Raw genomic sequence first — 57,145 nt, 5'->3', positions numbered from 1 at the left:
GCCGAAGAACGGCGAGTCCGATGGGCTCTGAGCGCCGGGCGGCCTGCCGTACGGAACTGGCCGGGCACAGGTGAACGGCAGTCGCGTCCGCAGGCTATCGACAATCCATGTCCTGACTGCTAGCCCGAATTTGCGCTGCTTGGGGGAACCCCGATTGATGAGGTGGCACAGGCTTGGTGAGGGTACGGCCGGGTGGCTGGCATGACTTCGACAAAAAGACCGCCCGACCTGCTGGGAAACTCCGCCTGGAACGCGATGGCCTTCCTGGTGGCCGTGGTGCTGAACCTGGCCATCCTGCCTTTCGTGATCGCTCGCCTCGGTCTGGCGGCATTCGGTGTCGCGGGTCTCGTGACGGCATGCATTGCGCCTGCACTGGTGTTCAGCAACGCGCTCGGACTGTCGACCGCGCGCGAGCTTGCCCAGCGGCTGGAGCCGTCAGACCGCGAGGATGCGCGGCGCCTGTTCGCGACGGCGATCATGCTCGCGATCGTAGCAGGCGGGCCCATCACCGTCTTCTTCTGGCTTGCCGGAGCTCCGCTCGCGCGTCTCGGCTTTCATCTGGCAGGTTCGGCCGCCGACGATCTTGGATTGGCCTTCACACTGGCCGGTGCAGGCTGGTTGTGCCAATGCGTATCTGCTGTCTTCGTGTCGTTGTTCACCGCGCGCCAGGACTATCGCCGGATCTCTTCGATCGGCATTGTCAGCACGTTGGTCTCGACCCTTTCGATGCTGCTGCTGATCCCCGCCGCGCCTCATGCCTCGACGTTCCTCGGTTGCCAGGCGCTTGGGTTTGCAAGCGGTCTGCTGATGGCCCTGGTATGGTCCCGCGGCATCGGTCAATGGCTGGCGCCGCCGGCGCTGCATCGCGGGTCGCTCGGCAAATTGGTTCGGCTGGGCGGCTGGCAGGTTGCCGCACAGGGGGGGGCGCTGCTTGCCGGGCAGGCCGATCGATATCTGCTTGGCGCGCTGCTGCAACCCCAATTCGTCGGCTTCTATGGCGTGGCGCAGCGCCTCCAGGAGGCCACCTATATCGGCATTCTCAAGGTCGGCGAGATCCTGTTTCCGTTCTTTAGCACGCTGCAAAAGGAGAGCGAGGATCGCAAGGTCGATCTGCTGTTCCGGTCGTCCTGGATTTTGAACGTCCTTGCCGCGAGCGCCTTGGGTGCGTTGATCCCCGTCGCCGGTCCGCTGCTTCATGTCTGGACCGGCGCCGAGGTCGCGGCCGAGGCGGCGCGGGTGCTCGTCGTCTTGTCAATTGCCGGTATCCTTGGATCGAGTGCGAATGTGTTCGGCTTTTATCTGTTGGCGCAGGCGCGCTCGCGCTCCAACGCGCTCATCGCGCTGATCACGGGGATCGTGACTCTCGGCACCAGTGCGATCGTGCTGCCAAGCTTCGGCTGGCAGGCCGCAGGCTGGAGCGCCTGCGCTGGCATGGTCGCGCAGATGGCGACGATCGTCGTGCTGTTGCGCCGCAGTTTTGACATTTCCGGCATTTGGCCGCGCGTGATCCATTGCGTGCTGATGCCGCTTGGCATCGGGATCGTGACGGCGCTGGCGCTGCGCACTGGTCTCGACCGCGCACCGTTCCATCTTGCGCCGTCCTGGTGGTCGGTGGGAGTCGTCGCGGCGGTGACGGCTGCGATCATCTTTGTCGTCGAAGTTGCCGTATCGCAGCTGGGACCGTATCGAAGGGCCTGCTTGCAGGACTTGCGGGCCATTCTCAGCCGCTTCGTGCCCCTGAAGGCGATCTAGGACATGTGCGGAATCGCCGGAATCGTCAATCTGCGCGGCAATGCGGTCGAGCCGTCCGAGATCTCGCGACTGACCGGCCTGATCGCGCATCGCGGTCCGTTCGGCGAAGGAACGTGGTTCAGCGCGGACCGGACTCTCGCATTCGGCCATCGTCGTCTTGCGATCATCGATCCCGGCGAAGGCGGCTATCAGCCGATGCTGTCCGCGGACGGCCGTTACGTCATTGTCTACAACGGCGAGATCTACAATTTCCTCGAGCTGCGCCGCGAGCTCGAAGCGCGGGGCGCGGTGTTCCGCAGCCAATCCGACACCGAGGTGATCCTGGCCGCCTGGGAGGCCTGGCGGGAAGACATGCTGCCGCGCTTCAATGGCATGTGGGCCCTTGCGATCTTCGACACCAGCACGCGCGAATTGTTTCTTGCGCGCGATCGCTTCGGCATCAAGCCGCTGCTCTATGCCGTGTCGCCGGAGCGGTTTGTCTTCGCCTCCGAGCAGCGAGCGCTGGTACGGAGCGGACTGATCGATCCGTCCGTCGATACGGAGGTGGCACGGCGCCTGATGTTCGACGCCTTCGGCATCGAGGGCAGCAACCGGACCTTGTTTCGGCAGGTTCGCCGTCTGCAGGCCGGCCATTGCATGTGGCTGCGCCAGGGCAAGGTCAGTGTCAGGCGCTGGTGGCGGACGATCGATCATCTGCCTGCGGTGCCGGCCACGGAATCCGAGCGCGTGGCCGGCTTCCGCGAACTGTTCCAGGACGCCGTGGCCCTGCGGATGCGCAGCGACGTGCCGATCGGAACGTGCCTGTCCGGGGGCTTCGACTCCTCGGCGGTGATCTGCACCATGGCCGCACACGAGCAGGCCGGGATGGGACCGCGCGACAGCACCGCGTGGCGCCACGCCTTCGTCGCGACCTTCCCGGGCGCATTGAACGACGAGCGGCCAATGGCCGAGGAGGCCGCCGCCTGGGCCAAGGTCGAGCCCACCTTCCTCGAAATCGGACAGGGCGATGCGTTGACGGATCTCGATCGGATTCTCGACGATCTCGACGACGTCTATATCGGGCTGCCCAGCGCGGCATGGCTGATCTACCGGCAGTTGCGGCAGAACAGCGTGACGGTCTCACTCGACGGCCACGGTGCGGACGAGTTGATGGGCGCCTATTTGCAAGAAGGCCGGGCGGCGGCGTTTCGAATTCGCAACGCCGCGGAAGATCTGGCTTCGCGATCCCCGCTGGCGCGTCGCGGCGTGGACCTGCTGCGCGTGCTGGCCCTGAAACGTCAGGGCGTCTATTTCCTGCGCAGCGGTCTGCGTGATCTTCCGAGCCCGCTTCCGCTGGTCGGTGAGGACGATGTGCTGCCGCGCGAATGGGGCGGCCTGAACCGGCGGCTCTATCGCATGTTTCACAGCACCGTGCTGCCCACTATCCTGCGCAATTTCGATCGTCTCTCGATGGCTCACGGCGTCGAGGTCCGCATGCCTTTCATGGACTGGCGTCTCGTCACCTACACCATGGCGCTTCCGGAAAGCAGCAAGGCGGCGGACGGCTATACCAAGGCTGTGGCTCGGCGGGCGATGGAGGACCTGATGCCGGAGTCGATCCGCACTGCGCGCCGCAAGGTCGGTTTCAATTCGCCGATGCCGGAGTGGTTGAACGGGTCGCTGGCCGGCTGGACCGCCGATCTGCTCGACCGCAAGGTGCCGGCGTTTGCCGAACTGGTGGATGAAGCGGCCTTGCGCGGAGCGGTCAGCCGCTTGACCGCGTCGAAGTCCTGGGACTGGGAGAAGGTCGGGCGGATCTGGCCGTACCTGAACATGAAATGGATGTTGGCGAGGTACGCGTAGGCGATGCGTCTGTTCCAGAATAGCTGCTTCTATCCGTCCTATCTGCCGCGGTTCAACCAACTTGCGGCAAAGGCGCTCAGCTTCGACGCGCGGCGCGAGGTGTTTCTCAACGACCGTTTCGGTGCGGCGCATTTCCTGCAACCCGTACTCGATGGATCGCCGGAAGCCTTCTTCACCAATGGCGACGACGAGATCCTGCAGCGCCGCTGGGCGCGCGAGCAGGGTATGTCGGGCGAGCCGACGCTCGAGGCCATCCTGCTCGCGCAGATCGAGCATCACGCCACCGAGGTGTTCTACAATCTCGATCCGGTACGCTACCCCAGTACATTCGTTGCCAAGCTGCCGGGCTGCGTGAAGACGACGCTGTGCTGGCGTGCGGCGCCGTCGGGAAATGCCGATTTCACGGCCTATGGCGCCGTGCTTGGCAACTTTCCTTCGATCCTCGACTTCTGGCGCGGCAAGGGATGCCGTGGCGAATTGTTTCGTCCGGCGCATGATCCGGTGATGGACGAATATGGTCACGGCGAACGACCGATCGACGCCGTCTTCGTCGGCGGCTATTCGCGGCATCATCGCGCACGGGCCAGAACGCTGGAGCGGGTCGCGCACCTCGCCGACAGCCACAATATCGTGCTGTGTCTCGACGCATCGCGCCTGACGAGGCTTGCCGAGAGCCCGATCGGACGATTGCTGCCGCTGGGCCGTCACAGGCGCCCCGACGCCATCGCGGCCATCGCAAGACCTCCGGTATTCGGAAAGGATCTCTATGAACTGATCGGCTCATCCAAGATCGTGCTCAATGGCGCGATCGACATGGCGGGCGAGGATCGCGGCAATATGCGCTGCTTCGAGGCCATGGGGTGCGGTGCGCTGCTCGTGTCCGACGCCGGACGATATCCGGAGGGCATGCAGAACGGTGTCACGATCGAGACCTACGGTACCCCGGACCAGGCCGCCGAAGTCATCTCGCGCAGTCTCCAGGACTGGCCCAGATCGGCCGAGATCGCCGCGCTGGGGCGGGCGCGCATGCGCGACATCTATGGCAAGGACGTGCAGTGGAAAGCGTTTGTCGATCTCGTAGGGCGCCTGTAGCCATGCTAGAGCATTTGTCGCGCGTCCTCCCGATTGACTGCATGACTTCCAACTTGCTGATTCAGTGGAGGGCGGAGGCTGGCTCCGTTGGAGGTGTCATTTGAGAATCCGGACACGTTCGATCCTGCGACGTGAGAGGGTGCGCTGATGTCCGGCCTTTCCACGCTTGTGCGCCGTTGCGCGCATGCCATCGACGGCTTCAATTGGCACTATATCGTCCAGCGCCTGATCGGGCGGGCGACCTGCCGACTGCATCCTGACGCGTTCCTGGCTCACAGCGCACGGATCCGGAATGCGCTGGGCGATAGCGAGAAGATTGTCATTGGCAGTCACTCTCATGTCCGGGGAGAATTGATGATCCTCGGTCACGGCGGCCGCATCACGATCGGAGAGTGGTGCTATGTCGGCGTCGGTACGCGCATCTGGTCGGGCGCCTCGATCGACATCGGAAATCGCGTCCTGATCTCGCATTCGGTGAACATATTCGACAATCTCTCGCATCCGATCCGTGCTTCCGAGCGGCACGAGCAGGCGAAGCAGATCTTCACCTTGGGCCACCCGCGCAAGCTCTCGCTCGACGATCGTCCGATCAAGATCGGCGACGATGCGTGGATCGGCGCTTGCGCGATGGTCATGCGCGGCGTGACGATCGGTGAGGGCGGGATCGTCGCCGCCGGCGCCGTGGTCACCAAGGACGTTCCGGCGTATTCCATCGTGGCCGGTAATCCTGCCACTGTGATCAGGGAGTTGTCGCCGGACGAGCGATAAGGGACGCCCATGACAATTGGGATTGCAATGTGTCCACAAACCAACCGTCTGCACATCGGGTAGCCATGTCGATCTGGATCACCGGCGCGAACGGGTTCATCGGCCGCCATCTCGTCCGCGAGTTGGCGAGCAGCGGACATGCGGTGCATGGCGTTGGCCATGGTGCCCTCGATCCGGCCGATGCGCGTGCGCTCGGCCTGCAGACCTGGATCAATGGCGAGGTCGACGCCGCCAACCTGAACGCGCTCGCCGTCGCGCACGGAGTGCCGTCGCATGTCTTCCACCTCGCCGGCGGATCGTCGGTCGGGCTGTCGATGGAGCGCCCGTTCGAAGACTTTTCGCGGACCGTGGCCAGCACGGCGCGCCTGCTGGAGTGGCTTCGAAGCTTCGCACCCGATAGCCGGTTGATCGTCGTGTCGAGTGCCGCCGTCTACGGCGCCGAGCACGCCGGGCCGATCCGCGAAAGCGCGGCGCTGGCGCCGATGTCGCCCTACGGCCACCACAAGCTGATGATGGAGCAACTGTGCCAAAGCTACGTGCAGAGCTTCGGCATTCGCTGCGCCGTGGTGCGGTTGTTCTCGGTCTACGGTCCCAACCTTCGCAAACAGCTTCTCTGGGACATCTGCTCGCGGCTGCGCAGCGAGCAGCGCACGCTGACTCTCGGAGGAACGGGATCCGAGATCAGGGATTGGACCGACGTTCGCGACGTCGTTCGCCTGCTGGCGCGCGTCGCGGAGGGGCCGTGGCAGGACGATTTTGACGTGATCAATGGCGGCTCGGGGCGTGGCGTCAGCGTCGCCGGCATTGCCGACGGCCTGATCGGGCATTGGGGCGGCAAGACGGCCCTGCAGTTTTCGGGCATCGCGCGGCCGGGCGATCCGACCAGCCTGCTGGCCGACAACGTGCGCGTGCTCGACATGAATTTCGATTGGCGCATTCCGCTGGAGCGAGGTCTCGCCGACTACGTCGCCTGGTTCAAGGACCAAGCTCGTGCCTGAGCGTGCGCCGCTGCGGATCGCGTTCACCAACATTCCGCGCCGTCTATGGGCGGGAGGCTACAACTATCAACGCAATCTGTTCGAGGCGCTCAACAGATACGCGCCCGGAGCGCTGACGCCGGTGCTGTTCGCGGGAACGGCGGATGATGCCGATGAGATCGCTGCACTAGCGAATATTCCCGCGGTCGAAATCGTGCGCTCGCAGGTGTTCGATCATGCCGCGACCGGTCTTGCCCGTGCGACCGGTCTCGCTCGTGCGATGGCTTTTGGTCTGGACGGCCCCGCCGTTGCCGAATTCAGGATTCGCGGGATCGACATGGTGTTCGAATCCGCGCGCTTCTTCGGCTGGCGCCTGCCGTTCCCTGCGATCGCCTGGTTTCCGGATTTCCAGCACCGCCTGCTTCCGCACCTTTTCTCCAGGGGCGCTTACTGGCGGCGCGATCTCGGCTTCCGGGTCCAGATCGCGTCCGGCCGGCACATCATGCTGAGCAGCGCCAGCGCGCTCGCCGATCTCAAGCGGTTTTATCCGGGCCTGAAGAACGGCGTCTCCGTGGTCCGGTTCGCCACCGAGCCGCCAGCCAGCCTGCTAGCCACGAATCCCTCCGACGTGATCGCAAGCTACAAGCTGCCGTCGCGCTATTTCTATCTGCCGAACCAGTTCTGGCGCCACAAGAATCACCGGGTCGTCGTCGCGGCGCTTGATCTCTTGAAACGCCGCGGGCTCGATGTCGTCGTCGCGGCGTCCGGAAATACGCAGGACGCCCGCGAGCCAGATCTCTTCGAAATGACCATGAAGGAGGTCGGGTCGTGCGGTCTCGATGCGAACTTCAGACACCTCGGAATGATTCCGCTGGATCACGTCTATGCGCTGCTGCGCGCGTCGATCGCCCTCATCAATCCTTCGGAGTGCGAGGGATGGAGCACGACGGTCGAGGAAGCCAAGTCGTTCGGCGTTCCGATGATCCTGTCTGATATCGACGTTCATCGCGAGCAGGCCGAGGGACGCGCGCGGTATTTCGGCATCCACGACGCCGAGGCGCTGGCTGATCAGATGTCACAGGTTGCGCAGGCGGCCGGGCCTGCAACGGCCCGCAATCTGTTGCCGAATCTCGACCAGCGCGTCGGGGCGTTCGTTGCCGATTTTATCCGGCTAAGCCAGGATGTGATGGCGTCACGGTCCGCTTAGGATGCGGGCGGCGTGACTGCTGTTGCTGCAAAAATGCTCCGGGGCGCAACATACCAGAGCAAGAAGAGAGGAGCCGCGTCGTGCGTAACCAGCGCGCGCCGTGAGCGGCACGTTGAGCAGGACGTGGGGCAGCGGTCCGGCGGATATCGACACGAAGCGCGCCGGCAGTCCCACAGACGTCCGGTTGCCGAGGGCTAGCACGAAGCCCGAGGCAAGCGCGGTCAACGGTGCGAGATCTAGGCCGACGGAAACGACGCCTACGGTCGCAAATTGTGACGCATATAAATTGCCGAAGGCTAGGTCTGCTGCATCACGACGGTCAGTTCCTCCTGGTAAGGGCAATGGATCAGCGGCTTAAAGACGGAGATCTGGCAGCACGAGGTCACGGGATGGCGTGCAAAAAGTGTTTGTAGATGTCGAGTGCGCTCGACGCAGTCACGATCATCCGGATGTTGCCGAGGTCGAAATATTTGCCGGGCGGGCTGTTCAAGTTGACGTCTATTAGCCAGATCAGGAGTAGTCCGACCAGCATTGGCCCGAAGATCGACACGATGACGGATGTTCTTTCCCTCAGGAGCCGGGGCAGGCGGTCAGGAAGACGCTTCCTAGCAATCCGCCCCAAAGATTGTGCTTATGCGAATGTACTAAGACGCGCTTCTTGCCCACGGAGATCCAGCAGGCGTCTCTGTTGTCCAATATGATCGTCGCGTCGTGACCAGATTTCTCGTTGATGTAGAGCAGGCGCGGCATCACTTCATTACTCCTCGCTTTTTCTTTTTCGGCAATTCCGCTTAGCCGAAGTTATCGGTGCTTTGAAGCATTGTTGGCTTGCGGGGCAGTACCCCTTATTGCTTTCTCCGTCCTCTGGGCTCGGCGGTTCGCTTGTAACTTAGTTATTTCAGATCTCATTCCAAAGTCATAAGGGGGATGCCGCCGGGCGGCTTGAACTCGGCCGGATTCGCCCGCACAATGGCACTGAATTCACCCCTGAATTTCCAATCCGAACAAGAATATAGGGAAGACGCACGTGGGACATGGAATGAAGGCCGCGATTGCGCTGGCGGCCGCGCTTTGCGGCACGCCCGCCTTTGCCGGCTGGGAGCCGACCAAGCCCGTGGAGATCGTCGTGGCGGCCGGGGCCGGCGGTGCCTCGGATCAGATGGCCCGGATGATGCAGGCCGCGATCCAGAAGAACAATCTGATGAAGCAGCCCATGGTGGTCTCGCTGAAGGGCGGCGCCTCGGGCGCGGAAGCGCTGATGTACATGAAGTCCAGCGAGGGCGACCCGAACAAGGTGCTGATTGCCTATTCGCTAATCTACATGCTGCCGCTCTCGGCAAGGATCCCGTTCAACTGGCGCGAGCTGACCCCGGTCTCGGTGATCGCGCTCGACCAGTTCGTGCTGTGGGACAACAGCGCCGGCCCCAAGACGGTGAAGGAATTCATCGACGCCGCGAAGGCGGCGAGCTCGCCGTTCAAGATGGGTGGCACCGGCTCCAAGCGCGAGGATCACGTGCTCACCGTGTTCCTGGAGCAGAAGACCGGCGCGAAGTTCTCTTATCTGCCCTACAAGTCCGGCGGCGAGGCCGCGACCCAGCTCGTCGGCAACCACACCGAAGCCAACGTCAACAATCCCAGTGAGAATCTCGAGGTCTGGCGCGCCGGCCAGGTGCGTCCGCTCTGCGTGTTCGACAAGGAGCGCATCTCCTACACCAGCAAGGTGACGGATACCCAGTCCTGGGCGGACATTCCGACCTGCAAGGAGCAGGGCGTCGACGTGCAGTATCTGATGCTGCGCGCGATGTTCCTGCCCGGCAAGGTCACGGCCGAGCAGCAGGCGTTCTACGTCGAGCTGTTCCACAAGGTGACCCAGACCACCGAGTACAAGGACTACATGGAAAAGCAGGCGCTGAAGCCGATCTTCCTCACCGGCAAGGACATGGTGCAATTCCTCGAGGAGGACGATGCCGTCAACAAGTCACTGATGACCGAAGCCGGATTTGTCGCGAAGTAAGACGCTCTGCTCCCTCGCCCCGTACTTACGGGGAGAGGGTTGGGGTGAGGGGCTCTCTCCGCGAGTCCAATCCTCGCCGTCTCCCCGGATGCTCCCCCTCGCCCCAACCTTCTCCCGCACGCGGGCGAGGGAGAATTGATCGCACTCTGTCCCTAACTGAGCATGTCCCAAACCGATCTTGAAATCGTCGTCGACGATCCGACCGCGCCTGAAGACGACTCCCCCGCCGTGGTCTCCTCCGGCTCGGTCGAGATCATCGTCTGCCTCCTGCTGCTCGCGCTCGCCGTCACCCTCGGCTACGACAATTGGCGCACCGGCGCGTCCTGGGATGCGACCGGGCCCGAGCCCGGCTATTTTCCATTCTATCTCTCGATCATCCTCGGCGGGGCCAGTCTCTACGGCCTGATCGTGGCGCTGCTGGCGCGGCGCGCGGCATCCGGGACGTTCGTCACGCGCGCGCAGGCCCGCCGCGTGATGGCGGTGTTCGTGCCGACCCTGCTGTTCTGCCTGGTGACGCAGTTCCTCGGCCTCTATGTCGCGAGTTTTATGCTGATCGCCGGCTTCATGCGCCTCGTCGGCAAGATCGCGCTGTGGAAGTCGCTGCTCACCGCGCTCGTGTTCACGGCGATCATGTTCGTCACCTTCGACATCGCCTTCGACGTCATCATGCCGAAGGGGCCGCTCGAAGCGGCCTTCGGTCACTAGGGCAGGCGAACGATGGAAGCTCTCGGTCTCCTGCTTCATGGCTTTGCCGTCCTGCTCACGTGGAAGACGCTCGTCCTGATGATGGTCGGGCTGGTGCTCGGCATCTTCGTCGGTGTGCTGCCTGGCCTGGGCGGCCCCAACGGCGTCGCCATCCTGCTGCCGCTGACCTTCACGATGGATCCGACCTCGGCCATCGTGATGCTGTCCTGCATCTACTGGGGCGCGCTGTTCGGCGGCGCGATCACCTCGATCCTGTTCAACATCCCCGGCGAAGCCTGGTCGGTCGCGACCACGTTCGACGGCTATCCGATGGCGCAGCAGGGCCGGGCGGCGGAGGCGCTGACCGCGGCGTTCACGTCGTCCTTCATCGGTTCGCTGGTTGCGGTGCTGCTGATCACCTTCCTCGCGCCGATGATCTCGTCCTTCGCGCTGAAGTTCGGCCCGCCGGAGTTCTTCGCGGTCTATCTGCTGACCTTCTGCTCCTTTGTCGGCCTCGGGCGCGACGCCAAGCACAAGACGGTCATCTCGATGTCGCTCGGCCTGCTGCTCGCCGGCGTTGGCATGGATACCGTGTCGGGCAATCTGCGCATGACCTTCGGCTCGGCCGAGCTGCTCCGCGGCATCAACTTCCTGGTCGCGGTCATCGGCCTGTTCGGGATCAGCGAGATCCTGCTGACGATGGAGGAGCGTCTGGCGCTGCGCGGACATGCGGCGAGCATCTCGCTGCGTGTCGTGCTCGGCGTCTGGAAGGACCTGCCGAAATACTGGGTGACGCTGCTGCGTTCCTCCTTCATCGGCTGCTGGCTCGGCATCACCCCGGGCGGCGCGATCGCGGCGTCCTTCATGGGCTACAACCTCGCCAAGCGCTTCTCCAAGGACTCCGAGAGCTTCGGCAAGGGCCGCATCGAGGGCGTGTTCGCGCCGGAGACGGCGGCGCATGCCTCCGGCACCTCGGCGCTGCTGCCGATGCTGGCGCTCGGCATTCCCGGCTCGGGCACCGCGGCGATCCTGCTCGGCGGCCTCATGGTATGGGGGCTCAATCCGGGCCCGCTGCTGTTCGTCGAGCACAAGGACTTCGTCTGGGGCCTGATCGCCTCGATGTATCTCGGCAATGTCGTCGGCCTCGTGCTGGTGCTGACGACGGTGCCGATCTTCGCCTCGATCCTGCGCGTGCCGTTCGCGGCGGTGGCGCCGATGATCGTGGTGTCCTGCGCGATCGGCGCCTATGCCATCCAGAACGCGATGTTCGACATCTGGCTGATGCTCGGCTTCGGCATCGTCGGCTACGTGTTCAAGAAGATCGGCATTCCGCTGGCGCCGTTCACCCTGGCCCTCGTGCTCGGCAACCGTGCCGAGGATGCCTTCCGCCTCTCGATGATCGGCGCCGGTGGAAAGCTTGGGGTGTTCTGGTCGAACGGCCTCGTCGGCTCGATCACGACTCTGGCGATCGTTCTGCTGTTCTGGCCTGTCATCGACGGGTTGCTGGGCCGCGTCGGACTGACGCAGCGGACCAGGGCGACATCGCCTTAGCGCCGTAGAACAACGTTGTTCCGGATCAATGGCTTAGGGGAGGCGGTGGCGTTCTGATACCGGCGCGGCCGTAGGCTCGATTGTTCCGGGATGTTGCTGGTGCGGCACAGCCCCTTGGCAGGGAACCGGCTATGTTCTGCTCATAAATTTGAAGAGGATTTGCCATGAAGCGGATTGTGATTGGAATGGCGGCGGCGATGTCGCTGTTCGCGACGGGCGCACTGGCTGCTGATCTCGCGGCGAAGCCGTACGTCAAGGCCCCGCCGATGGTTGCCGCAGTTTATAATTGGACGGGCTTCTATGTCGGCGGCAACATCGGCTACAGCTGGGGCCGCTCCCGTGACGACTCCACTTTGACGACGCCTGCGGGCGTGGCGCTGTTTGCAAGCAGCGATCGCACCAACATGGACGGCGTCATCGGCGGTGGCCAGATTGGCTACAACTGGCAGATGCAGAATTGGGTTTGGGGCCTCGAGGCCGACATCCAGGGCAGCGATCAGAAGGGCAGCCGCGCCTTCACCTGTCCGACCGGCGTTTGTACGCCTCCTTTCGGCGTGCTCTTCGTGGCCCCCGGTCCGGCCGTGCCTGTCACGCTTGACCAGAAGCTGAGCTGGTTCGGGACGGTGCGCGGGCGCGTCGGCATCCTCGTGACCCCGACTTGGCTGTTCTACGGCACGGGCGGTTTGGCCTATGGAGAGGTGAAGACCACGGAGACCATCGGCGCGGCTGCGGCTGTGCTCTCGAGCTCCGACGTGCGCGTGGGCTACACGGTCGGCGCCGGCGTCGAAGGCGTGATCGGCGGCAACTGGACCGCCAAACTCGAATATCTCTGGATGGATCTTGGCCGCACCCGCGGGTCGTTCACCACCGCTATCGGAGCGCTCGGCGGCGGCGTGCTGACGAGCAACTACAGCTCCCGGATCACCGACAACATCCTTCGGGTCGGCGTGAACTACAAGTTTGGTGGCCCGGTGGTCGCCAGGTACTGAGATCGACAAAGGCGTCAACAAGAAGCAAAGCCCGGTCTCGCGCCGGGCTTTGTCGTTTCTGTCCGGATGCGCCCCCCCGTTATCGCGCTCAGCGGCGCGCCGCTGGTCGTCGGCTATCGTTCGCACATCACCGACAACATTCTGCGCTTCGGCGTGAACTACCGCTTCAGCGGCACCAGAGCGCCTGACTGACGCGCGATGCAAAAGGCCCGGCGTGAACGCCGCGCTTTTCCTTGGCGACGCCGGGCGAGGCGCTCACACCACCTTGGCGTCCCTGAGCTGGCCGATCTCGTCCGCACCGAAGCCGAACTCCTTCAGCACCTCGTCGGTCTGCTCGCCGAATTCCGGCGGCCGCGCCACCATCCTGCTCGGCGTGCGCGACAGCGTCACGGGCTGGCCGACCAATTGGATATGCCGGCCCTCGTCGTTCGGCACGTCCTGGGCGATGCCGAGATGCCTGACCTGGGCGTCCTCGAACATCTGGTCGATGGCGTAGATCGGCCCGCACGGCACGCCGGCCTCGTTGAGCTCGCGCACCCAGGTCTCGGTCGACTTCGTCACCGTGCGCTTCTCGATCTCCGCATTGAGCGCATCGCGATTTTTGGAGCGTGAAGGCGCCGTCGCATAATCCGGATGGCTGTAGAGTTCTGGCGCGCCGATCGCCTGGGCGCAGCGCTCCCAGATCCGACCGCCGGTCGTGGCGATGTTGATGTAGCCGTCCGAGGTCTTGAACACGCCGGTCGGGATGCTGGTCGGGTGGTTGTTGCCGGCCTGCTTGGCGACCTCCTTCTCCATCAGCCAGCGCGCGGCCTGGAAGTCGAGCATGAAGATCTGGGCCTGCAGCAGCGAGGTCTGCACCCACTGGCCCTTGCCCGAGACCTCGCGCTCGAGCAGTGCGGTGAGGATGCCTATGGCACAGAACAGGCCGGCGGTGAGGTCGGCGACGGGAATGCCGACCCGCATCGGTCCTTCGCCCGGCGCGCCCGTGATCGACATCAGTCCGCCCATGCCCTGGGCGATCTGATCGAAGCCCGGCCGCTTGTGATAGGGCCCGTCTTGGCCGAAGCCGGAGATGCTGCCATAGACGATGCGCGGGTTGATCGCGGCAAGGCTCTCATAGTCGATGCCGAGCTTCTTTTTCACGTCGGGACGGAAATTCTCGACCACGACGTCGGCCTTGGCGGCGAGGCGCTTGAACACGGCGAGCCCGCGCTCGTCCTTCAGGTTCAGCGTCATGGCCCGCTTGTTGCGATGCAGATTCTGGAAGTCCGAGCCCCGCCGCGGCCCGCCCGGCTGCTCGCCGCCCGCATCCTCCGTCAGCGCGTCGATCTTGATCACGTTGGCACCCCAGTCCGCGAGCTGACGCACGCAGGTGGGCCCGGACCGGACGCGGGTCAGATCAAGCACGGTGAAGCGCGACAGGGCTTCCGAGGCATGCGGAAAAGGCATCTTGAGCGGCTCCGGGACAGATTGCGGAGCCACCATAAGGCCGAAACGTCAGGGGGCAAGACGGCCTCGACGCGGATGCCGCCTGTCCAAATGCAGGCCTGATCGAGGCTGGCCCGACGCTGCCCGCCCCGCTTGCGCGGGCGATCAGCGCGGCAGGCTCTTCAGCTCGGCCCGCGCCTGCTCGGCCAGCGGATCATCGCCGTGGCGCGCAATGAAGAGCTCGAACGCTTCCCGCGTTCCCGCCCGGCGGGCGGCTTCGAATTCTTCCGCCACCGCGGCGGAAGGATCGCGGGCCATGGGCATGGAGGGCGCGCGTCCCGACTGGGCGGCTGGCTTGCCGCTGTCATCCGCATTGGCTTTCGAGGCCATGACAGGCTGTTCTCCGATGAGCAGATGGTCCAGCCCGGCGAGCATCGCCAGCGCTGCGATCAGATCGGCCGAAAGTGGACCCGGTTTCATGGTTTCCTCTACGGAACAGGCGCGGCGCGGAGCCGGAGCGCCCGCCGCCGATCCGTATCACTACGGAATTTGATGGCTAATGCGAGGTTACCGCAGCGCCGCCGGCCCGGCGCCCAATTTAAACCAAACGTAGCTCTCTCTAACTAGAATCAAGCGCCAGCGTCGCGAATCAATTCGTCATCCGTTGCTCCGGAGAGTTCCTTGGCTACCGCTGTTTCCGTCAGTGCCACCAACAATGCCGAGATCGACGGCCTGCTGTCGGGCTACAAATGGGCCGGCACGATCAGCTACAGCTTTCCGGACTCGCCGAGCGACTATTCCAATCCCTATTCCGGCGGCAGCAGCGAACCGACCGCGTCGGGTTTCGCCTCGGCGCCGACCCAGATGCAGGCGGCGATCAACTACGCGATCGGCCTGATCCTCGGCTACACCAACGCCACGATCCAGTACAACGGGACTGGAAGCGCCGACATCATGATCGCGCAGTCCCCATCGGCCAATCCGACCTCCTACGCCTACTACCCCGGCAATTATGCATCGGGGGGCGATGTATGGTTCGGCACCCAGTACAATTACTCGCTGGCCAAGCTCGGCAATTACTATTTCACGACCGCGCTGCACGAACTCGGCCACGCCCTCGGCCTCAAGCACAGCCAGGAGGCCGGCGGCCCCGCCAACGTCGCGGTGCCTGCCGCGCATGACGACAGCGAATACACCGTCATGAGCTATCGTAGCTATGTCGGTGGATCGACGACCAGCGGCTACACCAATGAATCGTATGGATATTCGCAGACCTATATGGCCAACGACATCCTCGCGCTGCAGACGATGTACGGCGCGAACTATGCGAGCCAGAGCGGCAACACGGTCTACAGCTGGAATGCGACGACGGGCCAGGAGTTCATCAACGGCGTCGGGCAGCTCGCGCCGGGCGGCGGCGCAGGCGGTTCGGCCAACCGCATCTACGAAACGGTCTGGGACGGCGGCGGCGTCGATACCTACGATCTGTCGAACTACACGACCAATCTGAGCATCAACCTCAATCCCGGCGCCCCGTCGGTGTTCTCCGCGACGCAGCTGGCCAATCTCGGCAACGGCCACTACGCGTCCGGCAACGTCTACAACGCCTATCTCTACAATGGCGATGCGCGGTCCTACATCGACAACGCCATCGGCGGCAGCGGCAACGACACCATCCTCGGCAACGCCATCGCCAACACGCTGAACGGCGGCTCTGGCAACGACACGATCACCGGCGGCGGCGGCAACGACAGCATCATCGGCGGGGCGGGCACCGACACGGCGGTGTATTCGGGCAACCAAGCCAATTACGCGATCTTGTACAATGTGAACACGCAGGCCTTCACTATTGTTGATCAACGTTCTAGTTCGCCCGACGGCACAGATGCGGTTACAGGAGTGGAATATCTCCAATTCGCGGACGGTACGATCGCAAGCTCCACGTTTGTGTCGCCGATTGTGATCGAGGCGCTCGGGACGACGAGGTTGGTGCAGGTCGGAAACAGCTATTCGTTGAACCCTGTTTCTGGTGGAACGGGACCGCAGCTAAAATATAGCGGCGAGTCGGTCGTGGTCGATATGTGGGCCGGCTGGGCCCCGATCGGGGCGGAGCAAACGGGTGGTGGGTACGATGTAGCCTGGAAGAATGCGAGCACGGGCCAATACAACGTCTGGAGCACCGACTCGAATGGTAACTACGTCACAAATCTATTGAGTTTTGCCTCAGCTGCGAGCTCCGCGCTGGAATCGTATGAACCACTCCTCCACCAGGACCTGAATGGCGACGGCGTAATGGGTGCGCCGACGATAGCGATCGAGACGGCCGGCACAACGAGCTTGGTCCAGGCTGGAAACAACTATTTCCTGAATCCCGTTGCGGGTGGGACCGGGCCCGAGCTCATGTTTTCCGGCGCGCCGGTCACGGTCGGCATGTGGACGGGCTGGGCGCCGATCGGGGCAGAGCAGACCGGTAGTGGCTATGATGTAGCCTGGAAGAACGCGAGCACGGGCCAGTACAACATCTGGAGCACCGACTCGAATGGCCATTACGTCACAAACTTCCTCAGTTTCGCTTCCGGGGCGAGCACGGCACTTCAATCGTATGAACCCACGTTTCATCAGGATCTCAATGGCGATGGTGTAATTGGTGTACAATCGATAGCGATTGAGAGGGCCGGTACAACGAGCTTGGTCCAGGCTGGAAACAACTATTTTCTGAATCCCTTTGCAGGCGGGACCGGGCCTGGGCTCATGTTTTTTGGCGCGCCGGTCACTGTCGGCATGTGGGCCGGCTGGGCCCCGGTCGGAGCAGAGCAAACCGGCAGTGGCTACAATGTGGCTTGGAAGAATGCGAGCACCGGCCAGTACAACATCTGGAGCACCGACTCGAATGGCCATTACGTCACAAACCTCCTCAGTTTCGCTTCCGGGACGAGCATGGCGCTGCAGTCGTATGAGACCACGTTCCATCAGGACCTCAATGGCGATGGTGTGATTGGAGTTTCGTCGATAGCGATCGAGTCGGCCGGCTCAACGAGCTTGGTCCAGGTTGGAGACAACTATCTTTTGAATCCCGTTGCGGGCGGAACGGGGCCCGAACTCATGTTTTTTGGCGCGCCGATCACTGTCGGCATGTGGACGGGCTGGGCGCCGATCGGAGCAGAGCAAACCGGCAGTGGCTATGATGTGGCCTGGCAGAATGTGAGCACGGGCCAGTACAACATCTGGAGCACGGACTCGAATGGCAACTACGTTACAAATCTCCTCAGTTTCGTTTCCGGGACCAGCGCAGCACTACAATCGTTTGAGACCACATTCCATCAGGATTTGACTAGCGATGGAGTTGTTGGCATGCGAGCAATCAGCGACTCCGGTGCCGGTTCAACAACTGCATTGAACGCCAGCGATTCTTTTGTGTTCAGTTCCGCCTTCGCTGAATTCAACAACCTTGAGCACGTCTCTAGTCGAGGCGAGCTTCTGAACATAGGCAGCGAGGCCGCAGGCGCTCCTTCGTTCGGCCCGTTCAAGCCGGTGCTAGACGCCATGACACACGTCGACGGTAACCTCGCAGGTCTCCTCGATCATCTGGCAAAATTCGCTGGCCACGACCTGCTCCCGTGACCTATCGGGGAGCGAGCTTCTCGCGAAGTGCGGCCCGTCGCCGCGCGGCAATCCGCTGTGCTCGGTACTGCTGTCGGCGCTGGGCTTGACCGGTCCGCCCTTGGAATCGTCGCAACGGTGGCAAGCTGGCCATGCCGGCCACGGCCAATAACCTCTTCATGCCGCGCCACGCCGAAGATAACGATTCGGACGGGCTCTGAGCGCTGCGTCAGCCGGCGTGGCGGCGAGGAATTTGGACACCATTGCCTAAGCCGTTCAACCGCCTTAAGACGCAGGCTTAACGGCTACTTTCGTTGGAAGGATGCGGCTTGACCGATACGCAGACTGACGCGCCCGGCAAGGCCGATGGCCCTGCCGGTATCGGCGGTGCCGGGCGCGCCCGCCGGCTCATTTACGGCTGGTCGGCAAACTTGGTGCAGATGGTGCTGGGGCTGACCCAGCAGCTGCTGTTGATCCCGGCCTTTCTGCATGTCTGGAGCGGCGAGGTGCTTGCGGCGTGGCTCGCTGTCTACGCGGCCGGCAGCCTTGTCGTCGTGGCAGACTCGGGATTGCAGCTTCGTGCGATCAACCGGTTTATCGCTTTTCGCTCCTCTGAGGACTGCGACGGCCGGACCGCGCGCTTCTATTACACCATGCAGCGGATCTACCTTGCGATCGTTGGAGGCCTCGCTGCGCTCTTGTGCACCAGCATCTATCTCGCACCACCCTCGGCAGTACTCGGCTTTCGTGCGACGCCGACGATCGATGCCGCGATGCTGGTCATGACCCTCGGCATGCTCCTTAGCTTGCCTGCAAATCTCGCCTCAGGCCTTTATCGTGTGCGCGGTCAATATGGCCGCATCATCTGGCTTCAAAACGCCGGACTGCTGCTCGGCCAGATCGTACAGCTCTTCGCGCTATTCATGTTCGGAAGCCTGCTCGCGGTGGCGATCGCCTTCGTCTCGATGCAGGTGCTGTACACGATCTTCGTCGTCGCGTTCGATGCGCCGCGCCTGTTTCCGTTCCTGCGCCGTGGCGGCAAACCATCGTTCATCGCGCCATCGTGGCGCTGGAGCATCGGACAGCTCGGCCGCGCGCTGCCCTTCGCCGTTACCAACATTGCCGAGCTCGCGCTGGTTAACGTGCCGGTCTTGCTGGTCTCGGCGCTCGTCACCGACCGCGTCGCAGTCGCTCAATGGGGGCTGACGCGTTTGATCGCGAGCCTTGTGCGCGGGGTCTGTCTCCAGGTCGCCCTGCCGTTCGGCGCGGAGCTCGGCCACGACCACGCTGTCGGCGAGAAAGAGCGGCTGCGCCGCCACTATGCATACGGATCAGTATTCGCGACCGGACTCACCTCTCTGGTCGTTGCCGGCATGCTGCCGTTCTGGCCCGACTTCTTCACTCTGTGGACCCATGGCAGCATTCCCTATGATGGTCCGCTTGCGGTGACGTTGTTGCTCGGCTCGGCCGCGGTCGCGCCCTCGATGCTGGCGTTGGTCTTCGCCAGTCACAGCAATCGCGGCGAACTGCTGATCCGGACAAAGGGACTTCAGCTCGTCGTCTTCCTGGCTCTGTCCTTAGTGCTGATCCCCCGGTTCGGACCGATGGGCGCTGCGGTTGCGGTGGTTGCGAGCGACATCCTGATCCAGTTCGGCCTTCTCGGATTGGTGATCATGCGCCAGACCTTGCGGCAACCGCTGGGGCATATGGCGTTCTTGCTTGTGACGGCTACGGCGGTTGTGGTGTCGGGTTGGCTGATCGGGAGGGCGATCGGAGTTCTCGTGCCGGGCAGTGGCCTTATGCACTTCATCGTGGAATGCACGGTCTGGCTGATCGTGGTTGGCTCGCTCGCAAGCCCGCTACTGCATTCGCCGCTGCGCGCGCGGCTAAGCGCGCTGGTCCCGGCCTAAAGAGTGATGGCATTAGGTTTGATACTTTTGAGGAGTTGGCGCATTCTTCGGAAGTGAAGGCATCGAGTGTTTGGCCAATTGCCGCGCAGACCGCGTTGACGGTTCGCGAGGCAGCTTTGCGAAGCAGGTGCCTCAGCTTGGCAAAGATCTGCTCGATCGGGTTCAGGTCGGGCTAGTATTTTGGCAGGAAGAATAATGGGCGCCGACAGAACGGATGAGCCGGCGAACTGCTTGCCCTGTGGCTGCCGAGGTTATCCAGGACCACGATATCGCTGGGTCGAAGGATGACTTGACCGATCAGAATCGGTCGGCCAAACCTTGATCTGGCGCGCCGGGCACGTGTCGACGTGAAATAGGTCCTGGTTGAGGACGAGATCCGGTTTGAAGTCCTCATTCTGCGCAAGCAGCACCTGTTCCGGCTCCGCATCGAGGCGCAGGCTGAGGCCGACCTTGCGCGCCAGCGACCGCAGCACCGGCTTGAACTGCGCGACCGCGCGTTGCAGCCACCCGGGAATGGCATCGCGCGCGGCGGGTGCGCCTGCGGTGCCGGTTCGTAAGAGCTAGGCCGTGCTCGTTTGCCAGGCCGCGCGTATCTAGGGATCGTTGACGTGGATGTCAGAGGCGACGTGGTCGAGCTTTGCGAAATTGAGTGAGTAGATATCGGCAACGCCGGCAGGCTGGCGTTCCGCGCCGCTGTCTGCACCACGTAGGGCTCGTTCTCAAGGCCGGATGATGCCGGGACAGCCAGGAGAGGAATCGCGAATAATCCGCGTTGAGGATCAGGATGCGCGGCGCCACGGCTCCGGTTCGAACAGGTCGCGGGGCATCACGTACCAGAGCAGGAACTGGAGGATGAGGCCGTGGGTGAGCAGAGCGACCGAGAGCGGAACGTTTAGCAGGACATGCGGCAACACTCCTGATGACATCAGCACAAAACGGGGCGGCAGGCCCGCCGCGGCGCGATTGCCGAGCGCCAGCACCAGACCCGATGCGAAGGCGATTAAGGGCGCGAGATAGATCCCGACGGAAGCAACGCCTTCAGTCGCAAACAGCGACGCGTTCAGATTGCCGAAACCGTAGGTGTTCTGCATCACCACGGCCAGCGGCTCCTGATAGTAACAATTCATCAGCGGCTTGAGGAGGGAGATCTGGCAGAACCAGGTTGGCGGGTGGCTTGCAAAGAAATGGTTGTATATGTCGAGCGCGCTCGATGCTGTTGCCATCATCCGGATATTGATGATGTCGAACATGCGAATGCGAGCAGCGTCCGCGGGCGCATAAATGGCCGTGTCGTAGAGATAGGGAACGCTAATCGATATCAGGATGACGCCGGCGAGCATCGGAAGAAAGAGCGTCAGGAGCGTCGATGTCCTGGCTGCGAAGACACCCGAAAGGATGGCTAGCGCAATGATCCAAATCGGCGTGAAGAACGCAAATTTGGTCAGAGTGACAGGGTACAATAGCAGAAGCAGGACCAGGACCAGCATCGCCCGCCAACGGCATCCGAGCAGCCAGTAACAGGCGAAGGCAAAGGGCAGCAGCGTGCTGGAAATCCAGCCGACGAGATATCGCAGCGCTGCAGGAAACTCGATTGTATCCCGGTAGTCGTAGATGTGCGAGATCGCGACAAAGCGGAAATTGTAACTCGACGCGATAGCGATGGTCGCCCCCGACAGCACCAGGATCAGCGTAAGAAGATGCTCGAAATGAACCTTCGACAGCACGACCGTGGGTCGGAGCGGCGCTCCGATGAACAGCGTGGGCAGCAAAATGAGCACGAGCGACAGCGCGGCCGAGATCCCCGCGTGGAGTCGCAGGTACCCGTACTGCGAAAAGACGTCGATCCACAGGAAGCCCAGGATCATCGTGTAGAAATAGAAGCCGATGAAATAGCCGAAGCTGAAGCGAGCGACCGCGAATAGGAGCGAGACGGCGGAGAAGGCGGCCGCGACGACCACTGCGACCCAGACGGTATCGCCGCTGAAATGGATATAGGACTGGAAGCTCGCAACCTTGATCAGTGACAGGCAGGTGACGGCAGAATGCAGCAACGCGAGGATCGCCAGCGCTGGCTTCGAATCCAGCCGCAATCGCAGATCCCTGATGATGGCGGAAGGTACGCACATTTGGGATGATCTCACTGGAGACGGGGCGCAGGCTCAGGCGATCTCGAGCGAGTGCTTGAAGTAGGCGATGGTCTCCTTCAAGCCGTCCTCGAGCGCGACCTTCGGCTCCCAGTTCAGCGCGGCCTTGGCCTTGGTGAGGTCGGGCTGACGCTGGCGCGGGTCGTCCTGCGGCAGCGGCTTGAACTCCAGCTTGGAGCGCGAGCCCGTGAGCGCGATGACCTTTTCGGCGAGCTCGCGGATGGTGAACTCGGAATTGTTGCCGATGTTGATCGGGCCGGTGATGTCCTCGTTCGTCATCATCAACCGCAGGATGGCCTCGACGAGATCGTCGACATAGCAGAACGAGCGGGTCTGGCCGCCGTCGCCGAACACGGTGATCGGCTCGCCTTTCAGCGCCTGAACGATGAAGGACGACACCACGCGGCCGTCATTGGGCTGCATGCGCGGGCCGTAGGTGTTGAAGATGCGGGCAACCTTGATCGGCAGGCCATGCTGCCGCCAATAGTCGAAGAACAGCGTCTCGGCGCAGCGCTTGCCCTCGTCGTAGCAGGAGCGGATGCCGATCGGATTGACGTTGCCCCAATAATCCTCGGTCTGGGGATGGATCAGCGGATCGCCATAGACCTCGCTGGTGGAGGCCTGGAAGATTCGCGCCTTCAGCCGCTTGGCAAGGCCGAGCATGTTGATGGCGCCGTGCACCGAGGTCTTGGTAGTCTGCACGGGGTCGCGCTGGTAGTGGATCGGCGAGGCCGGGCAGGCCAAGTTGAAGATCGCGTCGACCTCGATGTAGAGCGGGAAGGTGACGTCGTGCCTGACCGCCTCGAACAGTGGATTTGCGATCAGATGGGCGATGTTGCGCCGGCTGCCGGTGAAATAATTGTCCGCGGAGACCACCTCGGCGCCGGCGTCGAGCAGCCGCTCGCAGATGTGCGATCCGATGAAACCGGCGCCTCCGGTCACGAGGATGCGGCTGTTCTTGTAGCTTTCAAACGGCATGATCGGTTCCAGATTGTCCGCGGCAGGAGCGGGGCTGAGTGGTATCGGCAACCGCCGGACTCGCCAATAGCCAAGTAGGTTTGAATTAAGGTATCTAAATACCCCTACTGTGCATGGGGTTGTTTTCGCGCTTTTTTCAGCCGGGCACCCGGCAATGCGTCTAGAATTCCCGCCGCTTCAGCCAGGCCCGTGCGCCCCAATGGCCGAAGCACCAGGCCGATCGGGGCAGCGAGAGGTGCTCGACATTGCGGTAGATCTGCCAGACCCATTTGGCCGAGCGCATCGGGCGGCTGGAGACCGAGGAGCCCCTGACGCGGTACCGCGCGAGGTCCTCGTTGAGGCCATGCGCGATGTGGCCGCACTTGAGGATCGAGAGCCACAGGCAGAAATCGTCATAGCCTTCGTTCTGCATCGCGACGGGGCCTGATATCTCGCGGTCGACCATTGCGGTCAGCGTCGCGATCGCGGTGTTCTTCAGGAGCTGCCCATGGCTGAGCGAGGCCGGCACCTCGATCAGCCGTCCGGTGACCGTGTTGGTCTCGTTGATGCGGCGGAAGGCGGTGTAGCTGAGCGCCGCCTTGTTCTCCTTTGCGAAGGCGAGCTGCCGCTCGAGCTTTGCGGGCAGCCACAGATCGTCACTGTCGAGAAATGCGAGGTAGCGGCCCTGTGCGCGGTCGATCGCGGCCTGGCGCGCCACCGCAGGCCCGCCGTTCTTCGCCTGGCGGATCAGCTTGACGCGCGGATCGCGCTCGCCGATCGCAGCAATGATCTCGGGCGTCGTGTCCGTCGAGCAGTCGTCGGCGATCAGGAGCTCCCAATCGGCAAAGGTCTGGCTCTGCACCGAGCGGATGGTCTCCTCGATCAGGCCTTCGACGTTCCAGGATGGGGTGATGATTGAGACGAGCGGCATGACGGCTCCGTTCAATTCGTATCAGCCGGCGCGCCGATCGCGGTGCGCAAGGAGGCCGCAAACGTATCGAGCAGCTTGGCATCGCCGATGTAGAGTTCGCCCGGAAGCGATTTGCGCCAGGCCGCTTCGAAATATGGCGCGCCGCTGGCCGGATCTAACGCCCCGGCGGTGAGCGCCTCGCGCAGCCGCGCGGGCACGTCGGCGAGACGGTCGACCGCGTAGACCAGCGGGCAGGAGCGGTAGAACGCATCGCCCATCACCACCACCGGCTTGCCGAGCAGCAACGCCTCGGCGCCCGATTTGCTGTTGACGGAGATGACCGCATCGGCGCGGTTGAGCACGGTGTAATTGTTGGTCTGCGGCGGCAGCAGCACGACATTGTCGAACCGGCGCGCCAGCTCGAACAGGCGGTCGGCCGAGATCGCGCCGATCTGCGCGGGATGCTCCTTCACGACCAGCACATGCGAGTCCGGGATCGTCCGCGCCAGGAAGTCGACGGTCGCGACCTGGTCGAGATAGTCGGGCGAGCGCAGCGTCAGCGCCATGTCGGCCGGAACGTGGAACGGATAGTAGACGAAGGGCGCCTCGGGGATCGGCTTGTAGAGCCTGCGCAGCCGCGTCGCATTGAGCGCCATTGCCGCATGCACACGGGCATGGCGCAGATTGTGCCCGAACTCCTGGTGCTTGCCGAGCGCGAACTGGTCCCATAGTTTTTCGGCGAGGCGGCGGGCGTTGCGCAGGTTCACGACCTTCTTGAAGGCTGCGGAATAGTGATGCTGGTCTTTCTTGGGAATGACGATTGCCTGCTGCGTCAGCGTGTCGTCGAGATAGGCCCGTACCTCAGGCGACACGGCGTCGGCCGGCGTCGGCATCACGTCGGGCGCGCCGAGCGCGTCGGGTGTGAAGTACATGCGGCCGCGAAAGAACGACGGCTCGATGAACCAGTTGCGGATGTTGCGGCGCTTCGCCGCGTAAAAGCTTGCGAGGACGGAGAGAAAGCCGCCGAGTTCCTGCACCACCTCGACGCGCTTGCCCTGCTGCTCCAGCCGGTCGAGCACCGCCTCCATCGCGTTGGCGTAGATCATGAAGCGCCGGCGCAGCGCCGCGGTGTCGCGGATGCCGAAGGTGAAGCGCTCGTGGCTGAACAGGAAATTGGTCCCGTCGAGGCCGTAGGCGGCGACGCGCGCGTCGAAGGCGCCGCGGTCGTCGGGCGAGGGGCCGGTCTTGAGGCCCGCGCGGTACATGTTCGTGACCGGCACGCCTTCGGCCGCCGACATCTCGGCGCTGCGGTCGTCGAAGGCGAGCAGCTCGACATCGTCGCCCGCCGCGCGCAGCCGTTGCGCGACCGGAATCCAGAACCGGGTCTGGTATTCGGCGAGCGTGGTGATGAGGATCATCTTGGTGGATAACATGTGCAGGGCGGGCTTGTCCGGTTGTGGCTTCCGCATATAGAAGCCTGCCCGATAGCTCAAGGGCGGATTGGCGCCGGTTCCGCTGCCCGAATTGTGCTAGTACTGGGCCGTGTCCGGTCGGCTATGGCGGGTGCCAGGTTGGGTCAAGCAAGATAGAGGAATGCTGGCTTCAATTCATGAATAAGCAGGTCGTCTTTCGCGTCGATGCTTCCGTCGAGATGGGGCTTGGTCACCTGACGCGGTGCCTCACACTGGCTAACGCGCTTGCCAAAGGCGGGATGCGCTCAAGCTTTCTCATGCGCAGCCATGCAGCTGGCCTTGCGCATCTCGTCGAGAACCAGGGACACGCGGTGCGGCTCCTGCCCGATCCGCGCCAGGCGTCCCCTGAGACCGGTGATGACGCTCTCCCGCACGCGAACTGGCTGCCGACGACACGGCAACAAGACGCGGAGCAGACTTGCTGCGTTCTGGCGGACATCAGCCCGGCGGGATGGCTCATCGTTGATCACTACGCACTCGATGCCCGGTGGGAGCGCGCCTGCCGGCGCGAAGGCTTGCGAATCTTCGCCATCGACGATCTCGCCGACCGCGCCCACGACGTCGATCTGCTGCTCGACCAAAATCTGGTCAGAAAGATGGAGATCCGCTACCGCAACCGAGTTCCCGCGGCCTGCGTCCAATTGCTCGGGCCGAGCTATGCGTTGCTGCGGCCGGATTTTGCCCAAGAGCGCGAGCTCCTCGCGCCGCGCGACGGCACGATCGGACGCATCCTGATCTGCTTTGGTGGTTCCGATCCGACCAACGAGACCGCAAAGGCGCTTGCCGCAATCGGCAGGCTAGCGCGTCCCTTGCTGGTGGTCGATGTGGTTATCGGGGCGAGCAACCCGCACGTGGCTTCAATCGAAGCCCTCTGCCGCACGATGCCGAATGTCGAGGTGCATCGTGGAGCGAACAATGTTGGCCAGCTGATGCGGCGGGCTGACCTTGCGATCGGCGCGGGCGGCGTGATGAACTGGGAGCGCTGCTGCCTCGGCGTGCCAGCCGTGGTGCTCCACATTGCAGCAAACCAAATTGAAACGCTGACCTCATTGGCCGATGTCGGCGCGGTCCTCTACCTCGGATCGGCCGCGTCCGTGAGCGTCGAAACGCTTGCGCATGCTCTTCGCTCGCTATTAGTCGATTCGACACGCACCCTCGCTCTCGGCAAGGCCGCGTTTGCGCTCGTTGACGGTGAGGGGAGTGGTCGGGTCTGTGCCGCGCTGGGTTCCCGATCCTAACTAGGCAGATCGGCTAATCCAACTACGGAATCGCGAATTCTCTAGATATTACAATAGGAAGCTGCGTCGGCGCGAAAGCTCACCACGTTTGACTAACATTGGGGCTGCGCCTACGAGGGGCACGAAGAAGCGGGCTCGACGTTGCGACAAGAGATGGCTAAACAAAAGCGAGCCGGCCGGGTTGCTGCTCGATGCCTTAGCATCACAATCCGTGAACTAGGAGCGGTCGATGACGGACAATGTCTCAATTGCAGGGCGCTCGATTGGTCGATCGCACAAGCCGTTCATCATTGCGGAAATGTCGGGCAATCACAATCAATCGCTCGATCGGGCATTGGTCATCGTCGAGGCCGCAGCGAAAGCCGGCGCGCACGGGCTGAAGGTGCAGACCTACACCGCCGACACCATGACGCTCGATCTCGACCACGGTGAATTCTTCATCGACGATCCGGACAGCCTGTGGAAGGGCAACTCGCTGCACAAGCTCTACCAGCAGGCCTACACGCCCTGGGAATGGCATAAGCCGATCTTCGAGCGCGCCCGCGCCCTTGGAATGATCCCGTTCTCGACGCCATTCGATTTTACCGCGGTGGACTTTCTCGAAGGCCTCGGTGTGCCCTGCTACAAGATCGCCTCGTTCGAGAACACTGATCTGCCGCTCATCCGCAAGGTCGCGTCGACCGGCAAGCCGATGATCATATCAACCGGCATGGCGACGGTGGCCGAGATCGACGAGGCGGTGCGGGCCGCGCGGGAAGGTGGCTGCAAGGATTTGGTTCTCCTAAAATGCACCAGCACTTATCCGGCGGCTCCTTCCGACACGAATCTTCTGACCATTCCGCATTTGCGTGGTATGTTTGGTTGCGAGGTCGGATTGTCCGACCACACCTTCGGCATCGGAGCCAGCGTGGCCAGCGTGGCACTCGGCGCCAGCGTGATCGAGAAGCATTTTACGCTCGCGCGCGCGGACGGAGGGGTGGACTCGACCTTCTCCATGGAGCCCGATGAGATGGCTTCGCTGGTGATCGAGACTGAGCGCGCTTGGATGGCGCTCGGCGAGGTCCATTACGGGCTGACCGAGAAGGAAAAGGAGTCTCGGACCTTCCGTCGCTCGCTCTACGTCGCCGAAGACCTCGCGGAGGGCGATATCCTGACGGAGCAGAACCTGCGGATCATCCGTCCCGGCCTTGGACTGCCGCCGAAATATTTCTCTACCTTGATCGGCAAGCGCGTCGGCCGGGCTGTACGCAAGGGCACGCCGATGAGCTGGGACCTGCTGACGACCATCGACGATCCAGTTGCGGAGCTGCGACAGGCGGTGTCGAGGAACGCCCGTGCCTGACCAGCCGCATGTCTGCCTGATCGTCGACAATCCGCTTCGCGACCTTGAGGGTTTGGTTCTGCTCGGGCGGGAGCTTGCGACGCGGGGCGTAAAGGTCACCCTGGTTCCCATGTACGAGCAGGGTTTCGATGTTCCGGCGCTGCAGCCGGATCTGGTGCTGGTGAATTACACGCGTCCGAACAATGCCGACCTGATCAAGGGTTACAAGCGGTCAGGCGTGTTGGTCGGCGTCCTGGATACCGAGGGCATCGGCGGCAACAATGCCGACGAGTTTGCCAAGCTGGTCAAAAATGCGGGCTCTCCCGATCTGCTCGACCTATATTGTGTTTGGGGGCAGGCGCAACGTGCAGCTTTCCTCAAGCATGGGACGGTACCTGCCCATATCCTGCATGCGACCGGGTGCCCGCGATATGATTTTTGCGCGGGACCGTGGCGTGCGGCACTGTCCAAGCCGCCGGTCGGTGCAGGCTATGTCCTCCTGAACACGAATTTCCCGAGCGTCAATCCGCGCTTTTCGAACGGCCCGGATGATGAGGTGGAGACCATCGTCAACGCGGGCTACTCCAGGGACTACGCAAGGCAGGTCATCGTTGAGGCCAGGCATGCCTATCAATCAACGCTAGAGACGTCGATGAAGCTGGCCAAGCATTTTCCCGACGTGCATTTCGTGCTCCGTCCGCATCCGTTCGAGAACATCAAGTCGTACGACGCCTTGGCCGCCTATCCAAATTTCGAGGTGCGGCAGGAGGGTACGTCGATCGAATGGATCAATCGGGCGCGACTGCTGATCCACCAGAATTGCTCGACGGCCATTGAAGCGACAATGCTCAATGTTGAGCCGCTGAGCATGGAATGGTTCAATACGCCTGCCTTGCGTGTTCAGGCCGCCGCACAGGTCAGCCGTCCGGTCGCCTCGGAATCCGACCTGATCGCGCTGGTAAGGGAAGGGTTGGAGCGGCCGCTGCCCGCGGTGGCCGACGAAACCGCGCAGTTCCGCCGTGAGGTCATCAGCAATCTTTTTACAGCGGTCGACGGCGCAAGCTCGATCCGCGTTGCCGATGCCATACTCGAGACGATCGCGAAGGCCCGCGGCAAAGCGCATCCCGGCACCTTGCCGCAGCCTTCAATCCGCGGCCGCGCAGTTGCCATGGCGCGTGCCGTGCTTGGATTCAAGGCCGCTTCGGCGCTCCGTCGCCGATTTGGCTCGGCTGAGATCGAGCGTCGTCGCCTGGGCAAGACGCTGGCATTGGACATGGTCGCCGCCGTACTGGGCAGGATAGACTCTGCTTCCGTGGATGGCCGGCGATTTTCCGTCCGCAGGGTCGTCGGTGATACGCGCCGGACGGCCAGGGTCGTCAGCGGCGCGAGCTTGCAACTTGCGGAAGCGAGCTAATCGCACAAGCAGGATGGCGCAGCTCGGGGGAGCGGAGATCTTTCAATGGGAACGATGTCGAGATCGCGGATGCTCAACCTCGGCGGAGTCTGCATTGCGTCGTCTATCACCTCATGTCGCCTGATCTCTCACGAGTAGCCAATGCAGAAATATAGATGCGTTCCTTCCCGGTATGGTCACTCTGCCGATCCGATGCCGACCATCGAAGAGATCGAGAAGCACTATCGGGAATCCTACTATCAAGACCCGACTGGGCAGTACAAGAAGACCTATGAGCTCGCCGAACTGGACTATTTTGACGACCGGGCGAACGTCGCGCTCGACTTCGCCGCCGCCCACGGAGTTGCCGGAGGAAATCTGTTAGACCTCGGCTGCGGTGAGGGCTTCGTCCTGAAATCGGCGCGTCGTCGCGGCTTCAATGTCTTCGGCGTGGACCATTCCCTGGTGGGTATCGAACGTCAAAATCAGGATCTGATCGACAGTCATCCTGGCCATTTCGTTGCCGGCGATATCGGATCCCGTCGTCATTTCGAAGGCGTCGCGTTCGATCTGGTCTACTGCAAGAACGTCATCGAGCACGTCATCGACCCCGACGCGATCATGACGCGCATCGCGTCCTACCTCTCTCCCGGCGGAATGGCGATCATCGAAGTGCCGAACGATTTCTCGGAGCTTCATTCGACCATATTCGGCGATGCAAGCAAGGAAGAGCTTCCGATCTTCGTACCGCCGGTGCATCTGCACTATTTTACGACCAAGACGCTTCCCGAGCTTGGCAGGCGGAACGGCTATTCCGTCATCGATTGCTTTGGCGACTACCCCATCGATCATCTTTTGATGGAAGAGGCGTTCAACTACTACAAGGACAGAAAGCTCGGTCCCTCGGCGCATTCATTGCGACGGAAGTTCTTTCGTTATGCAGGCGGGATAGACGTTGACGCCAGACTCGCATTGTTCAGATCGATATTCATGGCGGGACTGGGAAGGGATATTTGTATCGTGGTGCGTCGATGAACGCTCGCCGCAGGTCCGGGGTCTCACGCGCCTGGCTTGCCGCAGAAGGCTTTGTCGATCTTCGGCGACCGGGCCACCGGTCGGCAGAATGGGATAGTTTCAACCGGTTTAGCCGGGCGGTCGAAGCGTCTTCCTTGCTCGGATGTGCTGATTTTGCTAAGGCATTCGCACGCACCGGTGGTGCAGTCGCCCGGGCCGGAGCCCGCGTCGTCGATGCAGAGGATATCCGATAATGGGTTTGGTGTCGCGGGTCATTTGGCATGTCAACCGCTCGCCGTTGCGGCACGCGGTGAAGACCGGCTATAGCGTCTGGCATCTCAATGAAAAGCGCGAGCGGCAACGTCAGTTGCAGCTTCTGAACGTCTCCGCGGCGGAACGCGCCAAGGCCGACGATCTCAATCGCGACGGCTACGCGATCGTCACCGATTTGATGGATGCATCGGTTCAGAATGAGTTTGCTGAAGCCGGGCGGGTCAGGCTTGACAACATCAAAGGCGCGGAAGACAAGCAGACGTCGACTTGGAAGAAGTTCTGGGTCCGTCTGTTGGATGCCGAGATGCAGGACGGTCGCTTGAGCGCCGACAACGTCTTCGTCCGCTATGCGCTGCAACCTTCGGTCATTAACATCATTGCCTCGGCATTGGGCGAGATTCCGTGGCTCGATTACGTGCTGCTATCCTATTCCCGTCACACGGGCGAAGAGCTCCAGTCGTCCCAGCTGTGGCATCGCGACCATGACGACGTCCGGGTGATCAAGCTGTTCAGCTATTTGACGGATGTCGAAACGGACGGCGACGGACCGTTCACGTTCTTGCCGCGTCAGTCGACCGACAAGTTCGGCTATCCGTTGTTGGGCAGCCATTTCCCGGACGAGCGGGTTTTCCAGAAGGTGCCTCGCGGGGACACCAAGGTCATGAAGGCCCCTCGGCTGACGTCCTTCATGGTTGATACGGCGAAATGCCTCCACATGGGCAGCCGTATGGGGCCGGGGCATGGGCGCTTGCTTTATACCGCCACTTTTTTCGCGTTCCCGATCATGTATCCTTTCGCCAGGCCGCGACCATTTTCCGCCACACCGAATACATCGCCCCTGGAAAAGCTGGTGATGGGCCTCTGAGGGCCGCGCTGGCCCCGCACTGCGCCTGGGGATCGCTAGCCGGCCCCGACTGCCGCAATGTCAGCCGATGATGACTTCATCGGCGCAGCGATACATCCGTATACCGGGAGAGGGCGCACGATAGGCGCCGATGGCAAGCTCGCGTGAGTCCAGCAACGACCAGATAAAGTCGTGGAAGCCCAACCTGTGACGAAAGCCGACGGTGCTCGAAAAGCGCGGATTGATCTCGAATACCTTCGGACCATTGGCCGTTAGTCGCAATTGCACGTTGATCGAACCGTTGAGGTCAAGCGCGTCCGCGATTCCGTGCAGAAGGGGGCTGAACGGTGCGCTGTCGACCACCACGGCTGCGCCGGTTAGTCCGCCCTGCAATCGCCGGCGGAGAACGATGGTGCGGGTCTCGCCGGTGCGGCTGCGGTACAGGCCGCAAGTGTATTCCTGATCCTCGGGCAACAACAACTCTTGCCACAAGTCGCCGGGCCGTGTCCGCGTGGCGATTTCGACTTCCTCGTCGGTGTTGATCAGCCGCAGATCTTTGCCGCCCTGGCCACGCCGGCGCTTGAGGATGCATGGCAAGGCCAATGGCTGCGCCTCCCCGACGATACAGGTCCAGGGCACCCCGAGCTTGTGCGCAGCAAGTCGGTTGAACGTCGCATACTTGTCGAGCCCCGTTTCAACGGCAAGCCGGTTTGCCGTCAGGACCGGTACTCCGGCGAAAGCCCCCAAATGCCCGCCAGCAAGCAGTACGGTAATCTCCGCTTCCGACATGGGTACGATCACGTCGACACGGTAAGTTTTGACGATTCGGTCGAGCGTTTCGAGATACGCAACATCGTTTGCTCGCGGTACCAGTTCGCACACATCAAAGAAGGCGGGACCCGCATGGTCGGCATGGATGTCGCAGCCGATCAGTCGATGTACTGCGCCCGCATCTCGCGCAATGCGGGCCAGCGCGAGCGCGATATCGCCGGCGCATCCCGTTATCAGCGTGGTCTCATAGATCAATTTTATGGTCTCAGCTTATCCGGACGGCCGTGGGATTGCCTCGTTCGAGGACGTCTGCGAGGTAGGGTAGATGCGGGTCGCGCCGCCGTGCTTCTTCGATGAGCGGACGCGTGTCATAGGGCGTACGCTCCATGACCAAGGTGCGCGTGGAAGTATCGATGCGGCTCCAGCACGCAAATCCTCCGCGGTCACGCGCCTGACCAACCGAGCCGGGATTGAGGAGCAGAGGGGGCCCTCCGTCCACAAGCATGGGATAGTGAGTGTGCCCCATCAGCACGAGATCGGCCCCGGCCACCTCGCAAGCTTCCAGCGCGGCGGCATTCGCATCGGGATAGACATACTCATCGGGGTTGCGGGGCGAGCCATGGCACAGTTCCAGTGCAAGGCCGCCCAGATGAACGCTGGATCGGTCGGGCAGGCCGATGAGCCAATCGACATCTTGTGACTCAAGCGTCGTCCCTGCTAGGTCGAGCGCGCTGCCATACCGTTCGCGGTAGGCTCGCAACGCTGCGTCATCCTTGAGGGCTTCGGCAAGCATCCGCTCGTGGTTACCTCGGATCGCAACCAGAGGCCACGCCCTCAATTGTTCGAGTACGCTGCGTGCGGCATAATAGTAGCCGATGAGGTCGCCGAGCACGACCAGATGCTCGACGCCACTCTTGCGCGCCTCGACGAGAGTCGTCCGCAGGGCCTCCGAATTGCCGTGGATATCCGCGAGCACGGCGATCCTCATAGCAGGCCGGCCCCCACAAGGATCTCGCGGGCAACATCGCGAGGCCGTCGAAGCTTGGCTTCGGTCTCGAAACTCGCAAACATTTGCCGGACCGGCAAAGCTTGATCGTCGGCACCGCGCAGCGTGCTCTGCATGTCGGTGTCGAGCACGCCGGGATCAATGTGTTCGATGGCGACGTCGGGTCGCTCTGTGGCCAGGCAATCAAAGATCATCAATGCCGCCGCTTTGCTGGCGCAGTATGCGCCGAGTCCGGGCAAAGGGCGACGCGCCGCCCCTGTGCTGATGTTGAGAATGCGCAATCTTGACCGCCGCGCGTCCGCCGCCGCGAGAAGTTTCCTTGCCAGGATCGCTGGAGCCAGAGCATTGACAGCGAATGCTGCGGCAAGCGAAGCGGAATCAATGACGTCGAGCGTGCCGATCGGCTCGATCACACCAGCATTGCTGATCACCACGATCTCGTCGGCGGATTGCGGCAAAGCGCGGGCAAGATCTATCTGGTCGAGGCTTTGCGAAACCGAAAGATCGGCAGCCACGAAAATGCAGGTATTCATGCCTGCGGCTGCCTCGTGCCTTGGATCGAGACCTCGGCCTAACGCGATCGGTTTTGCGTCGGCCGCAATCAGGAGATCGACCAGCTCAAAGCCGAGCCCGCGTGAGGCTCCGGTGACGATGATTGCGCGCTGTTGCTCCATAAGGCTCCCTTTCGCACATTCCTCGGCACCCTGTCGACACGGGTGTGCTTTGCAATGGTCGTTGTGGTGCTTCATGGTGAGGTGAATGCCGGAGCGAGCCGCCTGTTGCTCGGAACATTGTGCGTCAGGCCGCCAAGCCCGGGGGCATCATCCGGTTGCTTTTGCGACAAGATCATCCTCGGGCGGAACATTGGCTCCCCCCTCCTGTTGCAGGAGGATTTATAGGTGTTATAATACCGTGACGAGGACGGGCGCGTTGGCAGTTTGCAAAAGGCGACAGCGGTAGTGGAATCTTGAGAAGCTTGGCGATCAGCTGCCACTTGCCGCATCCCGCGATGGTGAATGACTTTGGGCTGTGCTAGCTGCCCGTTGTCGATAACATGCTGCCAAGGCGAACTGATCCGTGCTCCGGAACTTCCTCCACAATACCGCCATTTCCGCGGTCGCCTACGGTATTGCCGGCGTATTGGGTCTGTTTGCCGTCGGCCTGATCGCCAGGTCCTATGGATTGGCAGTGTTGGGCCTGATCGTCTTGGTCCGCATCTTCCTACCGACCGGTATCCTCTCGCTGATTGATTTCGGCGTGTCCGAGCTCACAACCCAAGCCATAGCGCGCGGCAGGGTGCGCGATTGGGCGGTCGCAAGCGAGAAAGTGTCGTTGCTGACCGTCATCGCGATTGTGACAGGTCTGATCGCGGGGGGCGTGCTTTGGATGACGTCGGCGCCACTCGCCGTGGTCTTCAGGGTCGCGCCCGAGCAAACTCAAGCATTCGTGTCCATCCTCAAGACGACGGCCGCGCTACTTCCGATCACCTTCTTGGGCCTCGCTGCGGAAGGGGCGCTCAAGGGTTTCGAAAAATATGGCTGGCTGCGATTGACGGAGGTCGGCAGCAACGCACTCTATATCGTCGCCGTTTACCTTGCGGTCTGGCGTGGCGTCGCCTTCGAATGGCTGGCCTATTCCTATCTCGCGACCGTCGTCGCCAAATATCTGGTGCTGGGGCTCGCCACCTTCGTGGCGGTGCGCCAAACTCAGTTGCGCTTGATTGTCTGGAGCGAGGATAGCCGCCGCGATATCTTCCATCGCTGCTGGCTGATGTTTAGCAACCGAATTGCCGGAGCGCTCCAGCAGACGGTCGTACCTCTGGCGATCGGCGCGTTGTACAGCCCGATGGAGGTCGGAGCCTACGACTTGATCACGCGCCTGCCGCGATTTCTGAAGACCATGATGGCACCGCTGTATTCGGCGATTCTACCGCTCTCCACCCATATCGAGGAGGCGGCCGATACGCGGCGATTGCAGATCCTTGGACGGAATGGTCTTGTTCTGCCGGCCGCAGTCGTCATCCCAGTGCTCGTCGTCATCGCTCTGTTTTCGAAGGAGATCGTAACGGTATGGGTCGGATCCCAGCATGCCGACCAGTGGCCTTGGCTCGCCCTGTCGTTGTTCGTTCCGGCAATCACGGTGATGCTGGGCGCCGGGCAGTCTGCGCTGATGGTGCGGTCCGATTTCCTGCGTCTCAACACCAAGTATCTCTACCTGCAGGTCTTCACCCAGTACCTGGTCACGGCACTCACACTCGCCTGGTTTCGCGAGGACGCCTTCATCCTCGGTTGGGTCGTGTCCTACGTGATGTTCGCCCCACTCGTCGCCCACCGCATGCTGTCGTTCATGGGGTTACCTGGCTCGCTGTTCTGGCAGCAAGTCGGGCGGCAGGCGATGGTCGCATCGATCCTCGCAGCGGTGGCTGCGGTCTACAAGCTCTATGCGGCGCCTGGCGGCCTCGTGGCGCTCATGATCGCCGGATCCATCGGATGCATCGCCGCATGGATGTTGAGTGTCACGGTGATTCTCTCCAACAGCGACCGTGCGATGGTCGGCAGGTTTGCTCGAGCGATGATCCAGCGGCAATAGGCCGACGAATCTGCGGGCAGCCGCGGCACAAGGGGGCGTGGCACCGATGCCGACGGAACACCAGACACGTCTTTTCAAAGAGCCCGATTTGTTGGATAACGAGAAGCATCAGCATCTCGCGTGCGACGCTTGGTTCTTACATCGAGATTTCCGAAGGCAGCCAACACAACAACAATGTCAACTTCGCCGCTGATCGCTGATCCCGTTATCTTTGCGCTCGTCAGCGTGTCGGCCGCCTGCCTTGTCCTGGGTGCATTCGTTGCAATTGCATGGCGCCGCCCGGCATTGGTGCTGCTTTGTTTCTTTGTCTTTTTTGCCTTTACTTGGCGGCTTTGCTCCGTGGTTTATATCGATGTCTTCGGGCCCATCTTCTCCGAACAACTGGAGCGCTGCATCGGCCCGGGCATTTCGGCGCTGCCGATGGCATTGGCGCAAGGCATCTTGATTACAGTCTTCCTTGCATCATTCCGGCCGGTCCGATTGCAGGCCCTCTTCACCGACCGGAGTTCCGCGCTTGATAGCCGCGCGTCTGGGGGCCTGGTCGACCTTTCGGACGCAGCATTGTGGATCGCCTGGTTTTATGTTACCGCCCTATGGCTGGAATTGCTGGTGCAAGGTCATATCCCACTGTTCGCCGGCATGGAGCGTTACGACTATTCGCGCCTCTATGGCGGTCCGCTGCATAGACTCCTGCTTGATTGGGGGCCCATGCTGACGTTTCAGCTCGGCGTTTTTCTCGTGGCGCCGACATTTCGCGGTCATTCATTCGACTGGCGGTTTGGCTACCTATTCGTAGGCCTGATCCTTTACCTGTTTCTGGTGGGGCATCGATTCTCGTCGCTTTATGCCTATTCGTCATTCTTGGCCATGCCGATAGGTGTTGCGATCTTGAGCCACCCAGCCTTGAGCGGGCGGCCGCTCATCTCTGGAGCCGTCGTGCGTTGTCTTGCACTCGCGGGTGCCGTTTTCGGAGCTCTCATTGTCGGAGCGGTGATCTATTCTTATACGGTCGTGCGCGGCTTCGCAGGCGCCGAGCTCTTCACAAAAGTGTCGCAACGCCTTCTCGTCCAGCAGGGCGAGATGTGGTGGATGACCTATGAACGGGTTTTCCTGCAGGATCGCTGGAACGGAGTTCATGCCGCATACAAGCTGCTTGTGGATCCTTACGATCCCCACCGGAATTCGACCATGCAGCTCCTGATGGAAGCCGCGCTACCTCAGATGCGAGCGCATTTCATCCTCGACCAGGGCTCAGCTTACACCGGGGGCTGGCCGGAGGTCTTTTTCGAGCTGGGCGGTCCGATCGGCGGTTTCGCCCTGGTGGCGATATCGGCAGTGATCTTTTCGGAGTTTATGTTTCTTCTGACGCGTTGTCTGGTTCACGAGCGTTTTGCAACCTGCTTTTTCCTCACTCCCGTATTATACGCATTGCAGATTTGTATCGCCTCGGGGATGGTCAATTCTTTTGTGCAGCTGACGTTCCTGTTGAAGGTTGTTGTGGCTCTGGTGGTGTACGTGGCTGAAGAGCGTTGGCGCTCCGACATCCTTGGTGTGCTTACCTCGACCCGTCCTCCCTACCAGACGCTCATGCAAAAGGAGTCGGGATAGTGGGAGAGAAACCGGGCGCGATCTCAGCAGATCAGTACCTCGGTGGGTTGTTCATGTTCGTGTACCGGGCGAGCCGCCGATACTTCCTCTTGATGCTCGTGTCGGCGTTCCTAGTCGGTGCGATCGTTCAGGTCCTCGCCGGCCGAACCGTTCAGGTTTATGGCGGTCGGGCGCTTATTCAACTCGGGGCGGTGGATGGAAACACGCTGACAAAGCCGACCGTTGCCATAGCTGCGATTGACAGCCCGTCCTTCCGAAAACGCTTGCTGGAGCTGGTGGATCTGGGGGGCGACGCCAACTCGCGCTCGGCAGAGGTCGTCTTAGACAGCTTAAGTGCCAGGCCTGACGCGGACGATGTGATCGCTGTCAGCGTGCGCGCCACCGACGAGCGACTGATCCGGGAGGTGATCGGTGCGTTCGCTCGTCTCCTGGGCCAGAAAGAGGAACAAAAGCGAAAGCAGCGGGTGGCCAATATCGAGGCGCAGGTCGCCGCAGCCGATGCCTATCTCACCAACCTGACGAGAATCCAGGAAGCCTTGGCCCAGGCAAAGGCCCTTGGGGCAGAGCCGACGCTGTTGGGAACTGTCCTACTGTTGGACATATCGTCGAGGTACGAGGAGCAACTGGCCAGCGTGCGCGCGAACAAGCTGGCGCTACAGGCGCGCTTGGCGGTTGACCAAACTTACCCCACGAGATTGGTCGACGACGACTTCCAGATCTCGGTCGTGTCTGGATCCTCGAGGCATTGGCGAACTGTGCTGTTCGCCGTCGCGATCACGCTGCTCGGCTTCATACTGTTCGCGCTAGTAAAGGGGCGTAGGACCAGTGGCCAGGATTGACTGAGAGGCAGAGCCGCCTGACATCACACATTTGATCATGGGCATAGGGAAATTTGAGGAGACGCTGTGCTGAAGCAGGCTGTCATTCTGGTGGGCGGACTCGGTACGCGGCTGGGGGCGCGGACAAAGTTGCTTCCCAAGCCGCTACTGGACGCTGGCGGAAAGCCCTTTTTGGACTATCTCCTCGACGAGGTGTCGCGCTATCCGACGATGGAGAGGATATTGCTGCTGGCGGGCCACCGCGCCGAGCAGGTGGTCGAGCGTTATGACGGCAGAACGTGGCGATGTGCCTCGGTCTCGGTCGTTTGCGAACCCACCCAACTTGGCACCGCTGGGGCCCTGAAGCACGCGGCAGCGCAACTGGACCCGCAGTTCGTGCTGCTGAACGGCGACTCTTTCTTCGATTTCAACCTGCTCGACCTCGCGGCCTCCGATTCGCCGGCAATGGTCTGCGTGGCCTTGAAGAAGGATCATCCGGGCGATCGCTACGGCCGCGTTCTGCTCGAGCGCAACAGCGTGAAACGCTTCCTGCCGCCGGGGACACAATCCTCCGGACCGATCAATACGGGCATCTACCGCATCGATCGTAGCATCCTCGACCTGATCGACGAGCTGCCATGCTCCCTCGAGCAGTCGATTTTTCCGCGGCTGGTCGAGATTGAGCAGTTCGAAGCGGCCCTCTATGACGGCTTCTTCATCGATATCGGCATACCCGAGGATCTAGAGCGCGCCCGGCGCGAGCTTCCAGCAAGAATGCGCCGCCCTGCCGTTTTCTTCGACCGCGATGGCGTGCTGAACGTTGACAAGGCGTATGTGCACAAGGTCAAGGATTTCGACTGGATCCCCGGCGCGCGCGAAGCCATCAAATTGTGCAACGACCGTGGCTATTTCACCTTCGTGGTGACCAACCAGTCAGGCGTCGCGCGTGGATATTATGGTATCGATGCGGTTCATCGGCTGCACGATTGGATGAGCGATGAACTGGCAGAGGTCGGCGCCCATATCGATGAGTTCCAGTATTGCCCGTATCACGTCGATGGAACCGTTGAGCAATGGCGGCGGGCCAGCGACCGGCGCAAGCCGGCGCCCGGCATGATTCTGGATTGCTTCGACGGCTGGCCGGTGCAGACCGAAGCGAGCTTTTTGATCGGTGACAATACACACGACGTGCAGGCGGCGGTTGCAGCCGGGATCGTAGGCCACCTGTTCAAGGGCCCCGATCTTGAAGCCTTTGTCCGGCCGCTACTGGGTGATCGCCAGGATTAAGACGTCGCTCTGGAATCCGACCGGATCACGCGGAACATAAGTTCAGCCTGCTCCCAATCCTCCAGTGTGTCGATGTCCTGCACCAGCACGCGCGGCAGCACCACGCCGATCGACCGGGAGGAAAACATGGGAACGTCGTCAAGGAAGGCGCGCGTGGTGCCCCAGTAGAATTGACCGGCATCGTGAAAGGCAGGCTCGAGATCCTGTGACCGCGTTACGCGGTGTTCCGGATAGAGCGAATCGACACGGCCCTCCGAGGTCAGGCGCACTGCTCGTTGAACCGGAAACGCATAATGGGTGATGGAGAATGCGAAGGCGGCGTCGGAACCGATCAGGCGATCATGAGCTTCGCGGATAAAGCGGTCCTGGATCAGCGGGGCCGTCGCATAGATGCAGCATGCGTGGCTGATTTCGCTACCACGTTCGATGAACCACGAGATGGCATGTTTGACGACCGCATTGGTGCCGGTGAAGTCGTCGGAAATTTGCTTCGGCCGCATGAACGGCGTCGCCGCGCCGTGCTGTCGTGCCAGACTCGCGATCTCTTCGTCATCGGTGGACACTACGATCTCGTCGAACAGGCCGCTCTGGCGTGCCGCGTCGATCGAATAGGCGATGATGGGTTTCCCGCAGAAGGGGCGGATGTTCTTGCGGGGAATCCGCTTGCTGCCGCCGCGTGCCGGGATAACCGCGATCTTCACGACAGGATATTCGTCAGTGCCGCGACGACGGTGTCCTGCTCAGCATCCGTCATCTTTGAGAACAGCGGCAAGGTGATGGCATCTTGGTAGTAGCTTTCGGCCTCCGGGAACATGCCGGGGCGGAAGCCTAGGCCCTGATAATAGGGCTGCGTGTGCACTGGGATATAATGCACGTTGACGCCGATGCCGGCAGCGCGCAGTGCGTCGAACACTTGGCGCCGGCTGAGTTTGATTGCATTGCGATGCAGGCGGATGACGTAGAGATGCCAAGCGGAGTTGGTGTTGGGGTGCTGCCAGGGGCAGGTCAGTGGCAGCTCCGCCAGCAGCTTATCGTAGCGCGCGGCGAGCTCGCGGCGGCGGGCGACGAACGGATCGAGGCGGGCCAGCTGACTGGTGCCGAGCGCCGCCTGGATGTCGGTCATACGATAGTTCAATCCGAGCTCGATCTGCTCATAGATCCACGGGCCGTCGCGCTCCTCGTTCGAGAGGCGGCCGTCCGGGGCGCGCTGCGCCGGGCGGATGATGCCATGGGTGCGCAAATAGGCGATGCGCTCGCCGAGCTTGGCATCATTGGTGAGCGCCATGCCGCCTTCGCCGGTCGTGATGATCTTGACCGGGTGGAAGCTGAAGATCGTGACGTCGCCGAACTCGCCGCTGCCGACCTTGCGGCCGCGATAATCACCGCCGACGGCGTGCGAGGCGTCCTCGATGATCTTGAAGCCGTAGCGGTCGGCGAGCGCGCGGATCGCGATCATTTCACAGGATTGACCCGCGAAGTGGACGGGTACGACGACCTTAGGCAGCCGGCCCTGCTTGTCGGCTGCCGCAAGCTTTTCGGTCAGCGCCGCGACACTCATGTTGTAGGTGCGCGGATCAATGTCGACGAAGTCGACGCTAGCGCCGCAATAGAGGGCGCAGTTCGCGGAGGCAACGAAGGTGTTCGGCACGGTCCACAGCCAGTCGCCCGGACCGAGGTCGAGCGCGAGACAGGCGACGTGGAGTGCGGCGGTGGCGTTCGACATCGCGATCGCGTGAGCTGCGCTGCAATAGGACGCGAGCGCGCGCTCGAAGGTCGGACCTGCCTGGCCCTGCGTCAGCCAGTCCGAGCGCAGTACCTCGGTGACCGCATCGATGTCCTCAGGCGAGATGTCCTGGCGTCCGTAGGGGATCATTGGACCGCGTTTCGGTTGAATTCCCTGATTTCGTCGATGGTGAGGAAATGGTCGTTGCGGCCGGAATTGTACTCGAACCCGTCCTCGACCGGCGCGCCTTTCTCGCCGATCTGGTTGGTCAGGTAGTCGACGTCCTTGCGGAAGAACTTGATCGTCGGCTTGATCACGAAATGATCGTGGAAGCGCAGTGTCAGATGTGAATCATCGGTCGGGCACATCACTTCGTGGAGCTTCTCGCCGGGCCGGATGCCGATCACCTTGGTCGGCAGGTTCGGGGCCATTGCGGCTGCGAGATCGGGAATCCGCACGGACGGGATCATCGGCACGAAGATCTCGCCGCCGGACATGCGCTCGAAGCTTTTGTGCACGAAATCGACGCCCTGCCGCAGCGAGATCCAGAACCGCGTCATGCGCGGATCCGTGATCGGCAGATGCTCGGCCCCGTCGGCGATCATCTTGTTGAACAGCGGCACGATCGAGCCGCGCGAGCCGACCACGTTGCCGTAGCGCACCACGGCGAACATGGTACGGTGACCGCCGGCCATGTTGTTGGCGGCGATGAACAACTTGTCGGAAGCGAGCTTGGTGGCGCCGTAGAGGTTGATCGGCTGCGCAGCCTTGTCGGTCGACAGCGCGATCACCTTCTCGACATTGGCCTCGAGCGCGGCCTGGATCACGTTCTCTGCGCCGTGCACGTTGGTCTTGATGCACTCCATGGGATTGTATTCGGCAGCCGGCACCTGCTTGAGCGCCGCGGCGTGCACGACGTAGTCGACGCCCTTCATCGCGGTGCGCAGCCGCTCGCCGTCGCGCACGTCGCCGATGAAATAGCGCATCGGAGTCTGGTCGAACTCCTGCTGCATCTCGTATTGCTTGAGTTCGTCGCGTGAATAGACGACGAGGCGGCGCGGCTTGAAGTTCTTCAAGACGCTGCCGACGAATTTGCGTCCGAACGATCCGGTGCCGCCTGTGATCAGAACGGATTTGTCGTCGAACATGATTGGGTCTTCGCCGGCTCGTATTGCAGGGATGGCAGGAATCCAAGGTGGTTACCATAGGGTCCATGGCCCGTCCATGACGTTCTTCCCCCCAAAGCGTTATTCGTCCGGGATCATGCCCCCTCGACGCCGCACCCGTGCAGGCCCTGGCGAACCGTTTGCGCGAATATCCGATTGCCGGCCGGGGAATAGTGGCCGAGGGGCGCTCTGAGCGCCGGGATGCCGACCTTGGCAGCCTCCGTCCCAATGCCTGCGACACATCGATGACGCACGTTCCAGGCGCTTGACCGGACAACTGCTTCATGAAGTCCGCATGAGGCAGAGTTGGTTCCAGGGTGTATTCCACCGGCGGGATCATGACCACCACCAACTGCTGGTTCCGCTGCTTGGCCTGCGTCCGAATCCTGGCGAGGATTTGCAGGGCCAGCGCGGCGGCACCCGAAGGATGGTCTGGTCGCCAGAACTGCGCGGGAAATTCGTTGTCGAGAAAGCTCTTGTCGACCAATTGGCGATAGATGGCGCGCGCCGCGGCATAACTGTAGGGGAACGACAGCGGCGTCCAAAGGGCTCGGAGGTAGAAGTCGTTCTTGTGGTGTTGCCAGATCGCTTGGCGGGTCACCGGCGCGGACGGTCGTGAAATCAACTGGATACCGCTTTCCGATAATCGGAATATCGGCTTGGTGATGGCGTATTGCGGCAGGTTGTCTCGCTGCCGCCCGCGATAGAACGTCCACGACGCGGCTACGTCGCGGCGCAGCATCTCGACGAAGATCCCGACGATCACGAATTTCCCTGGTGGCTTGACCAGTTCGTAGCGCAGCGCTGTCTGGTCGAGACCATAACCGCCGACGGCGTAATTCGCGACGTTGCAGCCGAGCTGCTCGGACAACAGATGTATCCAGGCCTCGTCGTCCTGCACCTCGTCGCCATACGTCATGGAGTCACCGAAGGCGGATCCGCATGTCGGATCGCGTTGTTGAGATTGCTGGCGCGGAAGATTGTCCCTCGGCCATCCGAGCGGCCCTGCAGTGTTCTCGGCGGCGAACTGTTTGCCCGTGAGGTCGAATATGTCCGGGGCGGTAGAACATGAAGGCATTCTCGTTCGCGATCGAAAGCCGCGCGAACGCGTAGCTCTGGATCTCGGCGATCGCGAATACCAGGAGCAGTCCAGCGCCAACGAAGAGTGCGTGCCGCGATCCGAACTTCATGAATCCCCAATCCCCTCCGCCGGTCTGGGCCGGCACGATCGATCAAGCCCTGCGTCTGCCGCTCATGATGAAAAGCGCGCCTTCCTCGGAGGTTGTCGCGAGCCAAGACAGTTGTGTGATGAGCCGTGCGGATTTGGAGCCGGGATCCGACGCAGACAGGAAATCCACCGCGTCGCCGCCGCTGCCGGCGATTGACGGGTAGCAATTCAAATAGTCGATGTTGTTCTCCGCAAACCACCCCAGGACCTCATCGATCGAGTGCCAGGTCTCGTGCGGATTGTAGTATTGATCCTTGACCCAGACCTCGGCCTTGCGCTTGTCGCGAATTTGGTTGCGGACCACGGCGTCGATGTTCGGTCCGAGCAGGCCGATCAGCTTCGATCGGATCAACGTCGGCACGCGTCCGAACGAATTGTACAGGCCGACGATGGCGATGCCGCCAGGCTTGGCCTTGCGCATGATCGCGGCAAACGCCCGGCGCGCATCCTTGGTGTGATGGAGAACGCCGGAGCTGAGCACGACATCGAAACTGTCATCCTTGATCCCGAGATCGAAGATGTTCATCTGCGTGAAAGCCGACCGCTGCAGGCCGTTCCGCAGCTTGTGCTCGACGGCCAGCTTGAGGCTCGACAGGGACAAGTCGATGCCTAGCACGTGGTTGTTGTTCAGCGACAGGAATTGCGACATCTGCCCGGTGCCGCAGCCGCATTCGAGGATGAGCTTGTTGTGGCCGATCGCGTCGAGCAGCCCCTGGGCGAAGGAGTTCTTCTGGCCGCGGTTGACCAGCTCGCCATATTCCTGCACGCCTTCGTAGCTCGGAAACGGATATTCTTCGCAGAACGCCTTGATCTTCGTGGTGACGCTGGCGGCGTCGTCCGTGGTCACGCTTTGCAGTAGCGACGGAATTCCGTCGATATCCGGCATGGCCATGCCGGTCGATGGGCAGCGGAAGCCGCCCGCAACCCGCTCGAGATTGGTGTCATTCGAGGCGCCCGGCGGTTTCAAGCAGGCAAGCAGGCGGGCGGGGAGAAGCGTATCGCCGTTCGATGCGGCCTGTGGCAGCGGCGAAAGCTGATCTTTCTTGCGAAGAACGATGTTGCCGATGACGAGGACATCCATCTCGCAGTTCATGAAGCAGCGATAGGCATCCTCGGGGTCGCACACGATGGGCTTATCGCGGACGTTGAAGCTGGTGTTGACCAGTACGCTGCTGCCGGTTCGCGCCTCAAACGTGCGCAGCAGCTGGTAGAAGCGGGGATTCGTCTCCGGATGGACGGTCTGGACTCGCGCCGAATAGTCGATATGGGTGACGGCCGGAATGTCGCTCCTTGGCACGTTGAGCTTGGCGATGCCCTGCAACGCCATCTGCTCCGGGCTCATCGGGATGGTGCGATCCTTCCGCACCTGTGCGACGAGCAGCATGTACGGGCTGTCGCCGTCGAGCTCGAAATACTCCGCCACGTCCTCGCGCGGAACGGCGGGTGCGAACGGTCGGAAACTCTCGCGGTATTTGATCCGGAGATTCAGCTCGCGCTGCAGCCGTGGCGACCGCGCGTCGCCGAGGATGGACCGGTTTCCCAGCGCCCTGGGGCCAAATTCCATGCGGCCCTGAAACCACCCCACGATCTTGTCCTGCGTCAATGCCGAGGTGACGTCCGCAAACAATGCGTCGTCGTCGAGCTCGCGATATTTCGCGCCGTGCTTGTCGAGAGCCGCGCGGGCCTGCTCTGCACTGTATTCGGGACCGAGATATCCGCCTTTCATGCCGTCGTGTCGTGCGCCAAGGCGCCTCGGCGCGCCAACATTGCGTGATGGGCCACGAGTGCCGCGCCGATCGCGCCGCCCGCATCGCCCGCTGCGGGCTGGATCCAGATATCCTCGAATGCCCTGTCGCGAAGCACCTTGCCGTTGGCGACGCAATTGAGCGCGACTCCGCCGGCCAGGCAAAGACGCTTCATGCCGGTCTCGCGCGCAAGCGCGCGTGTCCGGCGCAGCACCACCTCTTCGGTCACGGCCTGGATCGATGCCGCGAGATCCATCTCCTTCTGCGTCAGTCGATCCGCGGCGCGGCGGCCCGCCGAACAGACGAGCGAAATTCTCGTTCGTCATCGTCAGCCGGTGCAGTAGTCGAAATAGTCCTGCGCGATATGGAAACTGCCATCGGGCTTCAGGTCGATCAGGTGATCGAGGATGGTCTGGACGAATCGCGGCTCTCCGTACGGAGCAAGGCCCATCACCTTGTACTCGTCGGAGTTGACCTTGAAGCCAGTGTAATAGGTGAACGCGGCGTACAGCAGTCCGATCGAATGCGGAAAGTGGATCTCCTTGTCGATGTTGATCTGACCGCCCCGGCCGGTTCCGGCCGTCGTGGTGCTCCACTCTCCGACGCCATCGAGGGTCAGGATCGCCGCCTCCTCGAACGGAGAGGGATAGAAGGCTGAAGCTGCGTGACTGAGATGGTGTTCGCTGAGCAGCAGCTTCTCGGTGATGCCAAGCCCGGAGTCGATGGCCTTCAACTGGCGAAGCAGCAAATCTTTCTGGAACAGCTTCTCGCTGACCCAAAGTGGCATCGCCGTGCGAAACGAGGAAAAGCCCTTCGGCGCGAAGGCGAATAGGTTTCGATGAGCCGTTCGAACTTCAGGAACGGCTTGTCATAGAATGCGATGAAGTCGATCTGGTCGCTCGTGAGGCCGGAATGGGCAATACACCAGCTGATCGCCTTGGCAGGAAAATCGCTGGTGTTCTTGACGCGCGTGAAGCGCTCTTCCTGCGCGGCGGCGACGATCTCGCCGTCCCTGACTAGCGCGGCCGCGCTGTCATGATAGTAGGCGGATATTCCGAGGATATTCATGGCGGGTCAGAAAATCGCGTAGATGAATGGTGCGATCGCCGACCCCTTGGTGAGGAAGATGAGGCCGCTGAACGTCAGCATCAGCAAGAGGAGGGGAAGCAGCCAGAATTTCTTCCGCTGGCGCATGAAATCCCAGAATTCAAGTAGGAACGACACCCGCTCCTCCGTTTGACAACTAGAATTGCTTGGTCAATGATTCAGTGGGTAACGGCGGCTGCCGTGGCAGCAAGTAGGTGGCCGGTAAGGGGGAATTCTTCATCCGGAGCGGGTCTCTGCCGCGCCACTGCATGATCAGGCCCATCGGCACGACTGCGCCAAAGTAGATGAGTGCCATGATCACCGGATTGACGATGTGATGCAGTGCGACGCCGATCTTGTGCCAGACGAGATTTAGTGGTCGGAGCGTACGCGGCCGGAACGCGGCCGGCGCGGCAAAGACCAGCGAAACCACCAAGGCCACCAGCGCATCGACGTTCCGCGGACGACGAGCGGCCACAGCGCAATGAGCGCGAAGAAGATCGTAAAGACCAGGCCAAACGAACGATCCGATGAGACACGCTCCCGGGCGGTCTCAGCCCTTTTCATCACAATGCCCCGGCTATTCTTTCCCGAAACATACATTCACTATTGGCAATATTTTGTCAAACTTCTAATTTAATGGTTTTGCCGCACAGGCCAAGGTTGTTCGGGCTGGCTTGGCGCCCCGAAGCAACGGTTTCCCTGAAACATCGACCCGGGCCAGAACGCTGCCGTCGTTGAGCTTGATGTGGCGTTCACCACACGCTTCGGCCACCGTCCATGACCAGGTTCTGCCCGGTCATGTAACTCGACGCATCGGAACAGAGGAACTGGACCGCGGCGCGATATTCGTCGACCTCGGCCATGCGTCCCATCGGGATCAGGCGGGTGAGGCGTTCCACGAAGGCGGGATCCTGGTTGTTGAAGACGCCGCCCGGCGAGATCGCGTTGACGCGGACGCCGTGGTCGGCCCAGTAGGTCGCCAGGTATTTGGTCAGGCCGATCAGCCCGTGCTTGATCACCGAGTAGGTCACGGGCTTCACCGGCTGTTCCTCCTCGCGCGTCACGTGCGGCTGGCGGTAGAGCCGCTGGTCAGGCGCGATCACGCCGAGATCGGAGGCGATGTTGAGGACCACGCCGCGGCCGCGCCGAGCCATCTGGCCGCCGAACTCCTGCGCGCACAGCATCGCCCCGGTCAGGCCCACGGCGATCTCGGTCTGCCATTGCGGCACCGGGAACGCTTCGAAGCGCGAGGAGTGCATGACGCCCGGGCTCGACGTCACCTTCGGATCGATGGCGGCGTTGTTGACGAGGATATCGACGCTGACGCCGCGGCCTGCGAGCTGCTCGCTCGCGGCGCGGACCGAATCCTGCGCAGTGACATCGAGCGCGAGCGCGATCAGATCGGCGGAGGGCGCTGCCTGCTTCAATGCGGCGATCGCCGCCTCGGCCTGCGCAAGGTTGATCTCGGTGACGACGACGCGCGCGCCCGCTTCGCACAGCGCTGCGACATGCTGCCGCCCGAGCAGGCCGCCGGCGCCGGTCACGAGCGCGGTGCGCCCGGTGAGGTCATAGCGGGAGGACGGGCTTGCCATGGAACGGCTCCTGTTCAACTGCGCAACTGGCCGCCGTCGGCGACCATGACACTGCCGGTGATGAAGGCCGCGCGGGGCGAGGCGAGGAACGCGACGAGGTCGGCGATCTCTTCCGGCCTGCCGAGCCGGCTCAGCGCCACCTCGCGCGCGAGCATGTCTTCGACCGCGGCCTTGTTCTCGGCAAGCTTGCGCGCCCAGGTCCCGTCGGCAGCGAGAATGTTGCCCGGGGCGACCGCATTGATGCGGATGCCGTCGAGTGCCAGTGGCCGCGCCAGCCCGCGCACGGTCGCGTTCAGCGCCGCCTTCGCGGCATAGTAGGTCACGGGGGCGCCGAGCGCCGCCATGCCGGCAATCGAGGAGATGCAGATGATGGAGCGGTCGCCGCTGCCGCGCGCCATCAGCGGCCGCGCGGCCTCGATCGTGTTGGTGCTGGCGAAGAAGTTGAGGTCCATCAGCCGCGACCATTCAGCCGCAGTCTCCTTGCCGGGCGGGACGGAGGCGCCGCTGCCGACATTGCAGACGAGGATGTCGAGGCGGCCCCATTGACGTTCAACATCCTGCACCAGGGCCGCAGCGGCCGCCGGATCGGCGACATCGGCGATATGGACCGAGCTCTGTCCACTGATGGTCGCGCGCGCCGCGTTCAGCGCGTCGGTGCCGCGAGCTGCCAGCGCGACCTTCGTGCCCTCCGCGGCCAGCGCAGCGGCAATGGCAAGGCCGATGCCGCGGCTGGCGCCGGTGACGAGCGCGACGCGGTCTTCCAGCTCGAGCTTCATCGCGCCGCATCCTCGATCCAGCCGATCGTCATGTCGCGATACCGGGCGAGCGCGCCGGCGTGGTCGCCGTCGGCCGCGCGCGCGGTTTGCAGGATGTACTGTCCCTTGTAGCCGGACCGCTCGATCAGCCGGATCGTCTTGGCGAGGTCGGCGTTGCCGGTGCCGAGCGGCACGGTAGTGCCGCCGCAAATGCGGTCCTTCACATGCACGTTGAGAATGCGGGGCGCGTAGGCCTCGATCTCCTCGCTGCTGTCATAGCCGAGCGAGGCGCTGTTGCCGCTGTCATAGTTGATGCCGAAGACGTCTTGCGGAAACGCCTCCATGAACCAGGCGAGATCGCGCGGCGGCAGGTCGGACTCGAAGACGATCTTGACGTTCTGTCGGGTAAGCTGCTCGCGGCGTGCGATCAACACCCGCTTGAGCGTGTCGCTCTCGCTCTCGCGCTCGATCTTGCCATTGTCCACCAGCGGGATCACGACGAATTCGATGCCGATCCGGCTGCAGGCGGCGATCAGGAGATCGAGATCGCTAACGAGAACGTCGCGCACCACGGCGTCGACTTTCCAGAACGGCGCCTGCATGAAGCAGTCGCCGGTCAGGCTTGGAATACGCAGGCCGTTCTCGCGCGCCAGCGCGGCGATCTCGGCCTGTCCGTCCTCGGTCGCGAGCGGATTTTCCCGCAGCCGCTCCTGATCGATGGTCCATTCCATCCGCGTTAGGCCGAGCGCCTTGGCGCGCGGAAATTCCTCGCGCCATTCATCCCACGGGAACGCCTGGATCTTGCCGTCGACCAGTGCCGACAGGCGTCCCTGCATGAAGCCGATGCGTTGCGATGTTGCGGTCACGACTTGTTATCCGAGCTGGTGGCAAGGCCCTTGGCGGTCCAGCCGCCGTCGACGAAGATCTCCTGGCCGGTGACATAGGCCGAGGCATCCGACGCCAGGAAGATGGCGGCGCCGACCATGTCGCCGGGTTGCCCCCAGCGGCCGAGCATGGTGTGGCGGCGCCTGTCTTCGTGCATGGCGGGATCGGCAAAACTCTTGGCGGTCATCTCGGTTGCGACGTAACCCGGCGCCAGCGCGTTGACGCGGATGCCGTCGCTAGCATAGTCGGCGGCCAGCGCCCGTGTTAGGCCGGAGAGACCCGCTTTCGCCGCGACGTAGCCGGGATTGCCGGGGAAGCCGCGGATCGAATTGATGCTGGTGACGTTGATGATGGCGGCCGAGCCCGTCGTCTTCAGAAGCGGATAGGCGGCAAGGATCGTGGCGTAGACGCCGGTGAGGTCGGTCGCGACCGTGGCGCGGAAGCGCGCGAGCTCGCTTTCGGCTCCCTGCGGCGGAAGGCTGATGCCGGCCGCGTTGACCAACGCATCGATGCGTCCGCCCTGGGCCGCGATGGCGTCGAACGCGCGCCCGACCGCGCCATCATCAGAGAGATCGCAGGCTATGGCGGCGACGCCTTGCGGTGCGGTCCCGGAACGGCTGAGGCCGAACACCGTGGCGCCGGCCTCCTTGAGGCCGGCTGCAATCGCAGCACCGATGCCGCGCGAGGCGCCGGTGACGACGGCGATCTTGCCGGCAAGAGAGAAGGCGCTGAGGTCAGGCATAGCCGTAACTGCGCATGATGGCCCCGCAGAGCTTGACGTCTTCGGTGCGGTCGATCTGGAACATCTTGTGGCGCTCCATCACATGGAAGCCGATCTTGCCGCCGAGACGGTTGCTCTGTTCGCGCAGGAGTGAAGGAATGAGCACGTAGAAGGAGCCGTTCTCGAGGTAACGCTTCTCGATCTGCTGGCGCATGCGGCGGTTGTGATAGTCGTAATTGATCGGCTCCGGTCCGCTCGCGCCGATGCGCCAGTTGAAATAATCCTCGACTTCGCAAACCGAAAGCAGGCTGTCGAGATGCTCGCGATCGAAGGTCGCAAGCGCCGCCTCGATGTCAGCGGGCTCGCGGATCGGCGAGGTCGCCTGCAGCGCGACGATGCGCTCGAAGCGGCCCATCCGCTCGTCGATGGCCTCGAGCGCATGCAGCCAGGCGGATTCGGAGGAGGCGAGGTCGCCCGAAATATCGTCGGGACGCTGCACGCCGACCGCGCCGGCGGCTTCCGCCGCTTCCAGAATCCTGTCGCTGTCCGACGAGACCGCCACGACGTCGACGCCCCGCGCGGCGCGCGCCTGCTCGACCGTCCAGGCAATCAGCGGCTTGCCGCAGAGATCGAGCAGGTTCTTGTGCGGGATGCCCTTGGAGCCGCCCCGCGCGGCGATCACGGCCAGCGTCTTGCGCGCCATCAGATGTGTCCCTCGAGACGTTCGAGCGCGGTCCAGAAGCCTTCGCCCATGTTCTTGTGGCCCTCTCTCGGTCCGCCGGAGCGCGCCCAGACGAAGTTGCGATTAACACAGGTAGCAACGGGGGCGTGGATGGTGGAGCCGGCCAGCATCCGCCTTTGGATGGCGCCATCGGTTACGGCGCCGACTACTGTCCCCTCCGGATCCTGCGCAAACAGGATGCCGAGCGTATTGGCATTCAGCGGCCGGCGCGCTTCCTCGATCGTCTCCGTCTCGGCGATCGTCACGAGGTTTGTGGTGATCAAGGCCATGGGTCCAAAAGCTGAGGCAATTCAGGTTGTTACCTCCGGCGCCAATAGCTAGAAAAGGCCAGATAGGTGTCCTAGATACGCCAAGGCAGGCGCACGACGCAAGTTGCCGCACGGGCGCAATCCGATGTATACTCGAAATACCGGCCTGAGCGTCTGGGCGCCTCCCATTTTTAGTGTTTTTCGAGACCGGGCATGGGGGCACAATGCCCTGAATGGCTATCCGGTGGTCCTGTGTCATTTGACTGATGACAAGTCGTCTGGCGAACTCACGTGCGTAGTGTCAGCGGCAGCGGTCAAGGTAGGGGCTGTCGTGCGCGGGCCACTGGGAAGCCCTTAGCATTGTTTGTGAAGGCGTTCCTGCTGTTGGCGGGGGCCTGAAAAAGGCTGCAGAAATCAAGGATCGAATCTCCCGCGGCCTGCCGCTATGAATTGTCACCGCAACAACTGTTGGAGCGACGGACCGGTGAATACCTTCTCAGCGGCCTCTTGCTTGACCCCCACGATCAATCGGATCGGAGTGGGAAACACACTCCGGAAGCGGCGATCGGACGTCAAGGTGAACGTCATCTCAGACGATCCAGAAGGTAAGTCCATTATTGCAGCGATGGCATCTGCTCCAAGCGGATGAAGCTCAACCGGTGTATTACCCGACTGCAGTTGACGAAGGGTGGTCGCAATTTCCCTTCCGGCCAAAACGACGATGTAGCGTCCCGCCTGAGGCGCCACCATGGCGATCGAGAGGTTAGGCTCACGATATGTCGCGGCACCGAAGGAAATTCTGTCCGGATCGGATTGTGGAGTTGTGTCCCACAGCATGCTGCCGCTTCTGTCGTAGATCAGTTTCAGGCCCAGCCGCTGAGCTTGTTCAATCATCGTATCAGCCGGAGGGCCTTGAAGCAGGGCAAGCAATTTGATGCGATAGAGGGCTAGCACATCGGTACCTGCGCGGGCGTCGATCAAATCGAGGTGCCCCGGAGCAAGCTGTTTCGGTGTCTTGTCACAGAGCCTCGTCTTCGTGTGCATATCGAATTGCGGATAGGCGGGAAACAGACTGCAGAACACGGCGACACGATCCACGTAAAGATCGTGCCACATAATATAGCGGGGGTCGGGTACGAAGCTTGGAACGCTTGATACTGCCAACATCAAGCCATTTCTGTAAGCCTGTTGGGGGTAGTCGTACTCCGGGGGCACAAGCAACCTGCTGCCGGGCGGAAGCGACGCAGTCTGTTCTCGAATCTGATCTAGCAACGCCGCTGCCCCTGACGGCAAGGGACGTGCTCCGTTGTAGCTCTCGACGGAGCCGACGGTTCGGCTGATCGCCTGAGGCAACGGATAACGCACAACCCACAAATTTCTGATGACCCCAATCAGCACCAACGGCACGATCAGGCCAACCACAATCTTGCGGCTCAGTGAGGACGGAACGGCAACCGAAAGACCGGCAAATAGGGCAAACGGGATAATGGCATTGGTCCAAAATCGATAGGCATGGCTGTTGAGTCCGAACGTTCCGAGCCCCATGCCCACGGATACGAGTAACATGACCGACAACCAGATCAACCGGTCCAGCCGGCCAAGCCTGCGAGCGTTCAGAAGCACAATCAAAGCTGCGGCGATATAGACGAGATGAAATAGGACAAATTCAATCGTTGGGACCCTCGCGTAGGAGTCAACCTCCTCAAAGCGTCCAGCTTGCAGCGACAGCTGCCAAATTTGAAGTGCATATGGTGACGCTACGATCGCCGCGCTGGCACCGTAGATGGCCGTGAATCGCACACTTCGCGCCTCCACCAATGAGGCAAGGAAACAAGTGGACCAGAATATCACGAAGCTGAGCATCGAGAGCCCAACCATCTTGCCTCGCACGATCATCAGGGCGAGGACGATAACGATCACGCTGGCCCGAGCTATGGCGTTACCAATTCGTCCAGCCCGAATCAGACTGGCGATGCCATCGGCGGCGACGTAAACGCTCACGGTGGTTGCGAGCTGAAGAAAGGTGAGAGTGTGGGCAAGACAGGCCAAGCCGAGCAGAGCGCCTGCGAAAAGGGTGACGATCGCGCGGTCACCTCTCTTCGCGCAGTATAGAGATGCAAGCACGGGAAGAAACAGCACCCATCCGAAATCCTGAGAGGATGCAACTCCCATGCTCTCCGCAGGCGGGATCAAGTTGCCGCTCGTCTGTGATACGCCGGAAAAGCGCTCGAGAATGGGATAGAGATAGTGGACGAATGGGGTTTCTCCAGCTCCGACCACCAGCAGGGCCATGAACACCCCAACGCACCGGTCGATGTCGAGCGCGCGCATGGAAAAATAGGATCCGAGAAACAATAGAGTCAGCAGAAGCGGAACATAGATCACCGCCTGTGCCTGAAAAGGAGGAAGCCGAGTCGCGTAAGCGATCAGATTGATCAGCCAGTCGGAGAGAAAATTGTAGTAAGTCGGAAATTCTCCCGAATACGCGTCGGTCACGAGGGCTGCGCCGTGGAAACGGCCGTAGAGCGACAGGGAGACCGATTCAATGTGCCAAACGGTGTCGGCGTTGCCGTACCAGAAGTCCGTGATCTGCGGCCCGGCGAAGATGAAAATGAAGAGACAAACGAGAGCAGACAGGCAAGCCCAAATAAGGGCACGTTGGTTGTAGCTGGTCACATTACTTGTCCTGGGGGCAAAGCTCGTCTTAGAGCCCCGCGCTTTGAAATTCGATATACAGCGCTCAACTCTCGCGCGAACTTTGGCAGGAAAAGCAGGTAGCAAATCTGTGGCTGCAATGCCACCTTGTGATCTAAGGTTTCTCGATCGGGCTTTCCGCGAACGGTGGGTGTAACCGAAAGGCGACAGTACTGGTTAACAAAGCTCTTGATAAGGAAGGTATTGCACCGCCTAACTTGAAAAGTGATAACCGTCGTTGAAGTGAGGGCCTGCCCCGATGATATTCGAAAGACTGATGCTTGATGGGGCGCTGCTGATCCGTCCGGATCGTCACGTTGATGAGCGGGGTTATTTCGCGCGCACCTACTGCCGGGAAACATTTCTGGCACAAGGCTTGAAAGATTGCAGCCTGCAGTGTTCGACCTCGTTCAATCTCCGCCGCGGTACCCTCCGCGGGCTGCACTTGCAGCGAGAACCCCACGGTGAAGCCAAGCTGATCCGTTGCGTTCGCGGCGAAGTTTATGACGTCATCGTCGATGTTCGAGATGGTTCAGTTAGCTATGGTCGCTGGTACGCAGTGCATTTGAGCGGGGAGAACGGTATTAGCCTCTACGTCCCCGCCGGCTTTGCACACGGGTTCATGACGCTGATGGACGAAACGGAGCTACTCTATCAAATGGCCGATCCGTTCATGCCTGCATCGGCTGCAGGCATCGTTTGGAATGATCCTGATCTCGAAATTAGTTGGCCACTCGAACCGATCGTCATTTCAACAAAGGATCGCTCGCTGCCGACATTGAAGGCGTGGCGCGATGCAGGCTAAGAGAAAATGCTCGACTCTTCTGCGCCACGCACTTCGGCGACCGAGGACTGAATGCTGATGATGAAGCGTCCGCCGTCGCGAGCCCGTTGGAGGTCAGCGGATCCGCTTGAGATACCCGTCTGGAGCCACGGTGATTAGCAGCTTTTGCTGGATACTTTTGTCGATTTCAAACTCCGGATGACGACTGAGGAAATCCCACGCCGCGGTCTTTGCATTGTTGCCTCTGCCCCAGGGACGATCGGCGAAGGCGTCTTCCGGCATATCCTCAATGACAGTATCAAACACGATGCAGTAGCTTCCAACCGTCACCAGGTCCGCGTAGGCCTCCAACTCGGCAAGCACGTGGTCGTGCGTGTGGTTGCTGTCGAGGATAACGAGCACGCTGCGCTTGCCAGCAGCCCTCGCTTTGACCGCAGAAACCACCTCCGGTTCGACGCTCGAACCCTCGATCATGGAAATGCGTCGTGCCAACGGATGGGCTTCAATCGCAGCGCGATTGTGCGCCCGGATGTCGATATCGATGCCCAACACTTGCGCTTCTTGCGGTCCGCCCGAAATCGCGTTCAATTCCAATATCGACGCCGATAGAACCAGCGAGCCGCCGTGGGCGATGCCGGTTTCGACAATGAGATCCGGCTTGACCGACCAGATGATCTCCTGGAGGGCGAGGGCGTCCTGCGGATATTGGATGATGGGACGTCCCATCCATTCGAAATGGTACGAATATTTTGCACGATTGGCGCGATCCATCCACGACCTCGTGGCGGCGGCAAGCCCGGGATCATCGCCCATGCGGGTGATTTCATCGGCGCATTCGCGCTTGAATTTCTCATGCTCGCTCATGGCGACTTCCTTTTGATATCGATGCGGACTTCATACACGTCATCGCCGTCCGTGAAAGTGCACGCGGGATAGCCTGGAAACGTGCGGGCGCGAATTCGGTTCAGTAGATCGCGCACTTCGCAGGTCTGGTCCAAGACGAGCGAGCTCGCAGGCTCCAGCTCGGATCCGCGATGGAACGTACCGGTCGCCAGGTTCTGCTGCCGCGTCTCGAAGTCCAGCCTGCGAAGCCGGGGATACGTTTCCTGAACGAGCATCAACATCGCGTCCGTTGCCTTGCGGTACAGCGATCCCCCGGTATCTTCCCAGCCGTAGGGAATTTCGAGCTGCGCGACGATATCGCCGCAATCTACCCCTTCGTTCACCATGTGCAGGCTAACGCCGAAGGGCACGCGATCAACGATCGACCAAAAATTGTAGTGCTTGCCCCTGCCGTAAGGCAGCAGACTCGGGTGAGTATTGATAAAACCGCGCCGGGGCAGCGAGAGCAGGGGGGGCCTGATGAGTTTTGGCCACCAGGCCAGCAGACCGAGATCGAAAGAGAGCCCTTCGCTTGCTGCAAAGCGCGAGACCTGATCGGAGGACTCAAACACCAGCGTGCGCAGCTGCGCATTGCGGGCACTTGCAGCGAGCCCGTTGTCGGTTGTGGTGACCACCAGCGCAATATCGCTCCTATAATGGCCGATCAGCCAGAGGGCGAGTTCAGAGCCGACATGGCCATCCGCAAACAGCAAGAGCTTAATCAACGCCTCACTCCTCCCGGACCATTCGGCACACCAACGCAATCACGCGATCCTGGTCCTCTGGCGTCATGTCATGATAGCTTGGCAAGTTGATCGCACGGCTAGGGATGTCGTGCGCATGCTTGTTGTCTGGCACTTCTTTGAACATCGACAGCCCGGACAGAGGATAGAAAAAGACGCGAGCGTCGATGTTGTCCGCTGCGAACGCTGCAACCAGCCTCTCTCGTGTGACTCCGCTCGATGGCTCGAACACGACGGTGGGCATCCAGGCGCCGTTGATGACGTTGGTCGGCTCCGGATTCATTCGCACACCGGGCAGGCGCTGCAGGCGGTCCCGGTAGTAATGAAAAATCTGCTGCTTGCGACTGGTCAACTCGGCAATGCGCTCCATCTGGGCGCAGCCCATGGCAGCCTGGACGTTTGACATCTTGTATTTGAATCCGACGATATCAGGCCAAAACTGTTTGGATTGCGTACGTGATCTGCCGTGATTTGAGAGCGTCAGCACCCGCTCGTAAAGCGCGCCGTCGTTGGTCACGAACATGCCACCCTCGCCAGTTGTAACCGTCTTTGTGCCGTGAAAGGAGAAGGCCCCGAACGTCCCCATGCTGCCTGCGCGTTTGCCGAAATATAGAGAACCGATCGCTTCCGCAGCGTCCTCGATCACCGGAATACCATGTTTCTCACCAATTGCGAGGAGGCGGTCCATG

General features: G+C 61.9%; 54 protein-coding genes and 2 pseudogenes (2 of these 56 cut by a window edge). 25 read left to right on the top strand and 31 right to left on the bottom strand.

Annotation, left to right across the window (positions count from 1 at the left end):
• From JQ617_RS09875 to JQ617_RS09860, 4 genes are all read left to right on the top strand, one after another.
• Nucleotides 1-31: the end of a hypothetical protein gene (locus JQ617_RS09875; RefSeq protein WP_212026163.1), read on the top strand. 662 nt of this gene lie to the left of the window's left edge; 31 of the gene's 693 nt are visible here — the last part of the coding sequence; its start codon lies beyond the left edge, outside the window; the stop codon is at nt 29-31.
• 224 nt (nt 32-255) lie between these two features.
• Nucleotides 256-1,752, top strand: a complete 1,497-nt coding sequence (locus tag JQ617_RS09870; protein ID WP_249156927.1) for a lipopolysaccharide biosynthesis protein — start codon at nt 256-258, stop codon at nt 1,750-1,752.
• A 3-nt stretch (nt 1,753-1,755) separates the two neighbouring features.
• Nucleotides 1,756-3,594: an asparagine synthase (glutamine-hydrolyzing) gene (gene asnB / locus JQ617_RS09865; protein WP_212026161.1), complete on the top strand. Its 1,839-nt coding sequence runs from the start codon at nt 1,756-1,758 to the stop codon at nt 3,592-3,594.
• Nucleotides 3,595-3,597: 3 nt separating this feature from the next.
• Entirely contained in the window at nt 3,598-4,686 is a 1,089-nt protein-coding gene (locus tag JQ617_RS09860; RefSeq protein ID WP_212026160.1) for a glycosyltransferase family protein, read from the top strand.
• Between the two features lie 96 nt (nt 4,687-4,782).
• Here the strand turns inward: JQ617_RS09860 and JQ617_RS39945 are convergent, their stop codons facing one another.
• Nucleotides 4,783-5,019 (bottom strand): hypothetical protein, encoded by a 237-nt coding sequence (locus JQ617_RS39945; RefSeq protein ID WP_249156925.1) that lies wholly within the window; start codon nt 5,017-5,019, stop codon nt 4,783-4,785.
• A gap of 21 nt (nt 5,020-5,040) precedes the next feature.
• On the opposite strand from JQ617_RS39945, the gene JQ617_RS09855 reads away from it, so the two are divergent.
• From JQ617_RS09855 to JQ617_RS09845, 3 genes are all read left to right on the top strand, one after another.
• Nucleotides 5,041-5,454: an acyltransferase gene (locus JQ617_RS09855; protein WP_249156922.1), complete on the top strand. Its 414-nt coding sequence runs from the start codon at nt 5,041-5,043 to the stop codon at nt 5,452-5,454.
• Between the two features lie 65 nt (nt 5,455-5,519).
• Complete coding sequence (locus JQ617_RS09850; protein WP_212026158.1) at nt 5,520-6,452, top strand: NAD-dependent epimerase/dehydratase family protein; 933 nt, start codon at nt 5,520-5,522, stop codon at nt 6,450-6,452.
• Nucleotides 6,445-7,638: a glycosyltransferase family 4 protein gene (locus JQ617_RS09845; RefSeq protein ID WP_212026157.1), complete on the top strand. Its 1,194-nt coding sequence runs from the start codon at nt 6,445-6,447 to the stop codon at nt 7,636-7,638. The genes JQ617_RS09850 and JQ617_RS09845 overlap by 8 nt, the downstream gene beginning before the upstream one ends.
• A 382-nt stretch (nt 7,639-8,020) precedes the next feature.
• Here the strand turns inward: JQ617_RS09845 and JQ617_RS09840 are convergent, their stop codons facing one another.
• Nucleotides 8,021-8,188: a hypothetical protein gene (locus JQ617_RS09840; RefSeq protein ID WP_212026156.1), complete on the bottom strand. Its 168-nt coding sequence runs from the start codon at nt 8,186-8,188 to the stop codon at nt 8,021-8,023.
• A gap of 20 nt (nt 8,189-8,208) precedes the next feature.
• Complete coding sequence (locus tag JQ617_RS09835; RefSeq protein WP_212026155.1) at nt 8,209-8,388, bottom strand: hypothetical protein; 180 nt, start codon at nt 8,386-8,388, stop codon at nt 8,209-8,211.
• Nucleotides 8,389-8,677: 289 nt separating this feature from the next.
• Here JQ617_RS09835 and JQ617_RS09830 point away from each other — a divergent pair, with 289 nt between their 5' ends.
• The 5 genes from JQ617_RS09830 (at nt 8,678) to JQ617_RS40220 (ending at nt 13,068) form a co-directional block, all read left to right on the top strand.
• Complete coding sequence (locus JQ617_RS09830) at nt 8,678-9,652, top strand: Bug family tripartite tricarboxylate transporter substrate binding protein (RefSeq protein ID WP_212026154.1); 975 nt, start codon at nt 8,678-8,680, stop codon at nt 9,650-9,652.
• A 162-nt stretch (nt 9,653-9,814) separates the two neighbouring features.
• The gene (locus JQ617_RS09825; protein ID WP_212026153.1) at nt 9,815-10,357 is read left to right on the top strand and encodes a tripartite tricarboxylate transporter TctB family protein; all 543 of its coding nucleotides are present in this window, start codon (nt 9,815-9,817) and stop codon (nt 10,355-10,357) included.
• 12 nt (nt 10,358-10,369) lie between these two features.
• Nucleotides 10,370-11,887, top strand: a complete 1,518-nt coding sequence (locus JQ617_RS09820) for a tripartite tricarboxylate transporter permease (protein ID WP_212026152.1) — start codon at nt 10,370-10,372, stop codon at nt 11,885-11,887.
• A 164-nt stretch (nt 11,888-12,051) separates the two neighbouring features.
• Nucleotides 12,052-12,876, top strand: a complete 825-nt coding sequence (locus JQ617_RS09815; protein WP_212026151.1) for an outer membrane protein — start codon at nt 12,052-12,054, stop codon at nt 12,874-12,876.
• Between the two features lie 66 nt (nt 12,877-12,942).
• Nucleotides 12,943-13,068: a hypothetical protein gene (locus JQ617_RS40220; RefSeq protein ID WP_283842055.1), complete on the top strand. Its 126-nt coding sequence runs from the start codon at nt 12,943-12,945 to the stop codon at nt 13,066-13,068.
• 63 nt (nt 13,069-13,131) lie between these two features.
• On the opposite strand, the gene JQ617_RS09810 is transcribed toward JQ617_RS40220, so the two are convergent.
• The gene (locus JQ617_RS09810; RefSeq protein WP_212026150.1) at nt 13,132-14,325 is read right to left on the bottom strand and encodes a CaiB/BaiF CoA transferase family protein; all 1,194 of its coding nucleotides are present in this window, start codon (nt 14,323-14,325) and stop codon (nt 13,132-13,134) included.
• A 144-nt stretch (nt 14,326-14,469) separates the two neighbouring features.
• Nucleotides 14,470-14,784: a hypothetical protein gene (locus JQ617_RS09805; protein WP_212026149.1), complete on the bottom strand. Its 315-nt coding sequence runs from the start codon at nt 14,782-14,784 to the stop codon at nt 14,470-14,472.
• A gap of 201 nt (nt 14,785-14,985) precedes the next feature.
• Here JQ617_RS09805 and JQ617_RS09800 point away from each other — a divergent pair, with 201 nt between their 5' ends.
• On the top strand, nt 14,986-17,925 hold the full coding sequence (locus JQ617_RS09800) for a M10 family metallopeptidase C-terminal domain-containing protein (RefSeq protein WP_212026148.1): 2,940 nt from the start codon (nt 14,986-14,988) through the stop codon (nt 17,923-17,925).
• Nucleotides 17,926-18,233: 308 nt separating this feature from the next.
• Nucleotides 18,234-19,814: a lipopolysaccharide biosynthesis protein gene (locus JQ617_RS09795; RefSeq protein WP_212026147.1), complete on the top strand. Its 1,581-nt coding sequence runs from the start codon at nt 18,234-18,236 to the stop codon at nt 19,812-19,814.
• Between the two features lie 34 nt (nt 19,815-19,848).
• On the opposite strand, the pseudogene JQ617_RS40445 reads toward JQ617_RS09795, so the two are convergent.
• The 6 genes and pseudogenes from JQ617_RS40445 to JQ617_RS09770 form a co-directional block, all read right to left on the bottom strand.
• Nucleotides 19,849-20,097 (bottom strand): annotated as a pseudogene (locus tag JQ617_RS40445) (transposase); the annotation flags it as partial.
• Nucleotides 20,066-20,287, bottom strand: a complete 222-nt coding sequence (locus tag JQ617_RS09790; protein ID WP_212026146.1) for a hypothetical protein — start codon at nt 20,285-20,287, stop codon at nt 20,066-20,068. The gene JQ617_RS09790 and the pseudogene JQ617_RS40445, both read right to left, overlap by 32 nt.
• A 306-nt stretch (nt 20,288-20,593) precedes the next feature.
• Nucleotides 20,594-21,940, bottom strand: coding sequence for a hypothetical protein (locus JQ617_RS09785; RefSeq protein WP_212026145.1), 1,347 nt, complete (start codon nt 21,938-21,940; stop codon nt 20,594-20,596).
• 33 nt (nt 21,941-21,973) lie between these two features.
• On the bottom strand, nt 21,974-22,936 hold the full coding sequence (locus JQ617_RS09780; protein ID WP_212026144.1) for a UDP-glucuronic acid decarboxylase family protein: 963 nt from the start codon (nt 22,934-22,936) through the stop codon (nt 21,974-21,976).
• Nucleotides 22,937-23,096: 160 nt separating this feature from the next.
• Complete coding sequence (locus tag JQ617_RS09775; RefSeq protein WP_212026143.1) at nt 23,097-23,846, bottom strand: glycosyltransferase family 2 protein; 750 nt, start codon at nt 23,844-23,846, stop codon at nt 23,097-23,099.
• 11 nt (nt 23,847-23,857) lie between these two features.
• Complete coding sequence (locus tag JQ617_RS09770; protein ID WP_249156918.1) at nt 23,858-25,294, bottom strand: capsular polysaccharide export protein, LipB/KpsS family; 1,437 nt, start codon at nt 25,292-25,294, stop codon at nt 23,858-23,860.
• A 140-nt stretch (nt 25,295-25,434) separates the two neighbouring features.
• Between JQ617_RS09770 and pseG the strand changes: the two genes are divergently transcribed.
• The 5 genes from pseG (at nt 25,435) to JQ617_RS09745 (ending at nt 31,401) form a co-directional block, all read left to right on the top strand.
• Nucleotides 25,435-26,535 (top strand): UDP-2,4-diacetamido-2,4,6-trideoxy-beta-L-altropyranose hydrolase, encoded by a 1,101-nt coding sequence (pseG, locus tag JQ617_RS09765; protein WP_212026142.1) that lies wholly within the window; start codon nt 25,435-25,437, stop codon nt 26,533-26,535.
• 229 nt (nt 26,536-26,764) lie between these two features.
• Complete coding sequence (pseI, locus tag JQ617_RS09760) at nt 26,765-27,877, top strand: pseudaminic acid synthase (protein WP_212026141.1); 1,113 nt, start codon at nt 26,765-26,767, stop codon at nt 27,875-27,877.
• Nucleotides 27,870-29,270, top strand: coding sequence for a surface carbohydrate biosynthesis protein (locus JQ617_RS09755; protein ID WP_212026140.1), 1,401 nt, complete (start codon nt 27,870-27,872; stop codon nt 29,268-29,270). Before pseI ends, JQ617_RS09755 begins: the two co-directional genes overlap by 8 nt.
• A 141-nt stretch (nt 29,271-29,411) precedes the next feature.
• Nucleotides 29,412-30,284 (top strand): class I SAM-dependent methyltransferase, encoded by an 873-nt coding sequence (locus tag JQ617_RS09750; protein ID WP_212026139.1) that lies wholly within the window; start codon nt 29,412-29,414, stop codon nt 30,282-30,284.
• A 232-nt stretch (nt 30,285-30,516) separates the two neighbouring features.
• Nucleotides 30,517-31,401, top strand: coding sequence for a hypothetical protein (locus tag JQ617_RS09745; protein WP_212026138.1), 885 nt, complete (start codon nt 30,517-30,519; stop codon nt 31,399-31,401).
• 60 nt (nt 31,402-31,461) lie between these two features.
• On the opposite strand, the gene JQ617_RS09740 is transcribed toward JQ617_RS09745, so the two are convergent.
• From JQ617_RS09740 to JQ617_RS09730, 3 genes are read right to left on the bottom strand one after another with little or no spacing between them, the layout of a single operon-like run.
• Complete coding sequence (locus tag JQ617_RS09740) at nt 31,462-32,406, bottom strand: ATP-grasp domain-containing protein (protein WP_212026137.1); 945 nt, start codon at nt 32,404-32,406, stop codon at nt 31,462-31,464.
• Between the two features lie 10 nt (nt 32,407-32,416).
• The gene (locus JQ617_RS09735; protein WP_212026136.1) at nt 32,417-33,139 is read right to left on the bottom strand and encodes a metallophosphoesterase family protein; all 723 of its coding nucleotides are present in this window, start codon (nt 33,137-33,139) and stop codon (nt 32,417-32,419) included.
• Entirely contained in the window at nt 33,136-33,831 is a 696-nt protein-coding gene (locus tag JQ617_RS09730; RefSeq protein ID WP_212026135.1) for an SDR family NAD(P)-dependent oxidoreductase, read from the bottom strand. The genes JQ617_RS09735 and JQ617_RS09730 overlap by 4 nt, the downstream gene beginning before the upstream one ends.
• A gap of 403 nt (nt 33,832-34,234) precedes the next feature.
• Here JQ617_RS09730 and JQ617_RS09725 point away from each other — a divergent pair, with 403 nt between their 5' ends.
• The 4 genes from JQ617_RS09725 to JQ617_RS09710 all read left to right on the top strand — a co-directional run bounded on the left by JQ617_RS09725 (nt 34,235) and on the right by JQ617_RS09710 (nt 39,459).
• Nucleotides 34,235-35,746 carry a lipopolysaccharide biosynthesis protein gene (locus JQ617_RS09725; RefSeq protein ID WP_212026134.1) on the top strand — a complete coding sequence of 504 codons (1,512 nt, stop codon included), beginning with the start codon at nt 34,235-34,237 and terminating at the stop codon, nt 35,744-35,746.
• 174 nt (nt 35,747-35,920) lie between these two features.
• Entirely contained in the window at nt 35,921-37,354 is a 1,434-nt protein-coding gene (locus JQ617_RS09720) for a DUF6418 domain-containing protein (RefSeq protein WP_212026133.1), read from the top strand.
• Nucleotides 37,354-38,193 carry a GumC domain-containing protein gene (locus JQ617_RS09715; RefSeq protein WP_212026132.1) on the top strand — a complete coding sequence of 280 codons (840 nt, stop codon included), beginning with the start codon at nt 37,354-37,356 and terminating at the stop codon, nt 38,191-38,193. Before JQ617_RS09720 ends, JQ617_RS09715 begins: the two co-directional genes overlap by 1 nt.
• Nucleotides 38,194-38,259: 66 nt before the next feature.
• Nucleotides 38,260-39,459, top strand: coding sequence for an HAD-IIIA family hydrolase (locus tag JQ617_RS09710; RefSeq protein WP_212026131.1), 1,200 nt, complete (start codon nt 38,260-38,262; stop codon nt 39,457-39,459).
• Here the strand turns inward: JQ617_RS09710 and pseF are convergent.
• Genes pseF through pseB form a run of 3 tightly spaced genes read right to left on the bottom strand, consistent with a single transcriptional unit; the run spans nt 39,456 to nt 42,330 of the window.
• Nucleotides 39,456-40,160, bottom strand: a complete 705-nt coding sequence (gene pseF / locus JQ617_RS09705) for a pseudaminic acid cytidylyltransferase (RefSeq protein ID WP_212026130.1) — start codon at nt 40,158-40,160, stop codon at nt 39,456-39,458. The two genes, JQ617_RS09710 and pseF, sit on opposite strands and share 4 nt — an antisense overlap.
• The gene (gene pseC, locus JQ617_RS09700) at nt 40,157-41,332 is read right to left on the bottom strand and encodes a UDP-4-amino-4,6-dideoxy-N-acetyl-beta-L-altrosamine transaminase (RefSeq protein WP_212026129.1); all 1,176 of its coding nucleotides are present in this window, start codon (nt 41,330-41,332) and stop codon (nt 40,157-40,159) included. Before pseC ends, pseF begins: the two co-directional genes overlap by 4 nt.
• Nucleotides 41,329-42,330 (bottom strand): UDP-N-acetylglucosamine 4,6-dehydratase (inverting), encoded by a 1,002-nt coding sequence (gene pseB / locus JQ617_RS09695; RefSeq protein ID WP_212026128.1) that lies wholly within the window; start codon nt 42,328-42,330, stop codon nt 41,329-41,331. The genes pseC and pseB overlap by 4 nt, the downstream gene beginning before the upstream one ends.
• A 691-nt stretch (nt 42,331-43,021) precedes the next feature.
• Between pseB and JQ617_RS09690 the strand changes: the two genes are divergently transcribed.
• The gene (locus tag JQ617_RS09690) at nt 43,022-43,420 is read left to right on the top strand and encodes a hypothetical protein (protein ID WP_212026127.1); all 399 of its coding nucleotides are present in this window, start codon (nt 43,022-43,024) and stop codon (nt 43,418-43,420) included.
• A 160-nt stretch (nt 43,421-43,580) separates the two neighbouring features.
• On the opposite strand, the gene JQ617_RS40440 is transcribed toward JQ617_RS09690, so the two are convergent.
• The 11 genes and pseudogenes from JQ617_RS40440 to JQ617_RS09640 all read right to left on the bottom strand — a co-directional run bounded on the left by JQ617_RS40440 (nt 43,581) and on the right by JQ617_RS09640 (nt 54,029).
• Nucleotides 43,581-44,462 (bottom strand): class I SAM-dependent methyltransferase, encoded by an 882-nt coding sequence (locus JQ617_RS40440; RefSeq protein ID WP_502754878.1) that lies wholly within the window; start codon nt 44,460-44,462, stop codon nt 43,581-43,583.
• A gap of 129 nt (nt 44,463-44,591) precedes the next feature.
• Nucleotides 44,592-46,389: pseudogene (locus tag JQ617_RS40435) on the bottom strand (carbamoyltransferase family protein); the annotation flags it as partial.
• Between the two features lie 6 nt (nt 46,390-46,395).
• Nucleotides 46,396-46,545, bottom strand: coding sequence for a DUF5989 family protein (locus JQ617_RS09680; RefSeq protein WP_212026126.1), 150 nt, complete (start codon nt 46,543-46,545; stop codon nt 46,396-46,398).
• Nucleotides 46,546-46,564: 19 nt separating this feature from the next.
• The gene (locus JQ617_RS09675) at nt 46,565-46,849 is read right to left on the bottom strand and encodes a hypothetical protein (protein ID WP_212026125.1); all 285 of its coding nucleotides are present in this window, start codon (nt 46,847-46,849) and stop codon (nt 46,565-46,567) included.
• A gap of 313 nt (nt 46,850-47,162) precedes the next feature.
• The gene (locus tag JQ617_RS09670; RefSeq protein WP_212026124.1) at nt 47,163-48,002 is read right to left on the bottom strand and encodes an SDR family oxidoreductase; all 840 of its coding nucleotides are present in this window, start codon (nt 48,000-48,002) and stop codon (nt 47,163-47,165) included.
• A 14-nt stretch (nt 48,003-48,016) separates the two neighbouring features.
• On the bottom strand, nt 48,017-48,778 hold the full coding sequence (locus tag JQ617_RS09665; RefSeq protein WP_212026123.1) for an SDR family NAD(P)-dependent oxidoreductase: 762 nt from the start codon (nt 48,776-48,778) through the stop codon (nt 48,017-48,019).
• A complete protein-coding gene (locus JQ617_RS09660; RefSeq protein WP_349630604.1) occupies nt 48,775-49,623 on the bottom strand; it encodes a sugar phosphate isomerase/epimerase family protein in 849 nt (282 codons plus the stop codon). The genes JQ617_RS09665 and JQ617_RS09660 overlap by 4 nt, the downstream gene beginning before the upstream one ends.
• A complete protein-coding gene (locus JQ617_RS09655; protein WP_212026122.1) occupies nt 49,620-50,384 on the bottom strand; it encodes an SDR family oxidoreductase in 765 nt (254 codons plus the stop codon). The genes JQ617_RS09660 and JQ617_RS09655 overlap by 4 nt, the downstream gene beginning before the upstream one ends.
• Complete coding sequence (locus JQ617_RS09650) at nt 50,377-51,066, bottom strand: acylneuraminate cytidylyltransferase family protein (RefSeq protein ID WP_145661475.1); 690 nt, start codon at nt 51,064-51,066, stop codon at nt 50,377-50,379. The genes JQ617_RS09655 and JQ617_RS09650 overlap by 8 nt, the downstream gene beginning before the upstream one ends.
• On the bottom strand, nt 51,066-51,374 hold the full coding sequence (locus tag JQ617_RS09645) for a CBS domain-containing protein (RefSeq protein ID WP_212026121.1): 309 nt from the start codon (nt 51,372-51,374) through the stop codon (nt 51,066-51,068). The genes JQ617_RS09650 and JQ617_RS09645 overlap by 1 nt, the downstream gene beginning before the upstream one ends.
• A 432-nt stretch (nt 51,375-51,806) precedes the next feature.
• The gene (locus tag JQ617_RS09640; RefSeq protein WP_212026120.1) at nt 51,807-54,029 is read right to left on the bottom strand and encodes a hypothetical protein; all 2,223 of its coding nucleotides are present in this window, start codon (nt 54,027-54,029) and stop codon (nt 51,807-51,809) included.
• 295 nt (nt 54,030-54,324) lie between these two features.
• Between JQ617_RS09640 and rfbC the strand changes: the two genes are divergently transcribed.
• Nucleotides 54,325-54,852, top strand: coding sequence for a dTDP-4-dehydrorhamnose 3,5-epimerase (gene rfbC, locus JQ617_RS09635; RefSeq protein ID WP_502754872.1), 528 nt, complete (start codon nt 54,325-54,327; stop codon nt 54,850-54,852).
• A gap of 93 nt (nt 54,853-54,945) precedes the next feature.
• Here rfbC and JQ617_RS09630 read toward each other — a convergent pair whose 3' ends face one another.
• The 3 genes in view from JQ617_RS09630 to JQ617_RS09620 are tightly spaced (at most 4 nt apart) and all read right to left on the bottom strand, a layout consistent with a single transcriptional unit that may run on beyond the window.
• Complete coding sequence (locus JQ617_RS09630) at nt 54,946-55,695, bottom strand: cephalosporin hydroxylase family protein (protein WP_212026118.1); 750 nt, start codon at nt 55,693-55,695, stop codon at nt 54,946-54,948.
• A complete protein-coding gene (locus JQ617_RS09625) occupies nt 55,692-56,438 on the bottom strand; it encodes a formyltransferase family protein (protein WP_212026117.1) in 747 nt (248 codons plus the stop codon). The genes JQ617_RS09630 and JQ617_RS09625 overlap by 4 nt, the downstream gene beginning before the upstream one ends.
• Before the next feature lie 4 nt (nt 56,439-56,442).
• Nucleotides 56,443-57,145 carry the 3' portion of a DegT/DnrJ/EryC1/StrS family aminotransferase gene (locus JQ617_RS09620; RefSeq protein ID WP_212026116.1) on the bottom strand. It continues 422 nt past the right edge of the window, so 703 of the gene's 1,125 nt are visible here — the last part of the coding sequence; its start codon lies off the right edge, out of view; its stop codon occupies nt 56,443-56,445.

Origin of the sequence: Bradyrhizobium sp. KB893862 SZCCT0404 (assembly GCF_018130885.1) — a bacterium.
In the GTDB taxonomy this organism is placed as follows: domain Bacteria; phylum Pseudomonadota; class Alphaproteobacteria; order Rhizobiales; family Xanthobacteraceae; genus Bradyrhizobium; species Bradyrhizobium stylosanthis.
The sequence above is the reverse complement of the archived record's forward strand: the minus strand, read 5'-3'. Positions and strand labels throughout refer to the sequence as shown.

Bases quoted from the DNA above. Each gene is read 5' to 3' on its own strand.
- JQ617_RS09870 (WP_249156927.1), top strand. From the start codon at position 256: ATGGCCTTCCTGGTGGCCGTGGTGCTGAACCTGGCCATCCTGCCTTTC.
- asnB (WP_212026161.1), top strand. From the start codon at position 1,756: ATGTGCGGAATCGCCGGAATCGTCAATCTGCGCGGCAATGCGGTCGAG.
- JQ617_RS09860 (WP_212026160.1), top strand. From the start codon at position 3,598: ATGCGTCTGTTCCAGAATAGCTGCTTCTATCCGTCCTATCTGCCGCGG.
- JQ617_RS09855 (WP_249156922.1), top strand. From the start codon at position 5,041: ATGATCCTCGGTCACGGCGGCCGCATCACGATCGGAGAGTGGTGCTAT.
- JQ617_RS09850 (WP_212026158.1), top strand. From the start codon at position 5,520: ATGTCGATCTGGATCACCGGCGCGAACGGGTTCATCGGCCGCCATCTC.
- JQ617_RS09835 (WP_212026155.1), bottom strand. From the start codon at position 8,388: ATGCCGCGCCTGCTCTACATCAACGAGAAATCTGGTCACGACGCGACG.
- JQ617_RS09830 (WP_212026154.1), top strand. From the start codon at position 8,678: ATGAAGGCCGCGATTGCGCTGGCGGCCGCGCTTTGCGGCACGCCCGCC.
- JQ617_RS09825 (WP_212026153.1), top strand. From the start codon at position 9,815: ATGTCCCAAACCGATCTTGAAATCGTCGTCGACGATCCGACCGCGCCT.
- JQ617_RS09820 (WP_212026152.1), top strand. From the start codon at position 10,370: ATGGAAGCTCTCGGTCTCCTGCTTCATGGCTTTGCCGTCCTGCTCACG.
- JQ617_RS09815 (WP_212026151.1), top strand. From the start codon at position 12,052: ATGAAGCGGATTGTGATTGGAATGGCGGCGGCGATGTCGCTGTTCGCG.
- JQ617_RS40220 (WP_283842055.1), top strand. From the start codon at position 12,943: ATGCGCCCCCCCGTTATCGCGCTCAGCGGCGCGCCGCTGGTCGTCGGC.
- JQ617_RS09810 (WP_212026150.1), bottom strand. From the start codon at position 14,325: ATGCCTTTTCCGCATGCCTCGGAAGCCCTGTCGCGCTTCACCGTGCTT.
- JQ617_RS09805 (WP_212026149.1), bottom strand. From the start codon at position 14,784: ATGAAACCGGGTCCACTTTCGGCCGATCTGATCGCAGCGCTGGCGATG.
- JQ617_RS09785 (WP_212026145.1), bottom strand. From the start codon at position 21,940: ATGTGCGTACCTTCCGCCATCATCAGGGATCTGCGATTGCGGCTGGAT.
- JQ617_RS09780 (WP_212026144.1), bottom strand. From the start codon at position 22,936: ATGCCGTTTGAAAGCTACAAGAACAGCCGCATCCTCGTGACCGGAGGC.
- JQ617_RS09775 (WP_212026143.1), bottom strand. From the start codon at position 23,846: ATGCCGCTCGTCTCAATCATCACCCCATCCTGGAACGTCGAAGGCCTG.
- JQ617_RS09770 (WP_249156918.1), bottom strand. From the start codon at position 25,294: ATGCGGAAGCCACAACCGGACAAGCCCGCCCTGCACATGTTATCCACC.
- pseG (WP_212026142.1), top strand. From the start codon at position 25,435: ATGAATAAGCAGGTCGTCTTTCGCGTCGATGCTTCCGTCGAGATGGGG.
- pseI (WP_212026141.1), top strand. From the start codon at position 26,765: ATGACGGACAATGTCTCAATTGCAGGGCGCTCGATTGGTCGATCGCAC.
- JQ617_RS09750 (WP_212026139.1), top strand. From the start codon at position 29,412: ATGCAGAAATATAGATGCGTTCCTTCCCGGTATGGTCACTCTGCCGAT.
- JQ617_RS09745 (WP_212026138.1), top strand. From the start codon at position 30,517: ATGGGTTTGGTGTCGCGGGTCATTTGGCATGTCAACCGCTCGCCGTTG.
- JQ617_RS09735 (WP_212026136.1), bottom strand. From the start codon at position 33,139: ATGAGGATCGCCGTGCTCGCGGATATCCACGGCAATTCGGAGGCCCTG.
- JQ617_RS09730 (WP_212026135.1), bottom strand. From the start codon at position 33,831: ATGGAGCAACAGCGCGCAATCATCGTCACCGGAGCCTCACGCGGGCTC.
- JQ617_RS09720 (WP_212026133.1), top strand. From the start codon at position 35,921: ATGTCAACTTCGCCGCTGATCGCTGATCCCGTTATCTTTGCGCTCGTC.
- pseC (WP_212026129.1), bottom strand. From the start codon at position 41,332: ATGATCCCCTACGGACGCCAGGACATCTCGCCTGAGGACATCGATGCG.
- pseB (WP_212026128.1), bottom strand. From the start codon at position 42,330: ATGTTCGACGACAAATCCGTTCTGATCACAGGCGGCACCGGATCGTTC.
- JQ617_RS40440 (WP_502754878.1), bottom strand. From the start codon at position 44,462: ATGCCGGATATCGACGGAATTCCGTCGCTACTGCAAAGCGTGACCACG.
- JQ617_RS09670 (WP_212026124.1), bottom strand. From the start codon at position 48,002: ATGGCAAGCCCGTCCTCCCGCTATGACCTCACCGGGCGCACCGCGCTC.
- JQ617_RS09665 (WP_212026123.1), bottom strand. From the start codon at position 48,778: ATGAAGCTCGAGCTGGAAGACCGCGTCGCGCTCGTCACCGGCGCCAGC.
- JQ617_RS09655 (WP_212026122.1), bottom strand. From the start codon at position 50,384: ATGCCTGACCTCAGCGCCTTCTCTCTTGCCGGCAAGATCGCCGTCGTC.
- JQ617_RS09650 (WP_145661475.1), bottom strand. From the start codon at position 51,066: ATGGCGCGCAAGACGCTGGCCGTGATCGCCGCGCGGGGCGGCTCCAAG.
- JQ617_RS09645 (WP_212026121.1), bottom strand. From the start codon at position 51,374: ATGGCCTTGATCACCACAAACCTCGTGACGATCGCCGAGACGGAGACG.
- rfbC (WP_502754872.1), top strand. From the start codon at position 54,325: ATGCTTGATGGGGCGCTGCTGATCCGTCCGGATCGTCACGTTGATGAG.
- JQ617_RS09630 (WP_212026118.1), bottom strand. From the start codon at position 55,695: ATGAGCGAGCATGAGAAATTCAAGCGCGAATGCGCCGATGAAATCACC.